Origin of the sequence: Mycolicibacterium pulveris (genome assembly GCF_010725725.1) — a bacterium.
Taxonomy (GTDB): domain Bacteria; phylum Actinomycetota; class Actinomycetes; order Mycobacteriales; family Mycobacteriaceae; genus Mycobacterium; species Mycobacterium pulveris.
Genome location: NZ_AP022599.1, coordinates 3,460,054 through 3,516,643 on the forward strand (window position 1 = coordinate 3,460,054; position 56,590 = coordinate 3,516,643).

Sequence of the window (56,590 nt, forward strand, 5' to 3'; positions counted from 1 at the left end):
AAAGACTGAGTTGCCCGCCGACCCGAACGCGCTGGTGTTTCCCAGTCGGAAGGGCGGGTTCCTACCACTCGGTGAGTACCGCTGGGCATTCGACAACGCGTGCGAAGACGTCGGTATCGACGGGCTGGTACCCCACGGCCTGAGGCACACCACGGCGTCGCTGGCGATCAGCGCAGGCGCTAACGTCAAGGTCGTGCAGAGACTCCTGGGGCACGCAACCGCCGCGATGACGCTCGACCGTTACGGCCACCTGCTCAACGACGATTTGAGCGGTGTGGCAGATGCGCTGGGCAAGGCCATCGATAGCACTGCGGTATCACTGCGGTATTCAGGACGTCAGAATGAGGCTGAAACGGCCTGAACTATGTTCTGAACTGCGACGCCCCCATAGCCCAATTGGCAGAGGCAGCGGACTTAAAATCCGTCCAGTGTGGGTTCGAGTCCCACTGGGGGCACCGGTATTAGTGCTGGTAGATGGCGTTTTGGGGCCCGCTGACAGGGTGTGCACCCGAGGCGCTCCAGGTTCCAAGTCGGATGCTGTGCAATTCCGGCCCATGCTTGAGTCGGTTCCGGTAGGAGGTTCCGGTAGGAGGTTCCGGTTTCCCGGGACGCGGTTCCAAGTAGGCCCGTGAGGCTTGTTGCGGGTATCCGGGCAGACCCGCATGTCAACGAGTTCGGGCGTGAAGGTGGGCCAGTGCCGGGGAGGGCGCTGGAGTGTCTGTCGGGCGTTACTGCACAACGGACGCATCGATCCGGCGAGGTGCCGTCGGCGGCGGCGGACGACAAGCACGGGGAGCGGGTGGCCGGTGGACGAAGGACGTCGCCCGACACGGGCCTGCGAGGTGCACCACCGCGTGACGCGTCAGTGAGTTGCCACTCTATCTCGGCGCGAGCTCACGCAGCGCAGCGAACAGTGCGATCAATTGATCTGTGTTGGAAGCGATTTCGTCGATACCACCCACTATTCCCGTCACGCTGGCCACGATCGTGTGTTCAAGTCCGTTGGCGGCGTAGCCGCTAACCCGCTCGGCGATCTCGGTCGCATTGCCGACGAACATCAACTCCTCGACGAGCTCGATCGGGATCCTGGGCGCCAGTTCGCGAAGTTCGTCCGGGTCGAGATCGTGGAACACCAGATCGACCAGGCCGCGGCACTCCGGCCCGGAAGGATGCCGAAGGCCGTACTTGGCCCAGATTTCCGCCGAACACATGAGTGCGGCCAGCTTGCCGAGCGGATCACGTTCCATGAGTTCCGAAACATGATCCCGGTTCTCGCCGACGATGACGTTCACCTGTAACGCGCACTCGGGCATCGGCCGTCCGGACCGAGCCGCATGTCCGGCGATCGTGTCACGGCGTTCGCCATAGGTCGACGGGCTCATCGGCCACGCCGGAATCCAGCCGTCGCCGTACTCACCCGTCAGGCGCAACATCCGCGGGCCGTGCGCCCCGATCCAAAGCTTCGGTGCCCCGATGTCGTCGCGTCGCAGCGGCAGTCCGACCCGCCCTGCGCCTCCCGTACACGTGGTGCCGAAATCCAGCAGTGCCCGCAGCTCCGGCAGCATTGCTTCCAGATGCTTTACCGGAGTGGAGAAGTCGTAGCCGAACGGGATCAGGTTCTCGGCCTCGCCGGCACCAATCCCGAGATGAAATCCGCCGCGGCACAGGTGATGCAACGTCAGTGTGCTCCGGACGGTGTCGGGTGCCTGCCTGCGGATCGCATCGGTGACGCACACGCCCATCGGAATGTCCGACAGCTGGCCGAGCACCGCAAGGCACGCGAACGGGTCATACCAAGCGTCGGCATCCGGCGACACCGGGGCCATCGCCATCTCGGGCCACAGCGCCGGGTGCGCGCATCCGAGCAGATGGTCGGGCAGCCACACCGAATCGGCCTTGGCCTCCTCGGCGACCGCCAGCATCGCCTGGATCGACACCATCGGGTGCATCGGCGTCACAAGCAAGCTAACCTTCATGACTTCAGGATTTCGTGCTTTGGCTGTTCGTAAAGCCGAATCGTGCCGATCGCCCTACCGTGGATACGCGGCCACAGTACCCTCGGGCACCTGATGACAGGAAAGTTGATCGTGCTCAACGGTGGTTCCAGCGCGGGAAAGTCGTCCATCGCGATGGCATTCCAGGAATTGGTTTCCGACTGCTGGATGCACCTCGGCGTCGATATGTTCTGGTACGCGATACCGCAAAGCCAGATCGACCTCGACCAGGTGCGCCCGGAGTACTACACGTGGGACGTCACCGTCGACGCCGACGGTCTCGAATGGTTGAGCGTCACACCGGGTCCACTGCTGGAAAAGGCAATGCACGCGCGGTACCTGGCGATCAAGGCCTTCCTCGACGAGGGATTGAACGTTATCTCCGATGACCTCATCTGGACGCGCGACTGGCTCGTCGACCTGCTGAGAACCTTTGCTGGCTACCAGGTCTGGCTGGTCGGCGTGCACGTGTCCGACGACGAAGGCTCTCGTCGGGAGAGCGGACGTGACCACCGCATCGCCGGCGCCAGTCGCGGTAGTGCCCGGGCCGCCCACGCCGACCTTGAGTACGACTTCGAGCTCGACACCACGGACACGCCCGTCCTAGAACTCGCGCGAGTGCTCGTCGAGAAGTACCAAGCATGCCGGCGCCCGGAGGCTTTCGGCCGGCTCCGACAGCGGATTCCGTTCCCGGCGGAAACCTGATCTGCGAAAACGAACCCGCTCGGTTTCAGCGGGGCGTACATTCCCCAATCTATGATGCTGAGCAAAATCCTGGCCTGTGCCGCCGCGGCCGCCGTCGGCCTGTCTGTGTCGATGGTCGGGACCCCAACGGCCCACGCCCAGCGTACGATCACCCTCACCCTGGTCCGCAGTGCGGAGTCGGCGTCGAACGCCGCCAACGTCGTCGACACCTCCGTCCCCGGGCCTCCCCTGAGCCCCGTCGGTTACGAACACGCTGCGGCTGCCGCAAGCCAGTTGAGCGCCAACGGCTATGACGGCATCTACTCCGCCAACATGACACGCAGCCTGCTGACTGCGGCACCGCTCGCGCAGTTGACGGGCGAGCCGATTCACGTACTGCCCGGCCTGCGACAGATCGAGGCGGGAATCTATGAGGGCCACCCCGAACCCGAGTCGCACGAGAAAGACCACACCAACGCGTGGCTGGCCGGTGATCTCGACGACCGCATCCCCGGGTCGATCAGCGGCGCCGAATTCGATGCCCGCTTCGACGAAGCCGTCCAGGCCATCTACGACAGCGGCGACGTGAATCCGATCGCGTTCACCGGCTCGACCGCGGCGATGATGTGGGTGCTGATGAACGTCTCCAACCCGAACGACTCACTGCTGGTGACCGATCCGCTGCCGAATCTGGGCCGGATCGTGGTCGTCGGTAGCCCGGGGTCGGGCTGGAAGCTGACCAACTGGGACGGCATCCCGATCGCCTGAGCACCACGGGCCACTCCGCACGGGACGCACAATCGGGTTGCCGCCATTTGGGCGAAGAAAGTGCCGTCGGCGATCGCATCGCGTCAGGATGTAGGGTGTTGTGCTGCCGCCGTGCCGGGGTCGAGGTCGGATCGTTTGAGCGGGTGCAGTGGCGGGTCGGGCAAGATCATGCGACGAGTGATCTTCAGGTCGGCGCCCACGTGGACCAGCTCGCCGGGATTCAATAGTTGCCAGGCTCCGTTGTCCATCGGCTCACTGGCGAAGACAACAGACGGCGCGTCGTGCAGGTGTGAACTGCCTGCCTTGATTCGTGCACTGTGCATGGCGAATTCGCCGTGACCGTCGGCGGTGCGGTCGAGCAGGTAGAGCTCGTGCGTGCGGGATACCGCAACGCCCACAGGTCCGTCGCGGTGGCCAGCAGCACGTTGACCGCGTAGATGGGAACGTTCTCGCGCAGCCAGTGCAGCGCCTCCACCAACCCCATGCCCACGTCCTCGCCGTGGCTTCTGATGGATGCCGTGATCAACGCGAAGACCCGCTCGGAATCGGTGTCGCCGCGTACCAATTCCGCGGCACCGAGTCCGGCGAGCCGGGCATCGAGGACCTCCAGCCCCTCGACGACCCCGTTGTGCGCGAAGATCCTCCCGTTCTGAAGAAACGGATGGGTGTTCGTCTCCTCGGCGGGACCTGTCGTGGCGTAGCGGACGTGAGCGATGAATGTCGTGCCCGACATCTCACGGGCTTCGGTCGCGAAGGCGAGGTCGCGCCATGCGGCGATCGGCTGCTTGCGTATCACCGGGTCGCCGTCGGTACCGAACACGCCCAGGCCTGTGCCGTCAGGATTCCGCCTGCTCTGTGCGGTGAGGCTGTCCGGCGCATCGAGTAGCCAGAAGGTGGCGGTGACGGGATGGCCGGCGTGCAGAGCGAACAGACGGCACATCGGATCAAAGCCTGAGCCGTCGGTGCGCACCGCCGTGCGGGTCAGTCACACGGTCTGTCTTACTCCGATAACAGGCCGCACGGAAACAGTTCAGCCTGCAAAGGCGCGAACTTTCTGCCCTGCGAAGCACTCAGTAGCTGAGCTCTCGAACGTGCCGAGGAGAATGTTTGGTTGCTGAGCTCCCCGCACTGACATAGAAAAAGCGCTGCAACACTTCGATGTTGAAGCTCAGCAGCGCTTTTCCAGTTCTAGACAGGGCAGAACCCACCGGACCCTTTGTGTTGTGCCCGGTGTGGGTTCACGCAACCCCGACGGGTTGCCGGCGAAAGTTACGGGACATCGTCGTCATCGTCGGGCAGCAGATACCTCTCGGGAAAGTGGTAATTGTTGACTCGCGTTTGTCCGGTGTCGAGGTCTGGTGGTGGGATCCACTCCGTGCGGCCGTCCGCCCGCTGACGCGTGGTCCATCCGCTCTTCTCGATCAGCCGATTGTCGGGACCGCAAGCGAGGGTGAGCTTATCGATGTCCGTGGGCCCGCCTTCCGCTGCCCAGCCGTCGACATGGTGAACCTCACACCAATCTGCGGGTACCGTGCAGCCCGGTCGCGTACACCCACGGTACTTGGCGTGCAACACAATCCGCTGTCCCCGCGACGCGAGGCGTTTGGTGCGGCCCAGATAGAGCGCCTCTTCGGTGTGCTTGTCGAACACCGCGAGATAGTGGTACGCGTGGCTGGCCAGCCGGATCACATCGCTCATCGGCAACCACGATCCGCTCCCGGTGACGGCGCGGCCGGCGCCGGATTGCAGATCTTGCAACGTGGTGGACACGATGATGGTCGCGGGTAAACCGTTGTGCTGCCCCAGCGCGCCCGAGGCCAACAACGCCCGACCCATCGCTTTGAGCGCATCGTGTCTGCGTTGACCGGCCGAGCGTGAATCGGCCACCTTCGCGCTCGAATCCGGCTCACCGTCAACGCACGGTGTCTCGTCGTCCGGGTTGCACATACCGGGAGCGGCATACTTGGCCAGGAGAGCGTTGAGAGTCGCGGTCGTTTCGGGATCAAAATAGCCGGTGACCTTGCTCATCCCGTCCGCGTCTTGGGGATGGATCTTGAAGTCGCGCTTGCGGGCTCGCTCTTCGTCCGTGGGTGGCGGACCGTCCTGATCGGCCAGGTAGGCCAACTTCTCGGCCGACTTCCGTAGTTCCGTGGGACCGAGCCCGCTGGCCAGGTCGGCGAGATGGGCCTCCAACGCGTCGCACAGGTCGACGGGGATGTACCACGGCAACTTGTCGAAGAATTTGTTGATGACTCGCAGATGCTCGACGCCCACGTCGCCGCGTTGCTGAGCCGCCGCGACGTGTCGGCGCCTTGGCTCCAGCGGCTCTCCGGTCAGTGTCTGCCGCGGACCAAGCTGATCGGCATCCTTGATGAGCTGCCTCGCGGCCTCCTTCGAGATGCGGAGCGCGGTGGTGAGCACATCCGTCAACGACGTACCACCCAACGCGCAGGGATCGGCTTCGGCCGCCAGCGCGCCGACCAATCGGTGCTCGACGACCGGTGCACGACGTATGTTGCGCTCCAACCGCACGCACAACTCAACTTTTTCGGCGTCCGTCATCACATCGAACTGCAGCCCGAGCATCGTGTCGAAGGCGGAGTCGAGCGCATCGAACGCCGCCGCGACGGCCTCGCGATTCGATCCAGGACTCCCATTCATGATTAGAACACTAGTTCGAGACACCGACAGAAGGCCGCCGTCTGAGACTGGAGAAAGCAATGTGACACAAGTGGTTTCCGGCCGAAAGGCCTAATCGCTACCTGACCTGTGCATTTCATCGCCTACGATGGATTTCCGAAACGCCGCCGCCCATTGTTGGCTTGTCGTCCCATGCTGGCTCGACGGGGCGCCCGGCGGCCCTGTCGGCATAGGCGGCGCGGACACCAACAAGCGGGGCGCCAACGGCTCCAACGGCAACGCCGGCTAGGCCGGGCACTGCGCAGCAGCGTGGTGCAGCTTTAGTTCAGAGTGATCACCGAGACGGTGTTGGCGTTGAAGTTGGTGACGTAAACCGTGGTGCCGTCGGGGCTGACGGCGAGCTCGGCGGGGCTGGTGCCCACGCCGATCGTGGTGACCACCGTGTTGGTGGCGGTGTCGATCACCGACACCGTGTTGTCGGTGAAGTTGGCGACGTAGACGCGGGTGCCGTCCGGGCTGATCGCCACCCCCTCGGGCCCCTGGCCGACGTCGATGCTGGTGACCACCGTGTTGGTGGTCGTGTCGATCACCGACACCGTGTTGTCCTCAGCGGTCGCGGCATTGGTGACGTAGACGTGGCTGCCGTCCGGGCTGACCGCGACGCCGTTCGCCAAGACGCCGACGGGAATCTCGGTGACGACTTCGTTTGTGGCGATGTCGATTACATACACCGCACCGGAATTGCCGACGAAGCCCGCAACGTAGACGCGGCTGCCGTCGGGGCTGACCGCCACGGCTTGCAGGCCGTTGGGTATATGGATGGAGGCGGTGACTTCGTTGCTGTTGCCGTCGATCACCGTCAGCGTTTCGGCGACGCTGGCGACATAGACCCGGGTGCCGTCCGGGCTGACGGCAAGGGCTTGCGGCACGGGCGGAACGTCGATGGTGGTGATGAGATCGTTTGCGTCGTCGAAGACATCGATCACCGACACGGTGTCACCGGTACAGTCGCTGCAACCGGTCTGGCTGCCCACGTAGGCGATGTCGCCGCCCAGGCCGAGCGCGACGCCGATCGGGCCGTCGGCCACCTGGATGGTGCCGATCACGGCGTTGGTGGTGGTGTCGATCACCGACACCGTGTCGGTGCCGTTGTTGGCCACATAGACGCGGGGGGCTCTGGGGGCGACCGCGATTCCGGCGGGTTTGTCGCCGACCTGGATGGTTTCGACCTGCGCGACGGTCAGTTCCACGCGGGTCGAACCGCTATGGAAGCTCGGAATGATCAGGCGCAGCAGTCGATGCACAAGGGATCCGGTGTGGTCGGTCGCGCGCACGGTGAAGGTGTCCGGGCCGGCGTAGCCGGCGGCGGGAACGTAAGTGAAAGTGCCATCCGGCGCCACGGTGACGGTTCCGTGCTTGGGTTTTCGGGTGACCGCCAGTTTGACGCGGTCGCCGTCCGGATCGCTGACGTCGAGGGCGCCGGTGATGGCTCCGTCGAGAACCTGCACGGTGTGCGCCGAGTCGTATGAGACGGTCGGCGACTCGTTGAACAACGTTTCGTGAACCTGGCGCCGCACCCAACCCCACAACGCCACCAGCACCGGTGGATGCGCGAGCGCAGGCGGGTGGGCGGGTGTGACTTCGGCCAGCGGAGTCGACACCGTCGCGGCGCGTTGTGGTGTCGGCACGGATTCCGTCGAGGTACGCACGGAAAGCCTTGGTGCGGCCGTGCTTTGGCTGTCTTCTTCGGTGGGGGGTGCGCGATCGTGGCCACGGGTCGACGACGTGATGCTCAACGCCGAGAGACGGGTCCGGGGTGCCGAGACATCGCGGGACAGCGGCGAAGAGCGTCGCTGTGTCGTCGCGGTCTCCGAATCGGAAGGATCGGTCGCTGACGTCTCATCGACGCTCTCGCTGAGGTCCGGCGTAGGCGTGCCACCCGAACTGCGCACGCTCGTCTCGGGCTTGGAACTGACCGCGGACGCATCCGAATCGTCCGAGTGTGACGCGGACTCTGAGGAGGAGACCGCAGAGCCGGAATCCGACGAATCCGCCGGCTCGGCATGCGCCGCAGCCGCAGCGGCGAGGGCCAGCCCGGCCGCGATGGCGAGCGCCCCAAGCCATTCGATGCTGTGGACTACGGCGCTTCGCTCAGTTGAATGTTCGGCCGCCGTGGATGCTGGGTTCACCCGTCGGCGCCGTTGCTTCCGGTGCTGCCGTTGTTGGTGCTGCCGGTGCCGCCTGGACCTCCGGGTCCTCCGGTACCGCCGGGTCCGGCGTTGCCACCGTCGCCACCATCGCCGCCGTTGCCGATGCCGCCCGCCGTCGCGTCGCCGCCGGCACCGCCGGCCCCGCCGTTCGCCGTAGCGCCAACCCCGACACCGCTGTTGCCGCCGTCACCGCCGTCGCCGCCCGTCGCGTCGCCGTTGTCGGAGACGGCTTCGCCGCCGCTGCCGCCGGTGCCGCCGGTGCCGAAGGATCCGGAGTCGCCCGCGGCACCGCCGTCGCCGCCGGTGGCGGTTCCGTCGCTGTCGTTGACCGTCGCGACGCCGCCGTGGCCGCCGTCGCCGCCGTTTCCGCTGAGTGCCCCGCCGTCGCCGCCCACGCCACCGGCGCCGCCCTCGGCGATGACGCCGTCGGCGTCCGTGGTGCGCGCGGCACCGCCGTCACCGCCCGTACCGCCGGAGCCGAGGAGACCGGTGTCACCGCCATTGCCGCCGTCGCCGCCGGTGGCATTGCAGGAGCAGATGCCGCCTTCGCCGCCGTCGCCCCCGTTGCCACCGTTGCCGGAGATCATGCCGCCGGTGCCGCCGTCACCACCGCGACCGCCGACGTGCGGGCTAGGTGCGTTGCCGGAGGGGCTGTCATCGCCCGCTCCGCCGTCGCCGCCGTTGCCAAACCATCCCGCGTCGCCGCCGTCGCCGCCACGCCCGCCGCTGGACCCTTCGGACCCGATGCCGCCGTCGGCGTCCCCGCCGTCCCCGCCGTCACCGACAATTCCGGCGTTGCCGCCGGTTCCGCCGGTTCCTCCGAGGGCGAAGCCGTTCTCGGCCTGAGCAACCCCGCTGCGACCGCCCTGCCCGCCGCTGCCAATTAGCGTTCCGCCGTGCCCGCCGTCGCCGCCGCGGCCGCCCACCACGATGCCCTGCGGCCCCACCGCGACGTTGGTCCCACGGCCGCCGATGCCACCCCAGCCACCGTCACCGATCCACCCGCCGTTGCCGCCGTTGCCGCCCCGGCCGCCGGTGACGAATCCGGTGGCCGTGCTGTCGCCGCCGTCGCCGCCGGGACCTCCGGCGGCGATCCCGAAGGCGGGAAACAGTCCGCCGTCGCCGCCGTTGCCGCCGTTACCGCCGACGCCCCCGTCACCGCCGGCGCCGCCCGCGCCACCCGTGCCGAAGAGCAGCGCACCCGGTCCGCCGTCACCGCCGTGTCCGGCTTGACCACCCAGTCCGTTGCCGCCCCTACCGCCAGGACCGCCATAGCCCCACAACAAACCGCCCGCGCCGCCGCGGCCACCGTCGGCGCCCGGTCCGCCGTTACCGCCCATGCCGCCATACCCGATCAGCAGCCCGCCGGGACCCCCTGCCCCGCCGGGTTGGCCCAAGGCCGTCCCAGCGCCGCCGGCCCCGCCGATCCCGATGAGCCAGCCCCCGCCTTGACCGGGCTGGCCCGGACCGCCGTCGGCGCCGTTGCAGATCAGGCCGCACCGGTCGGCCAGCAGCAGACCCAACACATCCGCGGGGGTGATTGCCGCCGCGGTCGGAGAGGCAAGCGCTGCGTCTGCGCCATCGTCAAGGACCAGGGCCGCTGGCTGTGCAAACACGGTGGGCGCGAAGAAGTTTGGGCCCCGCAATGACTCGATGAGGCCGGCGCTGGTGAGAGGCTCGATCGCGGTGACCGGCTTGATCGTGTCGATGGCGCCAACGGCGTCGCGTGGCGCGGCCCCGCTGCTCGCCGAATTCGGCGTGATCGAAACCGTCATGGCGGCGAGTGCCGGCGTGGCCGATTCGGTGCGCTGCGGTGGGGACGCGGGCGGCGGCGAGGAGGCCGCGCCCGACTGGGTCGCTGCAGGCGGGACCGCACCGGCCGCGGCCAGAATGCCCACGGCGAGCGTCGCTGTGAATTTCGATTTATTGTGGGCAAGCTCCACCGCCGCCCCCTAGTTTTTCCGGAGACGATCCCCAACCCGGTCATCGTGGCCGCGACCGCGTCTGGGCAAAAGAGTACTCGCAATGGCGGGTAAAGGGAATCCTCTGCCGACCTTCGTCTCCAGCAGGGGTTGAAGCGTTTATGTTCTCCGGCAACGCTTCTGCATTCGTCGGTGATGTGGTGGGGATCACCGCATTTCCGGCTCTGTTCGGCCGAGTTCACAGCCGATCTTCAGGCAGATCCCAGACTTCGGTCCTTCCATCGGAGACAGCGACGTTGGATCGCCGAGCGGATCTCGGCGGGACAGGGGAGTCAGCGCCGTAACCCGCGCCTGGAGGCAAGGTTGTGACGAGCGCACCAAGAACTGAACGTCCCACTTCGGCAACGCCGTTGCGTGCCCTGTTGGATCACGATGACCCCAAAGGGGTTTTCCAACAGCGCGTCGACGTTAACGAGTTCGCCGGCGGCATCCCTCAAGTGCCCGCACAAGTGCCGTCGGTGCGCATCGGCAACAGGTGGGTCAGCATCTTGTGGCTCGTCGCACTGGCGCTCCTCGGACTCGTCATCGTCATCGTGATCGCCCAGGAACTGCGAACATTCGGGTGGGTGCAGAACTTCATCGAGCGTTATCCGGGCACGACGGCCACCTACGCCGCGCCGGTGGAAACCGGCTTTCCGGCCTGGCTGCGTTGGCAGCACTTCTTCAACATCGTGTTCATGATGTTCATCATCCGATCGGGACAGCAGATTCTGGCCGATCATCCACGGCTCTACCTCAACTCGGGTTGCCGCCCGGGTTCGGAGTGGTTCCGCATGAGCCATCCGGTACCCGCCGACCGCACCGACAAGAACGACCCGCCCAGCCTGTGGACCTCCAAGGACGACGCCGTTTCCCTGCCAAAGCAACTGGGAATACCGGGGCTTCGCCACTCGATCGGCTTGGCCCGATGGTGGCACTTCAGCTTCGACCTGCTGTGGCTGGTCAACGGAGCCGTTTTCTACGTGCTGCTCTTCAGCACCGACCAATGGCACCGGCTCGTGCCCCAGTCGTGGACCGTGTTTCCCAACGCCCTATCGACAGTCGTTCAGTATGCGTCGCTGAACTTTCCGGCCAACGAAGGCTTCGCCGAATACAACGGCCTGCAGATACTGGCCTACTTCATCACGGTGTTCATCGCCGCGCCGCTGGCCTTCGCGACCGGCTTGCTGCAGGCTCCCGCCGTCGCCGCCCGGTTCGGGACGGGACGCGGTCCGCTGAACCGGCAGGTCGCGCGGACCGTCCACTTCATCGTGCTGATCTGGATGCTGGTTTTCATCGCCGCCCACGTCGCGATGGTGTTTCTCACCGGTGCCGTCGGCAACCTCAACCACATGACGTTGGGGACCGATACCCAGTCGCCGTGGGCCCTCGTCATATTCGGGGCGGCTGCCCTCTTCCTGACCGTGCTCTGGCTGATCGCCACTCCGGTGACGCTTCGCTACCCGAGAGCCGTTCAGCACACCGGGCGATTCATCGTCGGATGGGCCAAGGCAGGGCTGGAACGCGTACACCCCAAGGCTTCATATCGCGCAAAGGACATCACGCCCTACCACTGGGCCAACGGCCGGATACCCGACACCGAGCACTGGCGCCGGCTGCGGGCCACCGGGTGGGCCGACTACTCGCTGCGCATCGCAGGCCTGGTCGAAAACTCGGTGGACCTGTCCTACAGCCAGATCTTGGCACTGCCCAAGCACGAACAGATCACCCAGCATTACTGCATTCAGGGCTGGTCGGGCGTGGCCGAATGGGCAGGTGTGCGCATGCGCGACATCATCGACATCGTGCGGCCCCTGCCGACCGCTCGGTGGGTGGTGTTCTACTCCTTCGGCAACGGGCCCGAACCCGACACCGGACGGTATTACGACTGCCACCGCATCGAGCACATGCGCGAGCCCATGGCGCTGCTCGCCTACGAGATGAACGGCGACCCGCTGCCGGATGCGCACGGCGCGCCGCTGCGCCTGCGCAACGAACTCGAGCTCGGCTTCAAACAGGTCAAGTGGATCGAAGCCATCGAGTTCGTGGCGAGCTTCAAAGACGTCGGCTGGGGCCATGGTGGTTACAACGAAGACCACGAGTACTTCGGCTACCGAATGCCGATCTAGCTGTGCCGCATCGCCACAGCTTCAGTTCAGGAGGTTAGAAATGAAACTCCGACCGATCGCGGGCATGGTTGTCGCCGCCGGCGCTGTCGCCATCGCGTTGGCGCCCGTCGCTCAAGCCGACACGGCAGTGCAACCCGTTGCCCAACAACAGATCCAGCCCGCACCGATGACGTGCAATTGGACCAGGGCCGGCAGCGTGTGCACGTCGCCGGGCAACGCCGAGATCAACGACGCACCGCCGTTCGTCAACAACTATCCGATGTACGGATTCTTCCCCTGGATCTTGTGAGGTCGCGATGCGATGATCACGACTGTTGAACGTTCTCAGGCGCATCCCCTGGCGCATCGAAGCCCTGTCCGGCCCCGACGCGGCCGCGATCGTCGAGCCGCTGTTCCGCGAGTATCTCGACTGGATACTCGTGCGGTTCACCGTCGACCTCGGCGCGGAGTCGATCGATCCTGACGGCTCAGCCGAGCGCGCCTACTTCGCGGAGACCCAACGGTTCCTCGGTCCGCGGGCCAGACTGCTGGTTGCCCGGTTCGACGACGAGCTCGTCGGCGTCGGCGCCTTCAAACCCACCGACGATGAGCGAACCGCCGAGATCAAGCGGATGTTCGTGCGGCCTTCTGCACGCGGCAGCGGCATCGCGCGAGCCTTGCTCAACCGACTGCTCAGCGACGCGCGGTCCGAGGGCTACACCAGGGTGCGCCTGGAGACCATGAGCTTCATGACCGAAGCACATTCGCTGTACCGGTCGGTCGGTGCCCGAGAAATCGATCCGTTCGAGGGGTCCGAAGCCGGCAACGTCGGACTGGCCGCAGCCACGACGTACCTGGAGCTGCCCCTCTAACCACATACGATCGGGTACCAGTGGGTATGCCTTCTGTCGGACCGCGGTTCTACGCTCGAAAGTCACTGCACCCGAAAGGATCCTGCGTGCCCCGAACAACACCCTGGGCAGGGGACCCGGTCTGGCTGGCCGACGTCCTGCGTGCTGAAGGTATCGAACTGGTCGAGTTTCCCGGATGGCAGAACCGCGGGCACGGCGACTTCAAGGACATCCGCGGCGTCATGGTGCACCACACCGGATCGGACAACGCCACCGCCGCATCGATCGCCTACGGCCGTCCCGACCTTCGCGGCCCGTTGTCACAACTGCACATCGCGCGCGACGGCACAGTCACCGTCGTGGCGGTGGGCGTCGCGTGGCATGCGGGCCGCGGCATGTACCCGTGGATTCCGACCAACATGGGCAACTGGCACCTGATCGGTATCGAATGCGCCAACAGCGGAACCAGCCCGACCGCCCCGCATCGCCACAACTGGCCTGATGCACAGTATTTCGCGCTGGTGAAGTGCTGTGCGGCGATCAACCGCAGGCTGTCGCAGACCGCTGCACGCACGATCGGGCACAAGGAGTACGCGGGCCGTGCCCAAGGCAAGTGGGATCCCGGCGCGATCGACATGGACCTCCTGCGCCGCGATATCCAGGCCCAGATCGGCGACATCTCGCGCTCGGCGCCGACGCCGCGCCCACCCGTGCCCGTCGGCGAGTACGCCGACGTGCTGCTGTTCCGCGGCACCGAGGGACCGCTGGTCGCCGAACTGCAGCGCCTGCTCAGGTCTGCACATCCCGAGTTCGCCGGCCACCTTGCGGTCGACGGTGACTTCGGCCCCGAAACCGAAGCCGCTGTCAGGGTATTTCAGCGCCGCACCCCGGGATTGAAGGTGGACGGCATCGTCGGGCCGGCCACCGCCGCCGCGCTGCGGTTGAACCCGGCGCCCGCGACGGCCGTCACCGCGTAGCTTCGCCTCCTCCGGTCCAGCAACACCCGCCGCCCGCCGCAGAGCGGCACTACCGCCCGCATGGCCGGTCCAGGTCACGGCGAGCGAAGCGCCCGCCGGTTGCCTCCCCGAGGACGACGCGAAAGCCTGGCCGCCTGAACATGATTCGCGCGTAGAATGCTCAAATGGCAGTGCTGCTGCGTCCTGGTGACAGCAATGATCTCGTCCGGCTGCTGCAAGCCCGGCTGAATCGCGACTATCCGCTGTATTCCAATCTGGTCGTCGACGGCGTCTACGGTCCCGCCACAACCGGCGTGGTCCGGGAGTTCCAGCGCCGTTCCGGTCTCGACGTCGACGGCATCGCCGGCCCGCAGACGCTCGGGCGCCTCGGACTCAACTTCGACCAACCACCTCCGCTGCCGACGTCGCTGCCGTTCTTCTACTGTGCTTCTGGCACATGGCAGACGCCGTTCACGGGACCCCAATTCGACGTCGGGTGGCAGCTCGAGCAGAGGGGTATAGTCCGCAACCAACCGGTCGGCTATCCCGCCGCCGGCTTCCTGTACCCCAATCCGTTCTTGAGCTACAACGAGTCCGTCGCGCTCGGTGTCGCCGAACTCGTGCGGCTCATCCTGATGAACGCCGGGCGGTTCTATCTGTGCGGCTACAGCCAGGGCGCCGAAGTGGTGGTGCGAACCCTCGGGTTCATGCTGCCGGGGCAGCCACTGGCGCATCGCGCCGACGACCTCATCGCGGTCATCCAGTTCGGCAGCCCCTGCCGGCCCCCTGGTTCCACGTTGTTGGGCGACAACCCGCCGGGGGCCGGTATCGCCGGTTTCTATACTCCGGACCAATTCCGTTCGCGTACATACGATTTCGTACTGACCGGTGACATGTACGCCACGACCACCGATGACACCTTGCTGCACCTCGGCTACGAGGCGCTCACCCCGTTGGAGTTGGAGCTGCCTTTCGCACTCGAGATCCTCTCGTTGATTCAGAGCAACGAGTTCCTGGCTTTATTGAACCTGGCCAACACGCCGGAGACCTTCGTCAAGGTCATCCAAACGGCGGTGGTGGTCGGCGACTTCTTGATCCGCAATCCGCACGTTCATTATCACGACTGGGTGGGATTCGGCGGGCAGACCGGGGTGCAGCGGGCGGTGCAGATCGTCGCGACCGCACCGGCCAACCTGTGACGGTCGAGCGTAATCGCATAAAGCGGCCTGCAGAACAACTATTGCGCTTCAACAAATATTATCTATCCATTGAGCGAACAGAGCGATGTTTGGCCTAATACGCGAATTGAATTTGCAGACGCAATAATTGTGGCACATCGTAGGTGCCGAAATTCCGTAAGAGTCATTTTGTACATGGTGCATGTCCAGTAGAAAAGCCAAAAGATTTTCGCGAAAATAGTCCGCGGACTGGCGCCGCCGTGTAACGATTCCAGGCTCATCCGTGCATGAAAGAAAGATACCGAAATGAATGTAAGAATTGCCGGGTTGGCGCTCGGTGGAATGGCGGCGTGTGCGCTGTTGTGCGCTCCGGTAGCCGGCGCGAGTCCCGAGGACGCCTTCCTCGACGTCCTCGGCGACGCCGGTGTCACCTGGCCGGGAGCCACTCCCGAGAACATGGTCGAAGCGGGTCACGGGGTATGTCAGGACTGGGCCAACGGTGCCACCCTTGAGGGTGAGATCGCCGGTCTCGCCGAGTATCTCGACCCGCACGACGCGGGCGTGCTCGTCGGCGCGGCCACGGCTGCGTTCTGCCCGGAGTACGAATCTATAGTCAACGAAGGCTGATTCCTCTTCGAACGGGTCAGCGCCGTTCCGTCGGGCACGGTGGGGGCTGCGCCCGCACCGCGCCCGGGCAGACGGATCAGACGAAGGGTGGGGTATGCGGTTTCGGATTGCGGTTGTGCTGGCGTGTGCGTTGATAGCCGTCGGATGCGGTGATGCTTCGGAACCCGAGAGCACCGGCACCGCGCAGCCCCCGACATCGTCGCCGGAATCCGGGCATGACGACGACGTCGCCGCAGACGGCAAGATGGTCGTCTTCTACGACGCCGCCCAAAGCCCCGAGGCGATCAACGGGCGCGCGATCATGCAGGACAACGATCTGCTCGAAGACCTCGCCGACGACATCAACCAGACGCTCAAGCTGCCCCACGACATTTCGCTGCGCGGCTCGCAATGCGATGAACCCAACGCGTTCTGGGACGCGAGCGCCAACACCATCACGCTGTGCTACGAGGACGCCGACTCGGCCCAGCAGATCTTCACCGAAGCCGGCGACCCCGACCCCACCGCGTCGGCGCTCAACTCCGAGTACGCGACGTTCTATCACGAGGTCGGCCACATGGTGATCACCATCTATGACCTCCCGGTCACCGGGCGCGAGGAGGACGTGGCCGACCAGCTTGCCGCCTACGTGCTCCTGACCCCCGCCGAAGACGGCAAGACGGATCCGGAGTCGGTACAGGCGGTCAAGGATTTTGCGTTCGCGTTCGGGGCGTCCGGCGCTGAGGCGATCGAGTTGGACGCCGAGGATTTCGCCGACGTGCACTCCTTGGACGAGACCCGCATGTACAACCTCGAGTGCTGGATCTACGGTTCGGATCCGGAAGCGAACGCCGACATGGTTTCTGCCGATCAGCTGCCTGAAGACCGCGCGTCGGGGTGCGAGGAGGAGTGGACGCAGCTTGAGAAGGCGTGGTCCACGTTGCTCGATCCCTACCTCAAGTAGTCAGCCGTTCGCGCCGTTGCTGCCACCCGGAAAACCTCCGCTGCCGCCGGCCCCACCGGGCGACCCGCCATCGCCGCCGTCACCGCCTCCGCCGACGCCGCCGTTTCCACCGTCACCGCCGTCGCCGCCGACGCGGTCTGATGCGGTACCGAGCGCTGAGCCGCCCTTGCCGCCGGTACCCCCGGCCGACAAGACGCCACCATTGCCGCCGTTCCCGCCGTCGCCCCCGTCGGCGCTGCTGAGGGCGCCGTTGGCGGTCGCGGTGCCGCCGGTTCCGCCAGATCCGCCGTCTCCGTTGACAACCCCGCCATGGCCGCCGTCGCCACCGTCCCCGCCGACGGTGTCGAGGAATCCCGTGGCCGCCCCGCCTGTGCCGCCGGCACCGCCCGCGCCGCTGACCCCTGTGCTGCCGCCCGCGCCGCCGTCGCCGCCCTGGGTGCTGCTGCTGTGCAGGTCCAACGCCGTCGCGTCGCCGCCGCCACCCCCGGCGCCGGAATCGCCGACACCGACGACACTTCCGCCGTTTCCGCCGGTTCCACCGACCACGTCGCCGTTGTCGCCGGTGCTCTGAGCCGTGCCGCCCGCGCCGCCGTCGCCCGCGTTGCCGTTGAGGCCGGTGCTGCCTCCGTTGCCGCCGGCACCGCCCACGACATCCTCGAACCCTTGCGCGCCGCCACCGTCGCCGCCGACGGCGCCGCCACCGATCAGCAGCCCGCCGTTGCCGCCGTTCCCGCCGGATCCACCGGACGCGTCGCTGCCGTTCTGTCCCAGCGCGGTACCGCCGTCGCCGCCTGCGCCGCCACTTCCGATGAGCTTGGCGCTGCCGCCGTCGCCGCCGTCACCCGCGGTGCCTTCGTCGGTGAACATCGAATTCGCGTCGCCACCAACGCCTCCCGCGCCGGCGTCGCCCACGAGTCCGGCTTGGCCACCGCCACCGCCGTCCCCACCGGTGGCGGCACCGCGGCCGCTCGACGCATCACCGCCGGCCCCGCCGTGACCGCCGGTTCCCATCAACACGCCGCCGTTGCCGCCGCTGCCACCGGTACCGGCGACGGTGTCCGCGAACCCGTTGGCGGTTCCGCCCGCGCCGCCGTTGCCCCCGGGACCGATGAGCCCGACAAAGCCGCCGTCGCCGCCGACGCCGGCGATGGTGCCGACCGAATGCAGGTCGAGGGAGTCCGCGGTGCCGCCGGCGCCCCCGTTGCCCGCAGTGCCGATACCCAACACGATTCCGCCGCTGCCGCCCGCCCCGCCGAGCGCGACACCGCTGTCGTCGTTCGTTTTCGCCGTTCCTCCGGCGCCGCCGTCCCCGGCACGGCCGAACAGTCCGGTGAGTCCTCCGGCGCCGCCGGCTCCTCCGGTGGCGTTCTGCCCGCCTTCGGCGTTACCCCCTCGGCCGCCGGAGCCGCCGTTGCCGAACAGGATGCCGCCACGGCCGCCATCGCCAGCCACACCACCAATCACGTTGCCGGTCAACTGAATAACGTCGATCCCATCGCCGCCTTTGCCGCCGTTGCCGATGAGACCGGCGTCCCCGCCCCGGCCACCGGGGCCCCCGTCGCCACCGTTGCCGAACAGCAGGCCACCCCGCCCGCCGGCTTGGCCGGGTGCGACACCGTCGGCGCCGTTGCCGATGAGCAGTCCCGCGTTCTGCCCGGGTTGGCTGCCGTCGCCGATGAAGAAGGCGATGAAGTCGGTCACGATGTCGGCGGGCGATGCCAGGGCCAGCGCGGCGGGTGCCCCGTCCGACGCCGAAGGTGCACCGCCGGTTCCGATCAGCGCGGCCGGTCGACGAGCCTGAAGCAGCGCCGTGTCGGGGCGGTCCGGTCCGGCCGAGGTGGAGGCGTCGTGGAGATCGGCGGGCGGTTGAATCGCCGCGGGAAAGCCCAACGGCGCCAACGTATCCGCGACTTCGGTGACACGCGCCGCTCTGCTCCCCGGCACGCCGACGATGGCGTTGGGAGTCATCGGCGCGACGACGGCCGCCGAGGGTAGGGCAGTCGCCGCTCCGAGCGACTTCACCGGAGACGCCGACGGGGGAGGGCTACCGGAGCCGGTGCTGGGCACAGCGAGAATCCCGGCTGCCATCACGACAGTCGCCATGGATCTGTGCGGCGAAAAGGCCATCGCCGACCTCCCAGCGCCAGCCCGAACTCGGCTGACCGGGAAAGTGTCCCACCGTGGCATCAGCGCCGGGCGAGACTTGCAAAAGTCGCGCTCGAAACGTCGTTCCGAAGCGCGCCGGCGTCAGTAGCCGGGCGTTACGACTTCGGCGAGTTGCTGCTCGGGTTCCTGCGGTGGAACCGGTGCGGGCATGTTCGGCTGCGGGGAGCTCGCCTGGCCGCCCGTCGGGCCGCCGCACTCGCTGCCGCTGACTCCAGGAGGACACAAGCTCGGGCTTTCGCCTGTGGTCTGGGAATCCGCGGGCGCCGACGTATGCGCGGAGTCGGACGCCGAAGTGGGCGTCGCCGCCGACCCCGGCGAGTTCGGCACCATATAAGGAACGCAGTGGCCGCTGTAAAGGTCCTGTTCCTCGCCGTTCGGGCAGTTGGCGAGATGCGCGGGCGGGACGGCGGGGGCGGCCAGCGACACTCCGACAATCGGTGCCGCCGCCGCGAGCGCGAACCCGCCGACGAAGATCACTCGCCGCGCCAACAAAGAGATGGAACCCATTGATCACCCTTCATATCGGGGGTTGAGGTATGTCGACCATTATCGCGTGGGTTGCTCGAAAATTCGCTTTAACTCGACGACAACCCCGAGGACCTGCCGATATACCGAACATGGTGGGCCCCGAGAACGGCCTCGCGGTGCCGTCGATGCAGCGGGTTGACGAAGTCGATACTCTAGCGGCGGGGTTCAGACTGCAGCCTTGAGACGTTGACCGAGGCTGCTTTGTGGGCGCCGCGAAGCAAGAGGTGAGGCTTGGACGGACAGCTTTGTACCGAGAATTGGGTCGGACGCGTGGCGGTGGTCGCCGCGTCCGGTGACCTCGACATGCTCACGGCCCCGCAATTGAAGGACGCGGTTGACGCCGCTCTGGGCAAGGACCCTGCCGGTTTGATCGTCGACCTGACGCAGGTGGACTTTCTCGGTTCGGCGGGGATGCAGGTGTTGATGGAGGCCCACAACCACGTCGACGGCACCGAGACACGGTTCGCTGTCGTTGCCGAAGGCCCCGCGACCAGCCGACCGCTCAAGATCACCGGGATCGCGAACCTGATCGACATGTACTCCTCGGTCGAGGTCGCCCTCGAGAACTTTGCCGCATGACTTCCGGCGCCGCTGGGTAATCAGTTGGCACGATGACCGAGTCGAATCGCTACGCGGACGCGATGGACGCGAGCCTCCTCCGGAACGACACTGCCGACGCACGTAACGTCGCGCAGTTTCGATCTGAGCTGTCCGGTTGGCTACGCAGCCATTTCGTGCTCGATGCCACCAGGCTCAACGACGTGATCCTGGCGGTCAACGAGGCGCTGACCAACGCGGCGGAGTTCGCTTACGCCGGGCGCAACGGCACGATGACGATGCACGCCCGCCACCACGCCGCCGACCGGCAGCTCGAGGTGGTGGTGTCCGATCGCGGCAGGTGGCGCCACGTCGACCCCAGGTCGCGCCCCAACACCCGAGGCCGCGGCATCCCGTTGATGCAGGCGCTGGCCGACCGCACGACCATCTCCAAAGCGGAGACCGGCACCCAGGTGCGCTTGCAGTTCGACGACTGCGCCGCGGTCGAGAGTGCCTGCACCTCGCCAGCCTGACCCGTTCGGGTGACGCCCATCACTTTTAAGCGGCTTGATTACGCTTGCGCGCGAACGCATCCCAGCATGTCGGCTGTGATTTGGCGCTCACTTTTCGGCCCTCAACCTGAGAGCGCGTCACCTCGCCGAATCCCGATTCGCACACGAACCGTTTACGGCGGCGGCAAAAGCGCACGTTAAGCAGACGTTACTGAACGACCCTGAAGGGTAACGAATCGGTAACGAAGAAATTCCTAAGCGGTGTCTGAGAGTTATCGGCGATCGCGACCGGTCGCCGTCCGCGGCGAGGAAAAACTGTCGGTGACCATCGCTAGACTCGGATGAAAATCACGCCCAAAGGCGTAGTAACACTTGGAATCTAGGGCCGGTGAACGCCAAGACCGGCGGAGGTACCGATTACGAAATGGCTAACGTTATGACGCCGGTGATGCAGGCGAAGACTACTGGTTCGAAAGTGACTGAAGGTGTTCACGGCGGCCCGGATGTGAGCTTGGTGGGATCCGCGCCGGTGCGTCGTGGTCCGATCGGCGATATCGCCGCGGCCGACGGTGTGATCGTGGTCGCCAACTACGGCGACGACAGCATCGCGGTGCTCAACGCGGCCACGCTGGCCGTGGAGAGCATCATCGCGGTGCCAGGCGAACCCGTCGCGGTGGCCGTCGCCGACGACCGGGCCTACGTCAGCACCTCGTCGTGGACACACGACGAGATCGCGGTCGTCGACCTCACCGCCAAGAGCGTGATCGCGACATACGACCTCGCCTTCAACGTCACGGCACTGACCGTCAGCCCCGACGGCAAGCGGGTGTTTGCCGGGCGGACCGGTGACGGCTACGCCGACGTGGCCGTCATCGACGTGCCCGCGGAGCGCATGGGCACCATCGACATCGCCACCGGTGCGGGTATCGGCATCGACGCCGTGGAACGCGACGCCACCGGCAAGCGCCTGTACGTGGGCACCACCGACGCCCGCGGCGGCGCGCTCGTCGTCGTCAACGTGGAGACCGCGCGCGTCGAGCGCACCGTGCAGCTCGGCGCGCCGATCCGGGACGTCGCCGTCGCCGACGGCACCGTCTACGTGCTGACGTCGGACCGCGCCCGCGGCGGCGTCGTGCACGTGGTCGCCCGGGCCACCGGCCGGATCACCGGAACCATCCAACTCGGGGGCGCGCCCACCCAGCTGACCATGGGTGCGAACGACACCCACGCATACGTCGTCGACTACGACAGGGTCGCGGTGCTGTGCACGCTCACCCACAAGGTCATCGACACGCTCATGGTGGGCGCTCGGCCGTCGAGCGTCGCGGTGGGCGCCGGCGGTACTCGCCTGAATGTCGCGGACTACACCGGCGTCGTCAGCGCATACCACGTCGAGACGGCCACACCGCTGATGTACTCGGATTTCGTGGCCACCGACCCCATCGTGATGCCCGAGGTCGCCGACCTAGAGCCGGCCACCGCCTAACGCCGGCCGCGCCGGCGGGGAAATTTTTCGCAGAGCCGTTGAACCTCTGTTGCGGTTGCCCCGTTGAACCGCTGTGAAGGCCACCGGGGCCTTCACAGAGGGAAAGGGGCGCGGCCATGCGCGCGACGCTGTTGATACTGGCCGGGATCGCCGCGGCGGCCTGCGGGGCGATTGCCGTGCCCGTCGCGTCGGCGGCCGAATCGGCGGAGCTGACGATCGCCACCCTGGAGGCGCAGGGGTTCGACGTGAAGGTCAACAAGATCGGCAGCGCATCGCTGGACGAATGCGTGATCACCGATATCCGGAAGCCAAGGGAGCGAACGGAATTGGTGCGCCGCGGGGACGACCTGGTCCAGGTGGTCACCCAGCGGTCGATCACCGTCACGGCCGACTGTTCGCGGCGCTGACTCAGCGATTTGGGCGTAGTTGGTCACGCTCACCGTGACCAACTACGCCCAAATCACCAGCTAGTGGCGGCGACAGTCCAGCGAGACCGAGATCGGTTGGCTGATGGTCACCGGAAACAGCACGCCGTCGTTTCGACCGCCCAGCAGCGGCATCAACTGGGTGAACTCCTGCGGATTGCGGACGCTGGTGACCACGCACTCCGACATCGGGGCGGTGCCGATCTTGTCGATCGTGACGTTGTAGCCCCTGTCCTGCAGCCTGTTGATCACTTCCTGGGCTGAATCGCCGTCATCGGCGGCCGCGACGCCGGCAGGTGCGGCGATCGCCGCGTATGCGACGGCCGCAGCCCCGGCGAGGATCCATGTGGTCCGCATGAGCTCAATGATCCCTCATCAGCGCTCGGCGCGCTGATAAGCGGTCACGACCGCGGCACCGCCGAGCCCGATGTTGTGCTGCAGCGCGGCGTTGACGCCGTCGACCTGACGCTTGTCGGCGGTGCCGCGCAGCTGCCACGTCAACTCGGCACATTGGGCCAACCCCGTCGCTCCCAGCGGATGGCCCTTGGAGATCAGCCCGCCCGACGGGTTGACGACCCAGCGCCCGCCGTAGGTGGTGTCATTGTTGTCGATCAGCTTCGGCGCTTCGCCCTCGGCGCACAGTCCCAGCGCCTCGTAGAGCAGCAACTCGTTGGCCGAGAAGCAGTCGTGCAATTCGATCACCTGGAAGTCGGCCGGTCCAAGCCCGGACTGCTCGTAAACCTGGTGTGCGGCTTGCACGTTCATGTCGTAGCCGATGAGGTTCTTGGCCGAGCCGTCGAAGCTCGACTGGAAGTCGGTGGTCATCGCCTGCCCGACGATCTCCACGGCCTGGCCGGCCAGGTTGTGCTTGTCGACGAACGCCTCGCTGGCCACGATCGCCGCGCCCGAACCGTCGGAGGTCGGTGAGCACTGCAGCTTGGTCAGCGGATCGGAGATCATCTTCGCCGCCAGGATGTCCTCGAGGGTGTACTCCTCCTGGAACTGCGCGTACGGGTTGTTCACCGAGTGCTTGTGGTTCTTCAGCCCGATCTTCGCGAAATGCTCAGCGGTGCTGCCGTGTTGGCGCATGTGTTCGCGACCGGCCGCACCGAACATCCACGGCGCCACCGGAAAAGCGAACTCGTCGATCTCGGCCATCGCCTTGACGTGCTTGCCCATCGGGGACTCACGGTCCTCGTAGCCGCCCTGCAGCGAGCCGGGCTGCATCTTCTCGAAGCCGAGTGCGATCACGCAGTCGGCGAGCCCGCCGCGGATTGTCTGCGCGGCAAGGAACAGCGCCGTGGAACCCGTCGAGCAGTTGTTGTTGACGTTGGCGATCGGGATACCGGTCATGCCGAGCTCGTAGAGCGCCCGGTTGCCCGAGGTGGAATCACCCGCCACGTAGCCGACGAAGCCCTGCTGGACTTCCGAATAGTCGATGCCCGCGTCCTCGAGTGCCTTGGTGCCGGACTCCTTGGCCATCTGCGGGTAGTCCCAGCCCTCGCGACGGCCCGGCTTCTCGAACTTCGTCATCCCGACGCCGACGACATAAACCCGGTTTGGCATCTCTAGTTCCTTTCGCTGCGCTCTGCACACCCTAATCGCACGAGAAGACGCGTAGTCGACCAATTGCGGCACCAAAACCGCGACTTTGCGTCTGCTCGGCGGCAAGGAGGGGTACAACAGGTAGAACGTGTTCTAGTTTTGTCAGGAGGCGCTATGGGGTTGCGGGTCGTGCAGTGGGCCACCGGAGGGGTCGGCATCGCGGCCATCAAGGGTGTGCTCGAGCACCCCGACCTTGAACTCGCGGGCTGCTGGGTGCACTCCGCGGAGAAGGCAGGCAAGGACGTCGGCGAGATCATCGACGGCCCCGGCGCCGAACCGCTGGGTGTCACGGCCACCAACAGCATCGACGACATCCTGGCGCTGGACGCCGACGCGGTCGTCTACGCCCCGCTGCTGCCCAACCCCGACGAGGTGGCCGCGCTGTTGCGCTCGGGCAAGAACGTGGTGACACCCGTCGGCTGGATCTATCCGAGCGAACGGCAGGCCGCGCCGCTGAAGGCCGCCGCGCTGGAGGGCAACGCGACGCTGCATGGCACCGGGATCGCGCCCGGCGGCATCAGCGAAAAGTTCCCGTTGATGTTTTCGGTCATGTCGACGGGGGTGACATTTGTTCGCGCGGAGGAGTTTTCGGATCTTCGCACCTACGAGGCGCCCGACGTGGTGCGCCATGTGATGGGCTTCGGCGAGGTACCCGACAAGGCGCTGAGCGGGCCGATGCAGAAGCTGCTCGACGGCGGCTTCATCCAGGCGGTTCAGATGTGCGTCGACAAGATCGGGTTTCGTGCCGAGCCGAAAATCCGTTCGTCACAAGAGATCGCCGTGGCCACGGCGCCGATCCCGTCGCCGATCGGCGAGATCGAGCCCGGGCAGGTCGCGGGCCGCAAGTTCCACTGGGAGGCGTTGGTCGACAACGAGCCCGTCGTGCGGATCACGGTGAACTGGCTGATGGGAGAGGACAACCTCGACCCGGCGTGGACGTTCGGCCCCGAAGGGCAGCGCTATGAGATCGAGGTGCGGGGCAACCCCGACATCTCGGTGTGCATCAAGGGTTTTCAGTCGGAGGTCGGCGGCCAGGGCCCGGAATACGGCGTCGTCGGGACCGCCGCGCACTGCGTGAACTCCATCCCCGCGGTGTGCGCGGCCGCTCCCGGCATCGCGACGTACCTGGATCTGCCGTTGATCAGCGGCAAGGCCGCCCCGCAATTGGGCTGACGAACCGGGCTTAGGCCCGCGTCGGCGCGCGCAGCGCCGCGGGAAACGCCACCAGGTTCAACAGCAGCACGATCACGACCGGCCAGATCGCGGATGAGCCCTGGGCGATACCGCCCAGGACGGCGCCGAACGCCGCGGTGGCGACGGCGACGAACACCGCGGAGAACCCCATCAGGGTCGCGCGCTGGTGTTCGGCGGCGAAGATGTTGATCCACGTGGTTGCGGCGGTGAGGATCGCCTGGTTGGCCACCGTCGCCAGCAGGATCACGATGCCGTGCATCCACGGTTCGGACCAGGCGTCGATTGCCTCACCCACGATGCAGAGCACCGCAGCGCACGAACTGACCCCTGCGCTGGCGACCAGCATGCCGCGCGCCGCGAACCTGGTGCGGTGCACGAAGCCCCACAGCGGCGCTCCGACGATCAGACCTGCGCTGGTGGCGATTACCAGGATATGCAGGGTTCCGGCCTCGTCGGCGTGATCCTCCGCCGTATGCAGGCTGTAGAACGTCGAGCCAAGGGCGATCGGAACGAACAGCAATTGGACGACCACGTAGCGGCGAAACCAGTCGTGACTGCGTGCGATGGCGAGACCGTCCCGATAAATTTCGCGTAATTGCCGCACCGCCCGCGCCGAATGCGAATGGATCGGTCCGATGAAAATTCCGACGACCCCGGCGGCCACCAATCCCGCCGTGCCCAGCCATAACAAGTCGACGTGGCTGGTAAGTGGGTCTCTGCTTTCCAGAACCGGCAGCACCATGACGGCGGTCAGAATGGCGACGACCGCTCCGGCGGCGCTTTGATTCAGTATCAGATCGCCGCGACGAATTTCGTCCAATTTGCTGGATAGCACGTCAGAAAAGGCAATTCGCGATACCCCACTGGCGACGCCGAGCGCCACCGATGTGGTCAGAAAAATCGGCGCAATTCCGGTCCCCGCCACGGCGGCCATCCCGTTGACCACCAACATTGCCGCCATGACCAACGACGTTGCCACCAGGACCAGATGTCGCTGGTGCCGCGAGCGTTCCAGCACAAACGGCGACATCGAGTTCCCGAGGATCGCGCCGATGCTGTACGCAGGGAACACCAAGGCCGCGGCCCACAAGCTTCCGTGTTGCGCACAGATAAACGGCAGTACGACCGCGATATTCGCGAGTTGCATGCCGGTCGTGTAGAAAGTTCCCTGCGTCAGCAGAACCCCGTAGCGGTCGGCACGCGCATTTACGTAACCATCAGCAGACATACGGAATCTGCGCAAGAGCCTACTAGCGTCTGACTATCCGTAATGCGAAATAGAGAACTTTGCTGACGTGCACTCTCTGATTTTCTGTGATTTTTTGCGCCTGGGCAAAAGTCGCATTGTTAGCTTCGTCGGTAGAAAATCTGGCACACTCGCCGTCTGTGATGAAACGCGCGCTGGTGCTCGCCGGCGGTGGGCTGGCCGGAATCGCCTGGGAAACCGGAATTCTGACGGGGATCGCCGACGAGTCGCCGCAGACGGCGAAGGCTTTGGTGGAGTCGGAGGTGCTGGTCGGCACCTCGGCGGGCTCGGCGGTCGCGGCGCAGTTGTCCAGCGGCCTGAGCTTGGCCGCCCTCTACCAGCGGCAGACCGCCCCGATGTCGGCCGAGCTCAGCCCGGGCGCGGGCGTCGACGACATCACCGAGCTGTTTCTCACCGCGATCACCCAGCCGGGCACCAAGGCCGAACAGCTGCAGAGGATCGGCGCCGTCGCGGCCTCGACCCCGACCGTGCCCGAACCCGTGCGCCGCGAGGTGATCGCCCACCGGCTGCCCAGCCACCGCTGGCCGGACCGACACCTTCGCATCAGCGCGATCGACATCGCCACAGGCGAACTCGTCGCATTCGACCGGACATCCGGTGTCGAGTTGGTCGACGCGGTCGCCGCGAGTTGCGCCGTGCCTGGCGTGTGGCCGCCGGTCACCATCGGCGACCGTCGCTACATGGACGGCGGTGTCGGCAGCTCGGTGAACATGGTCCTGGCCGCGGATTGCGACGTCGCGGTGGTGTTGGTTCCGCAGGGCGAATCGACGCCTGCGCCGTTCGGCGTCAGCACCTCCGAGGAGATCGGCGCGTTCGACGGGGCGGCGTTCGCGGTGTTCGCCGACGGCGCGTCGCTGCGGGCCTTCGGCAAGGATCCGCTCGATCCGCGCTGCCGCATACCGTCGGCCTCGGCGGGCCGGCGCCAGGGCAGGCGAGTAGCGAGCGAGATCGCTGACTTTCTCGCGCGCTGAATCAGTCGTCCGGCGTGGATGTTTCGGGATTTTCGCCGTTGTCGAGTGCCTCGGCGGCCAACGTACGACCAACCTCGATCACCTCTGCGGCGCGGTGGAAATCCAGGCTGCGGCATGCGCTGCGCGGCACCTCGATCAACAGGTCGGGCGGATAGTTGGCCAGCTGATGGCGCGCCAGCGCCGCCTGGGCGATGTCGATGCTGCGGTTCATCACCTCGAAGCTGCCCAGCTTGGGCACCGTCGCTTCCTTGGTGGCATCGACCAGTTCCGCTTCGCTGTCGGTGGCAGCGGATTCCGAACCTGTTCGCACCGCGCTCGACTCGAACAGCGACGTGGTGCTGCGCCACACTCTGGTCAGCCACTCGGTGGTCCTCGGGCCGGCATCGTCGACGTCGTCGGTACCGCCGGATTCGCTGCCCGCCAACGAAACCGCGATCGTGAGGTCGGCGTTGACGGCCGCGATCGGCGCCATCGGCAGCGGATCGAGGATTCCCCCGTCGGCGAGCAGCCGGCCGTCGAGCACATGCGGGGCGATCACCCCGGGAATGGCGATCGACGCGCGGATCGCCGCGTCGACCGGGCCGCGCTGAAGCCACACCGACTTGCCCGCGATCAGATCCGTGGTCACCGCGGTGTAGGGGATCGGAAGCTCTTCGATGCGAACGGCACCGAGGATGTCGCGCACGGCGTCCAGGATCTTGGTCGCGCGTAGCACACCCGAAGCGGTGATCGAGGGATCCAACAGCCGCAAAACCGCACGCTGGGTCAACGCTTTCGCCCAGTCGGCGAACTGATCGAGTTTGTGTGCCGCGCGCAGGCCACCGACCAGCGCGCCCATCGACGAACCGGCGATCCCAACGATCTCGTAGCCGCGGTCCTCCAGTTCGTTGATGACGCCGATATGGGCGTATCCCCGTGCGCCCCCGCTGCCAAGTGCCAGCGCGACACGCTTGTCAGCCATGTCGCCATTGTCCCTGTTGCGCGGTGATCAGCCGCAGAGCGCGTCGGCGGCGGCACGGACCGCCACGATGACGGCTGCCTGGCGCGGTGCAGACAACTGCGACCACGGGGTGCCGTAGGTGGCGGGGCCCGCCGAATCCGACGATTGCAGCATGCCCAGAAACGGCTCGATCTGATCGTGCGGGTCGCCGCCCTGCTGCGCCATCCATTCCCGCGCGGCGGTGCAGGCTTTGTAGTACTCGTCTTCTGTCGAGTCGGCAGGTGCGCCGACGGCCGTCGTCACGCCGCCGGGGGAGACCGCGACGGAGCCGGGTGCGGCCGTCGGTGTCTCGGATCGTTCGGAGGTGGTCGACGTCGGCGACGACGTCGGCTCGGTGCCGGGATCCGACGAACATGCCGTGACGACGCCGAGGCCGGCGATCACCGAGGTCGCCGCGAAGGCATACCGAAAGCGCGAGCGCATGCCCGCCAATCTATGCAATCGCTAGCCGTTGGCCCCATCGGAGCCGTTGTTGCTGCCGTCGGAACCGGAGCCGGTGCCGCCCGAGCCGCCGGGCCCGTCGGCGGCGCCGAGACCGTCCCGACCGCCGTTGCCGCCGTTGCCGCCGTTGCCGACCCCGTTCGTTGCGGTGCCGTCGCCGCCGTCGCCGCCGCGCCCGCCCTGATATCCGTTGGCCCAGCTGGTCGCTCCGCCGGTTCCGCCGTCGCCGCCGGTGGCGGTACCGGTTTCCGCGGTCGCGTCGCCGCCGTCGCCGCCGTCGCCGCCGTCCTGCATCAGGCCGCTGCTGCCACCGCTGCCGCCGTTGCCGCCGTAGGCGTCGCCTTCGTCGACTTCCGCGTCGCCGCCGTCACCGCCGTCACCGCCCTGACCGTCGATCCCGCCGCTGCCCGCGTTGCCGCCGTCACCACCGGTGGCGGTGCCGGTTTGCGCGGTCGCGTCGCCGCCGTCGCCGCCGTTACCCGCGGTGCCGTTGAAGAACGACCCGCCGCCGTCGCCGCCGTCGCCTCCGGTGGCGGTGCCCTCGTTGGTCTGCGCCTCGCCGCCGGTGCCGCCGTCTCCGCCGTCACCCTCGATGCCGATGTTGCCGCCGTTGCCGCCGTCGCCCCCGGTGGCGGTGTTGGTATCGCTGGTGGCCGCCCCGCCCGCGCCGCCGGCGCCCGCCCAGCCGAACAGCCATCCCGCGTTGCCGCCGTCGCCGCCCGCCCCGCCGGTGGCGGTGCCGGTCTCGCTGGTGGCGCTGCCGCCCGCACCGCCCGCCCCCGCACTGCCCAGCCACGTGTTGCTACCGCCGTGACCGCCCTGGCCGCCCTGTGCGTCACCGGACACGCTGGTAGCGTTTCCGCCCTCACCGCCTGCGCCGGCGTTGCCTATGAACATTCCGGCGTTACCGCCGTTGCCGCCGTCTCCGGCGACGACGTCGCCGTTCTCGTCGGTGCTGCTGGCTCCCGCGCCGCCCGCGCCGCCGTTGCCCCACAGGCCGGCGCTGCCGCCGTCGCCGCCCTTGCCGTTGTTGACACCGGCGACGCCCGGGCCGCCCTTGCCGCCATTACCGAAGAGCAAGCCGCCGCGGCCTCCGTTTTGGCCCGGCCCGCCGTCGGCGCCGTTTCCGATCAGCAGGCCGCCGTTCTCGCCGGGCTCGGTGGCGTTGTGAAACAGCGTCTTGAAGCCGTTTTGGAAAGCCGAGTTCATCGTGAGCGCGGCGTTTTGGAAAGCATCGACCCCGGTGAGGCGGCCCGGGTCCACCGATGTCGGTGTGCTCGGGCCGCCGTCGCCGATCGGTGAGTCGTCGTCGACAGTGCCGGGGACAGCCGCGATCCAGCCGAACAGCGGGTCGCCCGACGGGGGCTTCGGGATCACCGCCGTCCAGTCGAACAGGGGAGTGTTCGCGTTGCCCGACGGTGCGACGGGTGACGGCGGTAGATAGTTGGTCCAGCCGAACATCACCTTGCTGTTGGGGTTCTCGTACAGCGCAGGCGAATACGGCGTGCCGCCCTGCGGTGTCAGCCCGAGGATCGACGGCACGAACGCGCCGAAGCCGAACAGTGAGTCGCTGATGGCCTGCGTCGACGATGACGGCGAGCTCTCCGCGACCGCAGGCGGTGTGCCGGCGATCGCGCCCCCACCGGCGGCGGCCAGCACTCCGCTGGTCAAGGCGGCGGCTCTGACCAGCGACTTCTTTTTCGTGACGGGCTGTGAGCGCTTGTGCGTGGCCATCGGCAGTGTCGACCCCTTCGCCTTGTGAGGAAACCCTCGAATGTCATGGCTAATCCACTGCAAACAGTGAGCAACATACAATTAGCACAATTACTGTCGGTTTTCATAGGTTCTCGGCGGGGTTCGGAGAAATCGTTGGATGCCTCGATCGCGGGCGTCGGCCGCCGATGGCGTGTTCCCAGGTCAGCAAATCACATCGCAAGATCTTGATGGTGGTGCCTCGGGATATTTGAGAAATGCGCAAATCCGGACGCCATCTCCTACGCCGCGCTGGATGCGGGCTGGGGCGGCTCCGGCAAGATCTCGGCCGGGGGCGCCACCCGGCGCTTATATTGACGCATGAGGAAAATATTTGGCGCGCTTTAGCAACATTGACTGATCTCATGCGCAAACCATGCTGAGGCGACTGCGGGCTCCCGCTGAGTTTTGCTCACCGTGAGTTTTGCTCGACCCACCCCGATCGGGCGTCTGGAGCAGGTCTTTCGGGTCCGGTTCGTGCAGACCTCGGCGCCGGGGCGTCGCGGTGCGCCCCGGTCGCTGTCACACTGGCGGACATGACGACCGGATCGCAGTGGTGTTGCGCGGACTGAACGCCGCCACCCCCGTCCGCTCGTCGTCTCTGGAGTTTTCATGCCTACCTCCGCAGCGCTGCTGTCGACAGCGCCCGCCGTCTCCGCACCCACCCGGCTGCGGCTACCCGATCTGTTGGAGGCCACCGACCGCGTGGCAGACCAGGTGCTCAGCGGTGGCCACGACCGGCTGCTTCGCGCGAGCGGCCCACCACGAGACGAGCGGTGGTTCGCGCGACTGCACAGCGATGACGAACTCGACATCTGGTTGATCAGCTGGGTGCCGGATCGGTCCACCGAATTGCACGACCACGGCGGGTCGCTGGGTGCACTGACCGTGGTCTCGGGCGCGCTGCGCGAAACCCGTTGGGACGGCTCGGTATTACGACACCGCCGACTTTCCGCCGGCGATCAGGCGGCTTTTCCCCTCGGCTGGGTGCACGACGTGGTGTGGGCGCCCGACCGCAACGACTCGGCGCCCACGTTGAGTGTGCATGCCTATTCGCCGCCTCTTACCGCGATGTCGTATTACGAGGTGACACATCGGAACACGCTGCGTCGCAGGCGCACCCAGCTCACCGACGGTCCGGAGGGATGACGTTGCCCGCGAGCCGTATCGACCGGATGCTGGCCGACGCCCGTGCTCGGCTGCGTCGGCTGCCCGCGCGGGACGTGCCTGCCGCGCTGACCCGGGGCGCGGTGCTGGTGGACATCCGTCCGCAGGCCCAACGCCACCGGGAGGGCGACGTCCCCGCCGCGCTGGTGATCGAACGCAATGTGTTGGAGTGGCGTTGCGACCCGACCAGCGACGCGCGGCTGCCCCAGGCCGTCGGCGACGACGTGGAGTGGGTGGTGCTGTGCTCGGAGGGGTACACCTCGAGCCTGGCCGCCGCGGCGTTGCAGGACCTCGGCTTGCACCGCGCCACCGACGTCATCGGCGGATACCACGCGTTGAAGGCCGAAAAGGTTCTGGTTTAGGCGCTTTCGTTGCTACGCAACATCGGACGCAGCTTTTCGGTCTTCTCCGCGGTCCAGCCCGGCGGCTGCAGGATCGCGGCCCAGGCATCGGCGACGTCCCTGACGTAGACGTGGCCGTGCCCGTCGGGCACGTCGACGGCGACCGCCATATCGGCCGACACCTGAAGGAACGTCACGATCGGGATCCACTGCATGCGGCCCGACACATCGTAACCTTTGGGCTCACGCAGCCAGTCCGGTTCGGCGAACAGCAGATCCGGGTTCCACCACGCGATCGGGTCGGAGGCGTGCTGAAGGTATACGACTCGCGGTGTGCCCCACGGGGCGTCGGGCCTGCCGAGGTTCTCCGCCTCGGCGACGAACCGGACGTTCTCCCCGTCGTCGTAGATCGGCAGCCACATCGGTGAACCCGCATCACGCTCGCGGGTGAGCTGGGTCCAGATGGTGTTGTTGAACGTCGGTCCGCTGAACAGCGCACCGTCGGTGCGGGCGATGAGGTTGTTGAGTGCCAAAAACGGCGCCTCGCCGCCGAACGAGCCGAGGCTCTCACCGAACACCACCAGCTGCGGGCGCTCCGCCTCGGGCATCTCGCGGATCATCTCGTCGACGGCCTCGAACAGTGCCTGCCCGGCCTGGCGCGCGTTCTCCTTGTCCACCAGGAACGACAGCCAACTCGGCAGGAACGAGTACTGCATGGACACGATCGCGGTGTCGCCGTTGTACATGTACTCCAGCGCGGTGGCTTCCGCACCGTTGATCCAGCCGGTGCCGGTGGTGGTGGCGACGGCGACCACCGCACGGTCCAGTCCGCCTGCGCGCCTTAACTCTTGGGCCGCCAATTCGGCGGTGGCTTTGATGCCGTCCGCGGAGTGCAGCCCGGCATAGGCCCGGATCGGTTCGACCGCCGGTGCACCGTTGAACTCGGTGAGCTGGTCGACCGTCGGGCCCGACGAGACGAATATCCGGCCCTGATGTCCCAACGACTCCCAGCTGACCAGCGACTGAGGTCCGCCGGAGCGCAACGGCGACGTCGGCGCGGCGAAGTCCGGGTCGGTTTCGTCGTTGACCGCCGAGAACGTCTTGTTGATGGTGCTCATCGCGAAGCGGACCACCACGCCGTTGAGCAGCGCGATGCTCAATGCCAGCAGCAGAATCACCACCACGACGGCCGAAACGCGTGGCGGCGCGAAGCGATTGAGTTGTCGGACCAGGAATCGCACCAGCCTGCCGACCAGCTGGCCGATTTCGACGAGCACGAACAGCACGATGATCGACAGCACCGCGGTCCAGGGGTAGTCCCAGAACTCGAGGCGTGACACCCCGACAAGGTCGCGAACTTCGTCCTGCCACCGATGGAAGTAGACGATCATCAAAATCTGGCCGACGATTCCGATGACCACCAACGCGATCCATGCCAGCCGCGGCGCCTGCGGGCTGCTGTCCTTCGAGCGCATGTAGCGCACCAGCCAGACCGTGAACACGCCGAGTCCGTATCCGGCGGCTCCGGCCGCTCCGCTGACAAGACCCTGAAACAGTGGGCCGCGCGGCAACAGTGACGGCGTCAGCGAGAACCAGATGAACACCAGGCCGACCGCGGTTCCGGTGAACGTGTAGTGGCGTACCCACCACCGCGTCCTGACCGGCTCTTTCGGGGGAGCCTGCTCCTGGTCCGCGGCCGCTGCGTCGTCGCGGGTATCTGTCACCAAGGCAGATTAGCGGTGGGTGAAGTTCGGGGGGCGCTTCTCGGTGAAGGCGTTCATGCCCTCGGTCTGGTCGTCGGTGGCGAACGCCGAGTGGAACAGCCTGCGTTCGTAGAGGAGTCCCTCGGCGAGCGTGGTTTCGAACGCGCGGTCGACGGCCTCCTTGGCCATCCGTGAAGCCGACAGCGACATTCCCGCGATGGTCTTGGCGACCGCGTTCGCCTCCTCGAGCAGTTTGTCGGCCGGTACGACGCGCGACACCAGCCCCGCGCGTTCGGCCTCCTCGGCATCCATGTTGCGCCCGGTGAGGATCAGATCCATCGCCTTGGCCTTGCCGATGGCGCGGGTGAGCCGCTGCGAGCCGCCCATGCCCGGCAACACGCCGAGTTTGATCTCGGGCTGACCGAACTTCGCGGAGTCCGCGGCGATCAGCACGTCGCACATCATCGCCAGCTCGCACCCGCCGCCCAGCGCGTACCCGGCGACCGCGGCGATCGTGGGGGTACGCGTCGCGGCGAATTTGCCCCAGGCGGCGAAGAAGTCGCTGGCGAACACGTCGGCGAATGTCAGGCTGGCCATCTCCTTGATGTCGGCGCCCGCCGCGAACGCCTTCTCGTTGCCGGTGACGATGATCGCGCCGATTCCGGGATCGCTGTCGAATTCCGCTGCGGCAGCGGTGACTTCGTTCATCACCTGGCTGTTGAGCGCGTTGAGCGCTTTGGGACGGTTCAGCGTGATGGTGCCGACACGGTCCTCGCGGGTGACCAGAATGGTCTCGTAGCTCATCAAAACTCCAGTTCGCGGTCGGCCGGCGCGAAGTAGGCCTCCACGTCGGCGGGGATGACGGCCGCCAGCGATGCCGGTGACCATTTCGGGTTGCGGTCCTTGTCGATGACCTGGGCGCGGATGCCCTCGACGAGATCGTGGCTGCGCAGCGACGCGCACGAGGTCCGGTACTCCTGACGCAGCACGTCTTCCAGTGTGTCCAGTTTGGCGGCCCGGCGGACCGCTTCCAGCGCCACCGACACCGAGATGGGTGAGCGGCTGGCGATCAGGTCGGCGGCCTCGTTGGCCGCGGGTGCGTCGTGGTCACGCAGCGCGGCGACGATGTCGACTGCGGTTTCGGCGGCGTAGCATTCGTCGACCCAGTCGCGCTGTGCGGCAAGCTGACTCGCGGGCGGCTCGGATGCGTGGGCGGCGAGCGCGGCATCGATACCGTCGCTCAGCAGCGCGTTCTTGAACGACTGCAGCTTGTCGTGGGCGACGTAGTGGTCGGCGAAGCCCATTGCGATCGCGTCGGCGCCGTTGAACGTCACACCGGTCAGCGCGGCGTGCAGGCCGAGCAGGCCGGGCGCTCGCGACAGGATCCAGGTGCCGCCGACGTCGGGGATGAAGCCGATCCCGACCTCGGGCATCGCCATCTTGGTGGTGTCGGTGGCGACCCGCACGCTGCCGTGGGCGCTGATCCCGACGCCGCCGCCCATCACGATGCCGTCCATGAGCGCGACGTACGGCTTGGCGAAGCGGCCGATGTGGGCGTTGAGCAGGTACTCGTCGTACCAGAACTGACGCGCCTCGGAGCCGTCGGCGCGGGCGCTGTGGTAGATCGCCACGATGTCGCCGCCCGCGCACAGGCCGCGCTCCCCGGCGCCGTCGACCACGACGGCGCGGACGTCGTCGTCGCGTTCCCACTCGGTCAGCACCCGTGACATCACCGCGACCATGGCGTGGTTCAGCGAGTTGATGGCCTTTGGCCGGTTGAGCGTGATCAGCCCGACCCCACGGTCGACAGTTACTAGGACATCCTCGTTTTCTGCCACAGATAGCAATCTAGATCTTCACCCCGGGCCGAGGCAGCCCCGGGTAAGGTTTTTTCGTGATGGCCGGGTCGTTCGGGAACTGACGTCTGGCCGCGATCGTTGTTTGTGTGTTCGCCAACTCTGTCGAACCACTTCACAGGAGAGGAACCGACGGTGCGGGAAACCAGCAACCCGGTATTTCGTTCGCTGCCCAGGACACAGGGCGGATACGCGCAGTTCGGTACCGGAGCCGCCGGCTACGGTGCGCAGGCGGTACAAGCGGACCCCTACACAACCCAGTACCCCCAACCGCAGCAGGCGGGTGTCTCCCGGCCGCTGACCATCGATGACGTCGTCACCCGGACCGGCATCACGCTGGCCCTGCTGACCGCGGTCGGTGTCGTCTCGTACTTCCTGGTGTCCCAGAACTTGGGCTTGGCCATGCCGTTCGCCCTGGTGGGCGGCCTCGGTGGGTTGGCCCTGGTGCTCGTTGCGACCTTTGGCCGCAAGCAGGACAACCCGGCGATCGTGCTGAGCTACGCCGCGCTGGAGGGCCTGTTCCTCGGCGCGATCTCGTTCATCATCGCCAACGTCGTCTCGGTCGGTGGCGTGGGAATGATCTCGCAGGCCATCGTGGGCACCATCGGGGTGTTCTTCGGCATGCTGGTCGTCTACAAGACCGGCGCCATCCGCGTGACGCCGAAGTTCACCCGCATGATCGTCGCCGGCCTCTTCGGGGTGCTGGCGCTGATGCTGCTCAACCTCGTGCTCGCGATGTTCGGTGTGGGCGGCGGTGCCGGTCTGGGCCTGCGCGACGGCGGCATGCTCGCCATCGGCTTCTCGCTGCTGTGCATCGGCCTGGCGGCGTTCTCGTTCCTGATCGACTTCGACGCCGCGGACCAGATGGTGCGCGCGGGCGCGCCGGAGAAGGCCGCGTGGGGCATCGCGCTGGGCCTGACCGTCACGTTGGTCTGGCTGTACATCGAGATTCTGCGTCTGCTCAGCTACTTCAACAGCGAGTAGTCGCCCGACGAGAAAGCCCGGCACCACGCATGGTGCCGGGCTTTTTCTGTGCGCCGAAACTGTACACAGATCGCGATTGATCCCCAGATCACGATCTGTGCGCAGTCTCGCAGTCCGCCGAGCGGCGATTCTCAGAGCCATGACCACGCACAGCTGGCCGTTCATCGGTAGTGACGCCATTGCCAACGGCCGACTGAGAAAGCACGAACTGCGAGCGAAGTATCGCCCGCTCTTTCCCGACATCTACGTGCCGAACGACGCGGCGCCGACGTTGCGCCAACGCGCGGTCGCAGGATGGCTGTGGTCGCACCGTGAAGGGGTGATCGCGGGTCTTACCGCATCGGCGTTACACGGCGCGAAATGGGTCGACGATTCGAGTCCTGTCGAGCTGGTCTGGTCGAATGCCCGTCCCCCCGCCGGGTTACGGACGTTCGATATGCGGCTTCGCGCAGAGGAGTTCGAGTGTAAACACGGGCTCCGGCTGACGACGCGTGAGCGCACGGCCTTTGACATCGGTCGCCGCGGAACGTTGGACCAGGCGGTTGCCCGGCTCGACGCGCTGGGCAATGCCACCGGCCTGACAATCGACGATGTGCTCGCCGTGGCGGCGGCGCACCGAGGAGCCCGCGGCCTGCGCCGGCTCGAAAAGGCTTTGCAGCTATACGATCCCGGCGCCGCATCACCGAAGGAGACGTGGCTACGCCTCTTGGCCATCCGTGCCGGCTACCCGCGCCCCAGGACGCAGATACCGCTGCTGAGCCCCGATGGCCGTCGGCGCTACTACCTCGACATGGGGTGGGAAAACCTCATGCTCGCCTTGGAATACGACGGCGAGCAGCACCGCAAGGATCCGGTCCAGTACGCCTACGACATTGCGCGTTCGGAGGACATCGCCGAACTCGGCTGGTCGCGGGTCAGAGTCGTCAAGGCGAACAGCAGCGCCGATATCTTGCGTCGGCTGGAACGGGCGTGGCGATCGAGACTGTGCACAGATCGCAAAATTGGGTGAATTCGCGATCTGTGTGCAGTCTCGGCGAATTCAGGGTCAGGACAGCCGCTCGATCACCATCGCCATGCCCTGGCCGCCGCCGACGCACATCGTCTCCAGGCCGAACGTCTTGTCGTAGGTGGTCAGGTTGTTCAACAGCGTGGCGGTGATCCGGGCGCCCGTCATGCCGAACGGATGCCCCAGCGCGATCGCGCCGCCGGAGACGTTGAGCTTGTCCTCGTCCATTCCGAGTTCACGCGCCGAACCCAACACCTGCACGGCGAACGCCTCGTTGATCTCGTAGAGGTCGATGTCCTTGATCGACATGCCCGCGTTGGCGAGGGCCTTCTTCGAAGCTTCGATCGGGCCGAGGCCCATGATCTCCGGCGACAGGCCGCTGACACCGGTGGACACGATGCGCGCCAGCGGTGTCAGGCCGAGGTCGCGAGCCTTGGTGTCCGACATGATCACCAGCGCGGCGGCGCCGTCGTTCAGCGGGCACGCATTGCCGGCGGTGACGGTGCCGTTCGGCCGGAAGACCGGCTTGAGCTGGCTGATCTTCTCGTAGGTGGTGCCGGGCCGTGGGCCGTCGTCCGTGCTGACCTTGGTGCCGTCGGGCAGTGTGACCGGCACGATCTCGCGTTCGAAGAAGCCGTTGTTGATGGCCTCTTCGGCGCGGTTCTGGCTGCGCACCCCCCAGTGGTCCTGGTCCTCGCGGCTGATGCCGGTGAACAGCGCGACGTTCTCGGCGGTCTGGCCCATCGCGATGTACACATCGGGCAGCAGGCCGTCCTCGCGCGGGTCACGCCATTCGTCGGCGCCCGCGGCCGCCTGCTCGGAGCGGCTCATCGCCTCGGCGAACAGCGGGTTCTTGCTGTCCGGCCAACCGTCGGCCGTGCCCTTCGGGAATCGCGAAACCGTCTCCACCCCAGCGGAAATGAACGCGTGACCCTCGCCGGCCTTGATCGCGTGAAACGCCATCCGGGTGGTCTGCAGCGACGACGAGCAGTACCGGTTGACCGTGGTTCCCGGCAGGAAATCGTAGCCCAGCTGGACGGCGACGGCGCGGCCGATGTTGAACCCGGCCTCACCCGCCGGCTGCCCGCAGCCCATGAGCAGATCGTCGAGGTCGTGCGGATCGAGTGCCGGCACCTTGTCGAGCGCGGCGCGCACCATCTGCGCTGCGAGGTCGTCGGGCCGCATGTCGACCAGCGAGCCCTTGGCGGCACGGCCGATCGGCGACCGTGCGGTCGAGACAATGACGGCTTCAGGCATGGCTACTCCATCTGACGACTGATCCGAACGAACTAAAGAGAACCTAGCCCGCGCTTGCCGCGACGGGCGTGGGGACCCCACCCAGCACAGGCGCGGGCACACCGGTCGAACGCCGCCACAGCCTGCTCAAGTTGCCCACCCGTGCGACGAGCGTCGAATTGTCCACGGTGCGTGATTGCCACGGCAACTCGGGCACGGCGTCACCGAGCCACTCGCTCAACGCATTACACAACGCCGGGAACAACTGCTTGGCAGCAAGGGCATAGCCGGCCGCCGACGGGTGAAACATGTCGGACGAGAACAGCAATTCGGGCATCTTGCGGAAATCCGGTGCCAACAGATCGGCCAACGGCACCGGCACGCCACCCGCGGAACGCACCGCGGCGGTCTGCGCCCGCGCCAGGCGCAGGCCGCAGCTGCGTACCACCATGCGCAGCGGTTGCGGGATCGCGGTGATCACACCGAAATCCGGGCAGGTACCCACGACGACGACGGCCCCGCTGTCCCGTAGCCGTTTCACCGCTCGCGCCAGCCGCCGGGCCGACGGGCCGATTCCGTTCAGCGCGGTGACGTCGTTGGCGCCGATCATGATCACCGCGGCGTCCGGCGGGGGACCAGCCACGAACATGGCGTCGATCTGGCCCGCCAAGCCTTTCGAGGTTGCACCGACGATCGCCTTGGTGCTCAACCGAATTCGTTTACCGGATACCCCGGCGAGTTCGCGGGCGAGCAGCACGCCGGGAACCTGATCGGCGTCGGTGCAGCCGTATCCGGTCGCCGTGGAGTCACCGAAGACCATCAGGTGCAGGTCAAACGGCACGCCGCGGCGCCAACGTTCGACCGGACCGCCGCCGGGGTCGTACACGCCGTCGGCGCGCGGAGGGATGTCCCACGCTTTGGGAATGACCTCGCGGGTCTGCGCGGCCTGTTCGCTGAGCAGGTTGCGGGCGCCCAGGTAGACCGAACCCGTCGAGGCCAGCGCCGCCGCGGCCGCCAGGGCGACGGTTTTCATCCGGTGGGGCGCGTGATTACCCACACATTGAGTTTAGGCAAGATTTTCTGGGTTATCCGCGTGGCGGCAGGCGATCTCGTGTCACATTGCGGTATCAACTCCGGTATCGAATATGCCTCGTTGATTGTTGAACGGCTTATAGACTGTCAAGCTAAGGTACGGGCCACGCTCAGGAAAGAGGCGGCACCCGGAACTACATTGACGTAGGGAAGTGGTGGCGATGACGGCACCCAGTAAGGTAGCCAGCGCGCATCGTGCTGGCATAACGCCTGCTAAGGGGCGAAAACCTCGGAAATTTCCGGTCAGCGACTGGGCGCCTGTCGAGGTCGTCGAGGACGGGCCGAGCCTGGCGGGTCGCGTCACCGCGCTGGCGGCTCTGCTAACTATTCGCCCGACTCTAGCTATCGGAAGTTACGCCCCGCGGCTGCCCTGGCCCTGGGGACTGGTGGACTTTGTCTCGCGGGTGATGCGGCCCCCGCCCGGCACGATCCGGGCCACGATTTCTTTGCCGAACTGCACCGCGCAACTGGTGCGCGCGAAGGGCGTGCTGCCCGCCGACGGTAAGCGCGCGGTCATTCTCTACATGCACGGCGGGGCGTTCCTCACCTGCGGCGCCAACTCGCACGGCCGCCTGGTCAGCGGGCTGTCGGCGTTTGCTGACTGTCCGGTGCTCGTCGTCAACTACCGGATGATTCCCCGGCACTCGGTGGGCATGGCGGTCGACGACTGCTACGACGCCTACAAGTGGCTGCGCGAAAAGGGTTACGAACCCGACCAGATCGTGCTGGCCGGTGATTCCGCGGGTGGATACCTGGCGCTGACGCTGGCCGAACGGCTGCAGGAGGAGGGTCCGCGGGGCGAGGTGCCCGCGGCGATGGTGACGATGTCACCGCTGTTCGAGATCGACAACGAAACCCGCGCCTACCATCCCAACATCCGCAGCGATGTGATGTTTCCGCCGCGGGCGTTCTACGCACTGGTCGACCTTGTCGAGGAGGCGGCGCGGCGCAACGGCAAGGACGGTACGCGCGAAGCGGTCTACGAGCCGCTGGACCACATCGAGCCGGGCCTGCCGCGCACGCTGATCCACGTGTCGGGCTCCGAGGTGTTGGTCAGCGACGCCCGTAAGGCCGCGCGCCGGCTCGCGGCCGCCGGTGTGCCGGTGGAGATCCGCATCTGGCCTGGTCAGATGCATGTTTTCCAGCTTGCCTCGCCGATGGTCTCCGAGGCGAAGAGGTCATTGCGGCAGATCGGCGACTACATTCGCGAGGCCACCTGGTAAGGCTGCACGCCGCCTGACACGATGGACTCATGCGCATCGCCAGGCACATCAGTGAGCTCATCGGCAATACCCCTCTGGTACAGCTGAACTCCGTGGTGCCGCCGGGTGCGGGCCTGGTCGCCGCCAAGGTCGAGTACCTCAACCCCGGCGGCAGCTCCAAGGACCGCATCGCGATCAAGATGATCGACGCCGCCGAGGCCAGCGGAGAGCTCAAGCCCGGGGGCACCATCGTCGAGCCCACGTCGGGCAACACCGGGGTCGGGCTGGCCCTTGTGGCCCAGCAGCGCGGCTACAAGTGCATCTTCGTATGCCCCGACAAGGTCAGCGAGGACAAGCAGGACGTACTGCGCGCGTATGGCGCCGACGTGGTGGTGTGCCCGACCGCCGTGCCGCCGGATCATCCCGACAGCTACTACAGCGTCTCCAACCGGCTCGTCGAGGAGATCGACGGTGCGTGGAAGCCCGACCAGTACTCCAACCCGATGGGCCCGGCCAGCCACTACGAAACCACCGGGCCCGAAATTTGGGCCGACACCGACGGCAAGGTGACCCATTTCGTCGCGGGCGTCGGCACCGGCGGCACCATCACCGGGGCGGGGCGCTATCTCAAGGAGGTGTCCGGCGGAAAGGTCCGCGTCGTCGGCGTCGACCCCGAAGGCTCGGTCTATTCGGGCGGCACCGGCAGGCCGTATCTGGTCGAGGGGGTCGGCGAGGACTTCTGGCCCAAGGCCTACGACCCCGCCGTGCCCGACGAGATCATCGCGGTCTCCGACGCCGACTCGTTCGAGATGACCCGGCGCCTGGCACGCGAGGAGGCGCTGCTGGTCGGCGGATCGTGCGGGATGGCCGTGGTGGCCGCGATCAAGGTGGCCGAGGAAGCCGGGCCGGACTCGCTGGTCGTCGTCCTGCTGCCCGACGGCGGAAGAGGTTATCTCTCAAAGATTTTCAACGATGAGTGGATGTCGTCCTACGGCTTCCTGCGCAGCCGGCTGGACGGGTCGGTCGAGGAATCGACGGTCGGCGACGTGTTGCGGGGCAAGTCGGGTGCGCTGCCGGACCTGGTGCACACGCATCCCTCCGAGACGGTGCGCGACGCGATCAACATCCTGCGCGAGTACGGGGTGTCGCAGATGCCGGTCGTTGGCGCAGAACCGCCGGTCATGGCCGGTGAGGTGGCCGGCAGCGTCTCGGAACGCGAACTCCTCTCGGCGGTGTTCGAGGGCCGCGCCAAGCTGGCCGACGCCGTCGCCGAGCACATGAGCCCGCCGCTGCCGCTGGTCGGCTCCGGCGAACTGGTCACCACCGCGGCCAAGACGCTGCGCGAATGCGATGCGCTCATGGTGGTCGAGGAGGGCAAACCGGTCGGGGTGGTGACCCGACACGACCTCCTCGGATTCCTGTCCGACGCCGACGCCCCGCGTTGACCGCTGGTGACACGGCTACCAGGCGAGCAAACTTTCGGATCGGCGGCCGCTCAACTTCCCGTCGGAAATCGCTGCCATCGGCACCTTCTCAGGTAATGTAAGCACGCTTGTTGCCACCTCGAGCAGCCCCTGGGGAGGTCTTCCGTGACCGATCAACCGCCGCCGCCCGGGGGCTATCCACCACCGCCTCACGCCGGGGGTTATCCGCAGGCACAGCCGATGCCGCCGATGTTGCCGAAAGAGGCCTACACCCCATGGTTTACCCGGGTGCTGGCGTGGATCATCGACTACATCCCGTTCACGATCATCCTGGGAATCGGGTTCGCGATGTTGGCGGGTACCCGCGAGACCGCCTGCATCACCGACGTTTCGGAGTACGAGCTCGGTGAGTTCTGCGCCACCGGCGCATCCACGCTCGGGCAGGCGTCGGTGGTGGTCGCCGCGCTGGCCGCGTTGGCCTACCTGGTCTGGAATCTCGGCTACCGCCAGGGCCGTACCGGCTCGAGCATCGGCAAGTCCATTCTGAAATTCAAGGTGGTTTCCGAAAAGACCGGGCAGCCAATGGGTTTCGGGTTGTCGGTCCTACGCGAGTTCATCTATCTGATCGCGTATTTCGCATGTGGCCTGCTCTGGATCATCGCAGTCCTGTTCCCCCTATGGGACTCGAAGAGACAGACGTTGGTCGACAAGATAGTCAGTACCATCTGTTTACCGCTGTAACCGTCGACGAACACACTGGAAGGCAGCAATGAGCGACCAACCGCCACCTCCACCCCCGGGCAACTACCCGCCCCCGCCGCCACCGGGCGGAGGCGGTTACCCACCGCCACCCCCCGGCGGGGGCGGTTATCCACCGCCACCCCCGGGCGGGGGCGGCTACCCACCGCCGCCACCACCCGGTGGATATCCACCGCCACCGCCTCCCGGCGGTTATCCGCCGCCGCCACCGCCCGGTGGAGCGCCCGGCTATCCGCCTCCACCGCAGGCCGGCTACCCGCCACCAGGCGGCGGTTATCCGCCTCCCGGTGCGCCGGGTTTCGGTGGTGCGCAGCGCTATAGCGTCGGCGAGGCGTTCTCGTGGGCGTGGAACAAATTCACCAACAACGCCGTTCCGTTCCTCGTCGCGACGCTGGTGTGGGGCCTGGTCGTCGTTGTGCTGCAGGTGATCTTCAACCTGCTCGGCGCGGCGCTCAACGACGGCGACACCGCCAGCTATATGGCGGACGAGGGCAGCTTCGCGTTCTCCTACAGCCTGGACAGTCCCGGCGCCGTCATCGTGTCGATCATCGGCTGGGTCGTGATGCTTATCGTCGGCGCGGCGATCCAATCCGCCTATATCAGCGGCGTGCTCGACATCGCCAACGGGCGACAGGTCTCGATCGGGTCGTTCTTCACACCGCGAAATGTCGGCAATGTCGTCATCGCGGGTCTGATCGTCGGGATCCTGACCTCGATCGGATTGTTCCTGTGCGTGATCCCAGGTCTGATCGTGGCCATCTTCACGATGTTCACGATCGTGGCACTGCTGGATCGCAACCTCGCGCCGGTCGATGCGATCAAGACCAGCTTCAACGTCGTCAAGGACAACTTCGGTCAGGCGTTGCTGACCTGGCTGGTGATGCTGGTGATCGTGGCCGTCGGCGCGCTGCTGTGCGGCGTCGGGCTTCTCGTCGCGATCCCGCTGATGATCCTCATCGAGGTCTACGCGTTCCGCAAGCTCAGCGGCGGTCAGGTCGCCGAGCTCAACCCGCAGCCGCTGCCGCCGGGCCCGGCTCAGTAACGGTGTACGTCGGAGGGCGCTGACACCGGTCGGCGCCCTCCGACGACCGTTCATGGCTGCACCGCAGCGCCCTGGCTAGGGTGGGCGGTGATGACCAAGCAGCACATTTTCCAGGGACTGGCCACCAAAGCCATTCACACGGGCTTTCGGCCCGACCCGGCGACCGGGGCCGTCAACGCCCCGATCTACGCCAGCTCGACGTTCGCCCAGGACGGGGTCGGCGGGCTGCGCGGCGGCTTCGAGTACGCGCGGACCGGCAACCCGACACGCTCAGCGCTGGAGGCGTCGCTGGCGGCCGTCGAGGAGGCCGCCTACGGCCGCGCGTTCAGCTCCGGGATGGCCGCCACCGACTGCGCGCTGCGGGCGGTGCTGCGACCGGGCGATCACGTCGTCATCCCCGATGACGCCTACGGCGGCACCTTTCGGCTGATCGACAAGGTCTTCACGCACTGGGGCATCGGCTACACCGCCGTCTCGTTGGCCGAACTGGACGCGGTGAAGGCGGCGATCACCGACAAGACCCGGATGATCCTGGTCGAGACGCCCACCAACCCGTTGCTGTCCATCGCCGACATCGCCGGCATCGCGCAACTGGCGGCCACCTCCAATGTCAAAGTGCTGGTGGACAACACGTTCGCCTCACCGGCGCTGCAGCAGCCGTTGCCGCTGGGCGCCGACATCGTGCTGCATTCGACCACCAAGTACATCGGCGGGCACTCCGATGTCGTGGGTGGTGCGCTGCTGACCAACGACGAGGAACTCGACACGGCGTTCGGTTTCCTGCAGAACGGCGCGGGCGCGGTGCCGGGGCCGTTCGACGCCTATCTCACGCTGCGCGGGCTCAAGACCCTCGTCGTGCGTATGCAGCGGCACTGCGAGAATGCCGCCGTCATCGCCGAGTTCCTCGACGGTCATCCGGCCGTCGACACCGTGCTCTACCCGGGTCTGCCGACCCACCCAGGCCACGACATCGCCGCCAAGCAGATGAGCGGGTTCGGCGGGATGATCTCGATACGGCTGCGGGGCGGGGTTGAGGCCGCCCGCGACTTATGCTCGCGCACAGAGGTTTTCATTCTCGCTGAGTCGCTGGGCGGTGTCGAGTCGTTGATCGAGCACCCCGGCGCGATGACGCACGCCTCCACCGCGGGCTCACAGCTTGAGGTGCCCGACGATCTGGTGCGGCTGTCGGTCGGCATCGAGGACGTCGCCGACCTGCTCGCCGACCTGGAGCAGGCGCTCAGTTAGTCCCGCGAGCAGACGTGTACACCCCCGAACGCGGGGGAATTTGGGGGTATTGACGTCTGCTCGCCGAAAAGAACTAGCCCAGCGCTTGGCGCACCGCCGATGTCGTGACGGCCAGGTTCACCTCCGGCAGCGCCGTCGGATACTCGTCGACCCAACTGCCGCTGGCGATTTCACCGGCCCGGGCATGCACCCAACGCCAGCCGCGGTCGTTGAGGCTCAGCAGCGCGCCAAGGCCGTCGACGGCGTGCAACAGCGAAACGATCGCCGCGGTCGCTGGTGTCGGTGGCCTGCGGTCGAACAACGCCGCCAGCAGTGCCGACCGGGCGTGACCCACCCGCTCCCGGTTCGTCAACGGCCAGGCGAACTGCCTGTGCCCCAACTGGACTCGCCGGATCTGGCCGGTCTGCTCCAGATGTCCGCTGATGCCGTCCTCGACGTGCCTGGACAGGCGCTTCACCGCCGTCGTGGGCCGAAGCGGCCGTCGTCGCAGCAGCTCGAACGCCGGGTCGGCAACCGGATCCGGCACCACCGGCGTCGCCGCCAATGCGATCAGGCGACCGGCCTCGACCGGTTCCCCTGCCACCGCCGGGCGGATCCGGCACCCGTAGGCCAGATCCAGCAGCACCGCCGCCGCGAGCACCCGTTCGCGGCGTGGCCGGTCGAGGTTGGGTTGGGCGGAGGCGTTGTCGAGCAGCAGCAGAAACAGGTCCTCGGCGATCTGCGCCATGTGCGGACTCTAACCGCGGCGCAGGCGCGCGTCAGGACTGGTACGGCTCGGCGCTGACCAGGGTGACCTTGACGGTGTTTCCATTCGGCACCGTGTAGGTGCGGCTCTCGCCGACCTTCGCGTCGATGAGCGCCTCACCCAGCGGCGACTTCGGCGAATACACCTCGAGCTCGCCCGCGCTGATGCCCTCCTGGCGGGTGGCGATCAAAAACGTCTCGGTGTCGTTCTTGTCGTCGTCGTAGTAGACCTTGACCACCGAGCCGGGCAGGGCGACACCGGACTGGGTGGGTACCTCGCCGACCTTGGCGTTGTTCAGCAGCTCCTGCAGCTGGCGGATACGGGCCTCCTGCTGGCCCTGCTCCTCGCGGGCGGCGTGGTAGCCGCCGTTCTCGCGGAGGTCGCCTTCTTCTCGGCGATCGTTGATTTCGGCGGCGATGACGGGCCGATTGGCGATCAGTTGATCCAGTTCATCCTTCAACCGGTCGTATGCCTCTTGGGTCAGCCAGGTGACCTGGGTGTCGGTCATGTCCTCGCGCTCCTGTCGTAGTTGCTCTCGCGCTTGTTTCGTCGTATTGGTTCGTGTCACGGCGCCGGGAGTGGTCGCTTATGTATTGCCGCAGTCGCCGTCGTTGATGCGCGCGCTAAAAGCAGCAATACACGGTCCCAGCTGGAACCGTGTATCCGACCATGATAGCACCGCGAACACACCCGGTTTTCATGCTTTGGTCGTTCGCTGTTCGGCGCGCGGACCCCTGCTCGGGCTAGGAACCCACCAGGTACGAGGGCACCTCGGTGCCGCAGCCGTAGACGTCGCCGACGACGGGTGGCTGGCTGGCTTTGACGACGGTGGTCACCTGCACGGCGGGGTGCTGCGATGGCGCTACCAGCACCTCGCGGCGGCCGGTCTCGCTGCCGTCGATCGAGCGGGCCCGCACGATGCACACCACGGGTCGCGACGGGTCCTTGCGGGTGACGTTGATCGTGACCGCGACGCTCGAGTCGTCGAGCAGTTCGAAGCTGCCCATCTCGCCCTTGACGTCTTCACCGGCGAACCGTTGAAAAGCGATCACCGCGAGCACAACCCCGGCCGCCACCGTCGCCAGGGTCAGCGCCGCGGCGATCCACCGACGTTGGCGCGGGGACAGCCGCTGGTGCCCGTAGCGGGCGGCGGGACGTTCGATCATCGGTTTGCACGCCCGTCGGTCGGATGGATCTGTCGAACTGGAACTATAGGGCGTGTCGGATGGTTGATATGTCTCGACAGGGGCCGACGCGGGTCGGCCATACAAACGTGAGGTAGAAGGCAGATCAGGTTGAGCGAACTGCGGTTGATGGCCGTGCACGCCCACCCGGACGACGAGTCCAGCAAGGGCGCGGCGACGATGGCCCGCTACGCCGATGAGGGTGTTCGGGTGCTCGTCGTCACCCTCACCGGCGGCGAGCGCGGCGACATCCTCAACCCGGCCATGGACCTACCCGAGGTACACGGCCGGATGGCCGAGATCCGCCGCGACGAGATGGCCAAGGCGGCGGAGATTTTGGGCGTCGAGCATCACTGGCTCGGTTTCGTCGACTCCGGGTTGCCGGAGGGCGATCCGCCGCCACCGCTGCCCGACGGCTGTTTCGGCGTGGTGCCGCTGGAGCAGCCGACCGAGGCGTTGGTGCGCGTCGTGCGTGAATTCCGTCCGCACGTGATGACCACCTACGACGAGAACGGCGGCTACCCGCATCCCGACCACGTCCGCTGCCACCAGGTGTCGGTGGCCGCGTACGAGGCCGCCGCCGATCACCGGCTCTACCCCGACGCCGGTGACCCGTGGGAGGTGAAGAAGCTCTACTACACCCACGGCTTCCTGCGTCAACGCATGCAGTTGCTGCAGGACGAGTTCGCCAAGCACGGGCAGGAAGGCCCGTTCGCGAAGTGGCTCAAGCACTGGGATCCCGACCACGACGTCTTCGCCAAGCGGGTGACCACCCGGGTGGAGTGCGCCAAGTACTTCGCCCAGCGGGACGACGCGCTGCGCGCGCACGCCACGCAGATCGACCCCAACGGCGACTTCTTCCGCGCGCCGATCGAATGGCAGCAACGGCTCTGGCCGACAGAGGAGTACGAACTGGCGCGCTCGCGGGTACCGGTCTTGCTGCCCGAGACCGACCTGTTCGCCGGAATCGAGGATCGATGAACGACGTCGTCGCGCTCGGCACGGACCTGATGGTCGCCGTCCTGGCGCAGCAGCAGCCCAATCCCGGGCCGGAGTTCGGCAAGGCCAGCCCGTTCGGGCTGCTGGTCATCGTGCTGCTGCTGATCGGGACGTTCCTGCTGGTCTGGTCGATGAACCGGCATCTGCGCAAGGTGCCCAAGACATTCGAGACCGAGGACACCGAGCCGCAGCAGGACAGCGACGCCGACGACGACCGCGGGCCTGCGGGCACCGACCCGGACCCACCTGCGGGGGCACGGTGAGCACGGTGGATTCGTCCCGTCTTCGGAGCGCACACTCAGGCGCCGAGTAAAGCGAGTGGCACGACGGCAACGCCATCCCGACGTCGGTATGCATGTGTGCCTGTGGTGATTACGAGCAGGTCGACGGTGTCGTGTGGGAGTTGAGCGCGGAGCCATTGAAGGTGTCGGACATCGGCGTCTGTAACGCTGGCCGCGAGTTTGACTTCAATTCCGAGGACTCGGCCGTCGGGGCCTTCGACGATGAGATCAACGTCGTGATCGCCGTTGCGGGTGCGTAGGTGTCCGACGCGACTTTCGGCTGGCTGAGAGGCGACGCGGACCGTTATCGTCGCGAGTGACTTGAACAGCGGGCCAGCCATGTGACCGCCAGAAGGTGTTGCGAGCGTGCGCGCGGACAGATTGAGGATCCGCGCGGCCAGACCAGGGTCCGCCAGTTGATGTTTCGGTGCTTGCTGCAGCCGACTCAAGGGATTTCGGGTGGGGCTCCATCCGGGCATCGGGTCGAGTAGCAACAGTCGCGAAAGATGGTCGCGGTACGCGATGGTTGTTGTCTTGGCGGGTTGCGAACCGTCACCCGCGGTCGTCGCATCAAGAATTCGCGAGTACGACGTGGTGGTCGACGATGCTGCGGCATAGGCTGCCAGCCATCGGCGAAAAGTCTCCGGGCGACGGATCGAGAAACCTTGGTCGGGCAGGTCTCGTTCGATCACTCGCTGTAGGTAGGCGTCGAGCAGTCCCCGGCGCAGCCGTGGGGGTTGCCGAAAAATTCCTGGGAGACCGCTGGACTCGATCGCTTCGAAGTAATCGGCCGAGGTGACATTGGTTGCGCCAGTTACGCGATGGTCGTCCCCGGCGATCAGCGCGCCCAGGCTGACTGTGGGTTGCTCGATGCCGCGCTCGTAAAGCGTCATGGGACGCATCCGCAGTGACAGAATCCGCCCCGCGCCGCTGTGGGTGTCGACGTCCGCGACGGGCGTCGCACTCCCGGTGAGCAGGAACCGACCCGGTGGCGCGCCACGGTCGACCGAACGTCGAACGGTGTCCCAGACTTCTGGGAGGCGCTGCCACTCGTCGATGAGGAGGGTGCCGGGAGGGGCGGTGGCGAACGTCGGGTCGGCCTCGAGCAGTGCCCGCTGAGTGGGGTCGTCCACCAGCCAGGTTGCCGGGGCACGGCGCTGCGCGGTGGCGGTCTTGCCGACCCCCTTGGGCCCATCGATAGCGATGGCCGGTGCGAGTGGCAGCAATTCATCAAGTTCGTTGTCAACCGCTTCGGACTACGGTCGAGAGGGTGACGAACCATCTCGCTGCGGCCACCAGCCCCTACCTGCGCCAGCACGCCGACAACCCGGTGCACTGGCGGCAGTGGACGCCCGAGGCCCTGGCCGAGGCCGCCGCGCGGGATGTGCCGATCCTGCTGTCGATCGGCTATGCCGCCTGCCACTGGTGTCACGTGATGGCGCACGAGTCGTTCGAGGACGAGCAGGTCGCGGCCGTGATGAACGACGGCTTCGTGTGCATCAAGGTCGACCGTGAGGAGCGGCCCGACCTGGACGCCGTCTACATGAACGCCACCGTCGCGCTGACCGGGCAGGGCGGCTGGCCGATGACCTGCTTCCTCACCCCCGACGGCAGGCCGTTCTTCTGCGGCACCTACTACCCCAAACCGAGTTTCCTGCAGCTGCTGCGCGCGGTTTCGGACACCTGGCGTACCCGGCGCGGTGAGGTCGAGCAGGCCTCGGACCGCATCACCGACGAGCTGCGGTCGATGACCGCGGGACTGCCCGGGGACGGACCGCCGGTGCAACCCGCGTTGTGCGATCACGCTGTCGCGACCGCGCTGCGCGACGAGGACGTCGAACGCGGCGGGTTCGTCTCCAATCAGGCGGCGGCGCCGAAGTTTCCGCCGTCGGCGCTGCTGGAGGCGTTGCTGCGCAACCACGAACGCACCGGTGACATCCTGCCGATGGAGGCGGTCGAGCGCACCTGCACGGCGATGGCCCGCGGCGGTATCTACGACCAGCTGGCCGGCGGGTTCGCCCGCTACAGCGTGGACGCGTCCTGGGTGGTGCCGCACTTCGAGAAGATGCTCTACGACAACGCCCAGCTGCTGCGGGTATACGCGCACTGGGTGCGGCGCACGTCGAACCCGTTGGCGCGCAAGGTCGCCCACGAGACCGCGCGGTTCATCATCGACGAGTTGGGCGCCGACGAGATGTTTGTCTCGTCGCTGGATGCCGACGCCGACGGCGTGGAGGGCCTGACGTACGTGTGGACGCCCGCGCAGCTGCGCGAGGTGCTCGATGCCGACGACGCCCGTTGGGCGGCAGAGACTTTCGAGATCACCCAACAGGGAACCTTCGAAGCGGGCAGCTCGGTGCTGCAGTTGCCGCGCGACCCCGACGACGTCGACCGCTTCACCCGGGTGCGCACCGTGCTGCTGGCCGCCCGGGGCACCCGGCCGCAGCCCGCCCGCGACGACAAGGTCGTCACGGCCTGGAATGGGCTGGCGATCACGGCGCTGGCCGAAGCCGGAGTCGCACTCGAACAGCCCGAGTTGGTTGACGCCGCAACACAATGCGCCCGCGCCGTCGTCGACCTGCATCTGGTGGGCGGCCGGCTGCGCAGGGCCAGCCTCGGCGGGCGCGTCGGCGAGCCCATGGCCGTGCTCGAGGACCACGCCGCGCTGGCCACCGGGCTGCTGACGCTTCACCAGGTGACCGGCGAGGCGTCCTGGCTGGACACCGCGACGACGCTGATCGACCTCGCGCTCGAGCACTTCGCGGACCCCGACCGCGCGGGCCGATGGTTCGACACCGCCGACGACGCCGAGGCGCTGATGGTGCGGCCGTCCGATCCGCTGGACGGCGCGACCCCGTCGGGGGCCTCGCTGATCGCCGAAGCTCTGCTGCTGGCAACACATCTCGTCGACGCGGCCCGGACCGACGCCTACGCGGCGGCGGCGGATGCGACGCTCGCGTCGTGCACACCGATCCTGGCGCGCGTACCCCGCTCGGGCGGGCACTGGCTGGCGGTCGCGGAAGCCGCCGTGCGCGGACCCCTGCAGATCGCGGTGGCCTGCGAGCCCGAACGCTCCGAGCTGCTCGCGGCGGCGCGCAGGTTGGCGCCGGGCGGAGCGGTCGTGGTGGGCGGCGCCGTGGACTCGTCGGTGCTGCTGGCCGGCCGGGACCGCGTGGACGGCGCCGACGCCGCCTACATCTGCCGCGGTCGGGTCTGCGACCTTCCGGTCACCACCGCACGGGAACTCGCTGTCGCGTTGAACGCCGCCGTGTAGCGTTTCGGCCCATGGCCACCCCGGAAGACAACGCGAAGACCGTTCACCGCTATCTGGAGCTGGTTGCCCAGGGCAAGCCCGACGACATCGCCGAGTTGTATGCCGAGGACGCGACCGTCGAGGATCCGGTGGGCGGTGAGGTGCACATCGGCCGCACGGCCATCCGCGGCTTTTACGACGCGGTCGCCAACATGAACGCCGAATGCGACGTCGTCACGCTGCGCACCCTCGGCAGCGAGGCGGCGTTCTTCTGGTCGATGACCATCGATCTCGGCGAGAGCCGGATGCGCATCGAGATCATCAGCGTCATGACGTTCAACGAGGAGGGCAAGATCGCCTCGATGAAGGCCTACTGGACCCCCGAGAACGTCACCCAGCTCTAGCCTCCAGCGATTTGGGTGCGTTTCGTCACGCTCAGCGTGACGAACTACGCCGAAATCGCTCAGAAGACGGCGAACCACATCGCGACGTAGTGGCAGATCGCGGCCACCGCCGTGCAGGCGTGGAAGAACTCGTGGTGGCCGAACGTCGTGGGCCACGGGTTCGGCCGCTTCATCGCGTAGAGCACGCCGCCGACGCTGTACAGCGCGCCGCCGACGATCAGCAGCACCAGCGCGGCGACACCCGCGCCGTGGGTGATCGGGCCGACGAACCACGCCGCCACCCAGCCCAGCAGCAGATACAGCGGCACCCCGACCCAGCGCGGCGCCGACGGCCAGAACATCTTGAGCAGCACCCCGGCGATCGCGCCGCCCCACACGATCCAGAACAGCACCATGCCGTCGGTCGACGGCAGCGCCAGCAGCGCGAACGGCGTGTAACTGCCCGCGATGAAGACGAAGATCATCGAGTGATCGAGGCGCTTCATCCATTTCCGCGCGGTCTGCGACTTCCAGGTCACTCGGTGGTAGGCGCCGCTGACCGCGAACATCGCCACGATCGTCAGCGTGTAGATCAGCGTCGCCACCCCGGCCCTGGTGGACTGCACCGACCACGACACCGACACCAGCGTCGCGCCGCAGATGGCGGCCACCACGGCCGCATAGACATGGATCCAGCCCCGCGCCCGCGGCTTGCCGATGAAAGTGGCGACGCCCTCGACGACCGCCTCGGGAAGGTCTTCCGGCGGCCCTTGCGGGTCGCGCAGCACGTCGTCGGAGCGATGCAGGGGGGCCGTCATACGTCACCTCCGCTATCGGCGCGGGCGTTTCCGAGCATCACAGTAGTCTGGATCTATCCCGTAGCTCGCGCTGTGCACCACCTGCGAACTAAACGCTCAGGTCAGAGCGTTGTAGGCCCGAATATCCTTGACTTGGCTACTCGCTGTAGCGCTGGCCGTGCGCCGCTCAGACGACCACCTCGACCCACCGAATCAACGTAGCGCAGCGCTGGCGACCGTGCTCTTGTGGTTGGTTGTGATACCCGTCTGAACCGACCACCGTCCATGACGCGCCTCGACACGCGGCCCAACATGATTGACCACCCCTTCCGACATTGAAAAAGGCGTTCAAGAATTGACTATCAGTGTCAAGAATTGATGGCAAAGAATTGCGAAGTTGGCATTCCTCGACGCTTTACGTTGCGGTAAATTACTCGCGGCATCACCGAAAGTAAGGCCCCCGCACCTGCGGCAACAGGCCGGGGGTTTGGCCGAACTGAATGGGGGTTCGACATGGATAGCCTACGTCATCAGCCGCTGGCCACGTGGCATTGTCTTGCGGGCCAACTTACGCCGGAACAAATCGCGTTTTTGTGGAAATGCGACCGCAATCCCGATCATCCCGCCGGCCCCGACGCGCATCGGCGGGGGTTGGTCAGGCAGGCGTTGATGTACTCCGAACTCGGGCCGGGGAGCCTCAACTAGGGCCTGTTTTCAAGCTCGGTGTGTGACGGCTGTTAAACCTGTGACAAACATCGCCGAGTAGCAACACACCGATGATTTTTGGATCCGCGGGAGCGATGTTATATGGCCGTAGGATAGAAAAGCGCAAGGCCGCCGCGTTGCAGCGCGACGGCCTTGCCAAAGCCACCTAGGGACCAAGAAAGGTGGTGCTGCCTATGAGATGAGGCGGTGGTGGGCCGTTCCGTAAGGGTCGGCCCACTTTCCTATTTCAAAGGCTTTTCTTTTCAAGATGCAGGTTTGAGACTCCGGTTAGACCCTCTCCCCAGCCGCGGGATCCCTCCCGGCCGGCGAACTTGACTGTACGCAATTTTGGAAAACATGTCACGCATAGACGCAAGGTGTTGCGCTACTGAAGCGCTGTTGTCTGCGGCCTGCTTGGTAGACGCACTGTTGCCCCTATGCGGAAGAAATTTGCCACCAACGATTACAACCTGCCCAAGAATGGAATGTTCAGTCGGTAGACGGTCCCCATCAAAATTCGCGGCGCCTGGCGCCCACGCCGTTGCATCTATGCAAGCAGTGTTTCCCAACGTGCGAACCGCAGCAAACTTCCCTTCGAGTGCGTTTCGCTGCGTAGTGGGTGCTGCAATCGGACTAGCCGTGACACCGATCAGCGCGCGAACGGGAACGCGACGTACGCCCCCGCCATCAGGTGGCACGTTGTCCTCTTTCAGCTCCCGATCAGGCCTAACACGCCAGCAGCGAGCGCAAGAACGGCACCAAGGCAAGCGAAGACTATCGCGACACACCCAGGGCGCTGGTTGGCGGCCATTTCTCGCATGATTACCTCCAAATGCTGTGGGGTTTCGCGGTTCTCTCCAGAGACTGTGCCGCCGTCGATGATCAGGCGATCTCCGAGGCGCTGCTCCAGGCGGCCACCGGTGATTTGCTGCTGGATCATCGCAAGGACTGCAACCAGACCGCATGCGGCGCTGCCGAAACCTAGATATGCCGTCATGCTCCCGGCTTCTGCGTTCCATGCTTGGTGCAGTAGTACGAGACGCGGTCAGGTCTACTGATCGTCCGACCGGACCAGGTCCGTTTGGCCAGGCCCGGCTCGACGTCTCTGACCAGTTCGAGATTGCAGCCCTCGACAGGGCACGTGTACGACTCAGCCATGGGATAACGATCTCATTGAGGCCCGCTTTTCGCGGCGAAGTGCGCACGACATTCGCGCGGGCAGTGTTCTGGGCGAGTTAGGACAGAGATTGCGGCAAGCGGGTCATCCACCCGCCAACGGGAACACCACGTAACGCCGGACTTGCTCCTGAGAATTCGAACAAATCTTCGGAGGATTGTGAGAATCAGTTCATCGCAGGGCGAGGTGCCGAACTTTGTCGGCGAATTGTGGAAGGCTTCCTGATGATCGACGAAGACAGTTGGTCCGGGAACGCGAAAGCCCTGACCGGAACGACCGTCCGTCAGGGCTTTGCGTGTATCTGGACAATACCTTTGCGAGCCTAAACGTCGCCAACCGTGCCCGCAGGGCTTCGGCCAAGATCGGCGTCGGATCGACGGATAGTCACCCGGTCGTGAACTGCGCGTTTCCGCCGTTCACGATTCGAAGGGTGTGGTTGATGCCACAGTTCGTCAGGCTTCTCGATCTAGCCAGGGAGTACGACCTCGCAACCTATGAGGTCCAAGATTGCGCGCGCAGATTAGGCCTGCCGCACAAGAAGGCCATAACGATGCTCAACGAGAATCAGGCGGAGACGCTCCGTCCTGAACTTGAGGCGGCGCAAAACTTGAAACGATGGCAGAGGAGTCGGGGGACGTCGGATGTCCCACAACACGGCGACGTCGTGCATGTTGAGTGCGCATGCTGCCAACTGACGCTCGACTGTCGCGCAGACTTGGGTGAGGCGTACTGCGATGCGTGCCGAGGGCATTTCTCCATGCCGGGCGAGGATGTCAACCGCAAGATCGAGCGGTTGGCAGACCATGACGAGCGCATGAGACGTGGCTACGTCCGTGCGCGCGAAGCGTTCTACGGCTGCAACCGTCGGCTTGCACACGCACTGGAGGACAGAAGCGGATGGCGTACGGCCGTCACATTGCTTGTGCACGATCACATCGCAGGTCCGCGCGGCCACTGCGACAAGTGCAAGCAGCCCTACCCGTGCGAGACGGTACGAATTCTCCGCAGTGTCAACTACGGGTACTACAAGTACACAGAGAGATTCGCGGGGTTCTCCGACGAAGAAGTCTGGTACCACACCAATCCACAAAGGACTGCAGAACGGGATCATTGGCCGGACCACGAGGATGAGACCAGCTCCTGACACACGGCCTTCGACAACAGGCCAGCAAGGGATTGAGACGACCCCCGCCATCATCAGCGGA

54 protein-coding genes, 1 tRNA gene and 1 pseudogene (1 of these 56 cut by a window edge) are annotated in these 56,590 nt (G+C 66.5%); 32 read left to right on the top strand and 24 right to left on the bottom strand.

Going from position 1 to position 56,590, the window contains the following annotated elements:
* Positions 1–361 carry the 3' portion of a tyrosine-type recombinase/integrase gene (locus G6N28_RS16755; RefSeq protein WP_163902136.1) on the top strand. The gene continues 851 nt to the left of window position 1, outside the view, so only the last 361 of its 1,212 coding nucleotides appear in the window; its start codon lies off the left edge, out of view; the stop codon is at positions 359–361.
* A 20-nt stretch (positions 362–381) separates the two neighbouring features.
* Positions 382–455: transfer RNA gene (locus tag G6N28_RS16760), tRNA-Leu, on the top strand.
* A 423-nt stretch (positions 456–878) separates the two neighbouring features.
* Here G6N28_RS16760 and G6N28_RS16765 read toward each other — a convergent pair.
* A complete protein-coding gene (locus G6N28_RS16765; RefSeq protein WP_163902138.1) occupies positions 879–1,976 on the bottom strand; it encodes an LLM class flavin-dependent oxidoreductase in 1,098 nt (365 codons plus the stop codon).
* Positions 1,977–2,069: 93 nt separating this feature from the next.
* Here G6N28_RS16765 and G6N28_RS16770 point away from each other — a divergent pair, with 93 nt between their 5' ends.
* Both G6N28_RS16770 and G6N28_RS16775 read left to right on the top strand, forming a co-directional pair.
* Complete coding sequence (locus G6N28_RS16770; RefSeq protein WP_163902140.1) at positions 2,070–2,699, top strand: phosphotransferase-like protein; 630 nt, start codon at positions 2,070–2,072, stop codon at positions 2,697–2,699.
* A gap of 51 nt (positions 2,700–2,750) precedes the next feature.
* Complete coding sequence (locus G6N28_RS16775) at positions 2,751–3,446, top strand: histidine phosphatase family protein (protein WP_235674602.1); 696 nt, start codon at positions 2,751–2,753, stop codon at positions 3,444–3,446.
* A gap of 83 nt (positions 3,447–3,529) precedes the next feature.
* Here G6N28_RS16775 and G6N28_RS16780 read toward each other — a convergent pair.
* The 4 genes and pseudogenes from G6N28_RS16780 to G6N28_RS27295 form a co-directional block, all read right to left on the bottom strand.
* A pseudogene (locus tag G6N28_RS16780) lies at positions 3,530–4,386 on the bottom strand (class II glutamine amidotransferase).
* 329 nt (positions 4,387–4,715) lie between these two features.
* Complete coding sequence (locus tag G6N28_RS16785; protein ID WP_163902142.1) at positions 4,716–6,107, bottom strand: HNH endonuclease signature motif containing protein; 1,392 nt, start codon at positions 6,105–6,107, stop codon at positions 4,716–4,718.
* Positions 6,108–6,406: 299 nt separating this feature from the next.
* Complete coding sequence (locus tag G6N28_RS16790; protein WP_163902145.1) at positions 6,407–7,795, bottom strand: Ig-like domain-containing protein; 1,389 nt, start codon at positions 7,793–7,795, stop codon at positions 6,407–6,409.
* A gap of 476 nt (positions 7,796–8,271) precedes the next feature.
* Positions 8,272–9,822: a PGRS repeat-containing protein gene (locus G6N28_RS27295; RefSeq protein WP_179962099.1), complete on the bottom strand. Its 1,551-nt coding sequence runs from the start codon at positions 9,820–9,822 to the stop codon at positions 8,272–8,274.
* 160 nt (positions 9,823–9,982) lie between these two features.
* Between G6N28_RS27295 and G6N28_RS16805 the strand changes: the two genes are divergently transcribed.
* From G6N28_RS16805 to G6N28_RS16840, 8 genes are all read left to right on the top strand, one after another.
* The gene (locus G6N28_RS16805; RefSeq protein ID WP_163902147.1) at positions 9,983–10,252 is read left to right on the top strand and encodes a hypothetical protein; all 270 of its coding nucleotides are present in this window, start codon (positions 9,983–9,985) and stop codon (positions 10,250–10,252) included.
* 385 nt (positions 10,253–10,637) lie between these two features.
* A complete protein-coding gene (locus G6N28_RS16810; RefSeq protein WP_407665017.1) occupies positions 10,638–12,386 on the top strand; it encodes a molybdopterin-dependent oxidoreductase in 1,749 nt (582 codons plus the stop codon).
* 40 nt (positions 12,387–12,426) lie between these two features.
* Positions 12,427–12,675 carry a hypothetical protein gene (locus G6N28_RS16815; RefSeq protein ID WP_163902151.1) on the top strand — a complete coding sequence of 83 codons (249 nt, stop codon included), beginning with the start codon at positions 12,427–12,429 and terminating at the stop codon, positions 12,673–12,675.
* A 25-nt stretch (positions 12,676–12,700) separates the two neighbouring features.
* Positions 12,701–13,237 (top strand): GNAT family N-acetyltransferase, encoded by a 537-nt coding sequence (locus tag G6N28_RS16820; protein WP_163902153.1) that lies wholly within the window; start codon positions 12,701–12,703, stop codon positions 13,235–13,237.
* An 86-nt stretch (positions 13,238–13,323) separates the two neighbouring features.
* A complete protein-coding gene (locus G6N28_RS16825; protein WP_163902155.1) occupies positions 13,324–14,193 on the top strand; it encodes a peptidoglycan recognition protein family protein in 870 nt (289 codons plus the stop codon).
* Positions 14,194–14,357: 164 nt separating this feature from the next.
* Complete coding sequence (locus G6N28_RS16830) at positions 14,358–15,371, top strand: peptidoglycan-binding protein (protein WP_163902157.1); 1,014 nt, start codon at positions 14,358–14,360, stop codon at positions 15,369–15,371.
* Between the two features lie 285 nt (positions 15,372–15,656).
* Positions 15,657–15,977 carry a DUF732 domain-containing protein gene (locus tag G6N28_RS16835; protein ID WP_163902160.1) on the top strand — a complete coding sequence of 107 codons (321 nt, stop codon included), beginning with the start codon at positions 15,657–15,659 and terminating at the stop codon, positions 15,975–15,977.
* A 94-nt stretch (positions 15,978–16,071) separates the two neighbouring features.
* A complete protein-coding gene (locus tag G6N28_RS16840) occupies positions 16,072–16,920 on the top strand; it encodes a DUF4344 domain-containing metallopeptidase (protein ID WP_163902162.1) in 849 nt (282 codons plus the stop codon).
* On the opposite strand, the gene G6N28_RS27300 is transcribed toward G6N28_RS16840, so the two are convergent.
* Together G6N28_RS27300 and G6N28_RS16850 are read right to left on the bottom strand one after the other, a co-directional pair.
* Complete coding sequence (locus G6N28_RS27300) at positions 16,921–19,023, bottom strand: PE family protein (protein ID WP_163902164.1); 2,103 nt, start codon at positions 19,021–19,023, stop codon at positions 16,921–16,923.
* 144 nt (positions 19,024–19,167) lie between these two features.
* Complete coding sequence (locus G6N28_RS16850) at positions 19,168–19,593, bottom strand: hypothetical protein (RefSeq protein WP_163902166.1); 426 nt, start codon at positions 19,591–19,593, stop codon at positions 19,168–19,170.
* Between the two features lie 291 nt (positions 19,594–19,884).
* On the opposite strand from G6N28_RS16850, the gene G6N28_RS16855 reads away from it, so the two are divergent.
* The 4 genes from G6N28_RS16855 to G6N28_RS16870 all read left to right on the top strand — a co-directional run bounded on the left by G6N28_RS16855 (position 19,885) and on the right by G6N28_RS16870 (position 22,556).
* The gene (locus G6N28_RS16855) at positions 19,885–20,193 is read left to right on the top strand and encodes an STAS domain-containing protein (RefSeq protein ID WP_235674605.1); all 309 of its coding nucleotides are present in this window, start codon (positions 19,885–19,887) and stop codon (positions 20,191–20,193) included.
* A gap of 32 nt (positions 20,194–20,225) precedes the next feature.
* Positions 20,226–20,684, top strand: coding sequence for an ATP-binding protein (locus G6N28_RS16860; protein ID WP_235674606.1), 459 nt, complete (start codon positions 20,226–20,228; stop codon positions 20,682–20,684).
* A gap of 454 nt (positions 20,685–21,138) precedes the next feature.
* Positions 21,139–22,149, top strand: coding sequence for an MmpL3/TtfA transport complex stabilizer (locus tag G6N28_RS16865; protein WP_235674607.1), 1,011 nt, complete (start codon positions 21,139–21,141; stop codon positions 22,147–22,149).
* 116 nt (positions 22,150–22,265) lie between these two features.
* A complete protein-coding gene (locus G6N28_RS16870) occupies positions 22,266–22,556 on the top strand; it encodes a hypothetical protein (protein ID WP_163902170.1) in 291 nt (96 codons plus the stop codon).
* Between the two features lie 60 nt (positions 22,557–22,616).
* On the opposite strand, the gene G6N28_RS16875 is transcribed toward G6N28_RS16870, so the two are convergent.
* Both G6N28_RS16875 and G6N28_RS16880 read right to left on the bottom strand, forming a co-directional pair.
* Positions 22,617–22,931: a hypothetical protein gene (locus tag G6N28_RS16875; protein WP_163902172.1), complete on the bottom strand. Its 315-nt coding sequence runs from the start codon at positions 22,929–22,931 to the stop codon at positions 22,617–22,619.
* Positions 22,932–22,949: 18 nt separating this feature from the next.
* Positions 22,950–24,170 carry a lipid-transfer protein gene (locus G6N28_RS16880; RefSeq protein WP_235674608.1) on the bottom strand — a complete coding sequence of 407 codons (1,221 nt, stop codon included), beginning with the start codon at positions 24,168–24,170 and terminating at the stop codon, positions 22,950–22,952.
* A gap of 123 nt (positions 24,171–24,293) precedes the next feature.
* Here G6N28_RS16880 and G6N28_RS16885 point away from each other — a divergent pair, with 123 nt between their 5' ends.
* On the top strand, positions 24,294–25,352 hold the full coding sequence (locus G6N28_RS16885; protein ID WP_163902177.1) for an NAD(P)H-dependent amine dehydrogenase family protein: 1,059 nt from the start codon (positions 24,294–24,296) through the stop codon (positions 25,350–25,352).
* A gap of 10 nt (positions 25,353–25,362) precedes the next feature.
* Here G6N28_RS16885 and G6N28_RS16890 read toward each other — a convergent pair whose 3' ends face one another.
* Entirely contained in the window at positions 25,363–26,601 is a 1,239-nt protein-coding gene (locus G6N28_RS16890) for an MFS transporter (RefSeq protein ID WP_163902179.1), read from the bottom strand.
* Positions 26,602–26,762: 161 nt separating this feature from the next.
* Here G6N28_RS16890 and G6N28_RS16895 point away from each other — a divergent pair, with 161 nt between their 5' ends.
* Entirely contained in the window at positions 26,763–27,611 is an 849-nt protein-coding gene (locus G6N28_RS16895) for a patatin-like phospholipase family protein (protein WP_163906339.1), read from the top strand.
* 1 nt (position 27,612) lies between these two features.
* Here the strand turns inward: G6N28_RS16895 and G6N28_RS16900 are convergent, their stop codons facing one another.
* From G6N28_RS16900 to G6N28_RS27305, 3 genes are read right to left on the bottom strand one after another with little or no spacing between them, the layout of a single operon-like run.
* The gene (locus tag G6N28_RS16900; protein WP_163902181.1) at positions 27,613–28,572 is read right to left on the bottom strand and encodes a patatin-like phospholipase family protein; all 960 of its coding nucleotides are present in this window, start codon (positions 28,570–28,572) and stop codon (positions 27,613–27,615) included.
* Positions 28,573–28,599: 27 nt separating this feature from the next.
* A complete protein-coding gene (gene lpqV, locus G6N28_RS16905) occupies positions 28,600–29,034 on the bottom strand; it encodes a lipoprotein LpqV (protein WP_163902183.1) in 435 nt (144 codons plus the stop codon).
* 21 nt (positions 29,035–29,055) lie between these two features.
* The gene (locus G6N28_RS27305) at positions 29,056–30,786 is read right to left on the bottom strand and encodes a hypothetical protein (protein WP_163902185.1); all 1,731 of its coding nucleotides are present in this window, start codon (positions 30,784–30,786) and stop codon (positions 29,056–29,058) included.
* A gap of 630 nt (positions 30,787–31,416) precedes the next feature.
* Between G6N28_RS27305 and G6N28_RS16915 the strand changes: the two genes are divergently transcribed.
* Positions 31,417–31,953 (top strand): cysteine dioxygenase, encoded by a 537-nt coding sequence (locus G6N28_RS16915; protein WP_163902187.1) that lies wholly within the window; start codon positions 31,417–31,419, stop codon positions 31,951–31,953.
* Positions 31,950–32,333, top strand: coding sequence for a rhodanese-like domain-containing protein (locus G6N28_RS16920; protein ID WP_163902189.1), 384 nt, complete (start codon positions 31,950–31,952; stop codon positions 32,331–32,333). The genes G6N28_RS16915 and G6N28_RS16920 overlap by 4 nt, the downstream gene beginning before the upstream one ends.
* Here the strand turns inward: G6N28_RS16920 and G6N28_RS16925 are convergent.
* From G6N28_RS16925 to G6N28_RS16935, 3 genes are read right to left on the bottom strand one after another with little or no spacing between them, the layout of a single operon-like run.
* Complete coding sequence (locus G6N28_RS16925; protein ID WP_235674609.1) at positions 32,330–34,036, bottom strand: alpha/beta hydrolase; 1,707 nt, start codon at positions 34,034–34,036, stop codon at positions 32,330–32,332. The two genes, G6N28_RS16920 and G6N28_RS16925, sit on opposite strands and share 4 nt — an antisense overlap.
* A 9-nt stretch (positions 34,037–34,045) precedes the next feature.
* Entirely contained in the window at positions 34,046–34,819 is a 774-nt protein-coding gene (locus tag G6N28_RS16930) for an enoyl-CoA hydratase (protein ID WP_163902193.1), read from the bottom strand.
* Positions 34,819–35,853, bottom strand: coding sequence for an enoyl-CoA hydratase/isomerase family protein (locus G6N28_RS16935; RefSeq protein ID WP_163902195.1), 1,035 nt, complete (start codon positions 35,851–35,853; stop codon positions 34,819–34,821). The genes G6N28_RS16930 and G6N28_RS16935 overlap by 1 nt, the downstream gene beginning before the upstream one ends.
* Positions 35,854–36,006: 153 nt before the next feature.
* Between G6N28_RS16935 and G6N28_RS16940 the strand changes: the two genes are divergently transcribed.
* Both G6N28_RS16940 and G6N28_RS16945 read left to right on the top strand, forming a co-directional pair.
* The gene (locus G6N28_RS16940) at positions 36,007–36,855 is read left to right on the top strand and encodes a Bax inhibitor-1/YccA family protein (protein ID WP_163902197.1); all 849 of its coding nucleotides are present in this window, start codon (positions 36,007–36,009) and stop codon (positions 36,853–36,855) included.
* Positions 36,856–36,994: 139 nt separating this feature from the next.
* On the top strand, positions 36,995–37,864 hold the full coding sequence (locus tag G6N28_RS16945; RefSeq protein WP_163902199.1) for a hypothetical protein: 870 nt from the start codon (positions 36,995–36,997) through the stop codon (positions 37,862–37,864).
* A gap of 36 nt (positions 37,865–37,900) precedes the next feature.
* On the opposite strand, the gene G6N28_RS16950 is transcribed toward G6N28_RS16945, so the two are convergent.
* Entirely contained in the window at positions 37,901–39,118 is a 1,218-nt protein-coding gene (locus tag G6N28_RS16950) for an acetyl-CoA C-acetyltransferase (protein ID WP_163902202.1), read from the bottom strand.
* 43 nt (positions 39,119–39,161) lie between these two features.
* Entirely contained in the window at positions 39,162–40,154 is a 993-nt protein-coding gene (locus G6N28_RS16955) for an SGNH/GDSL hydrolase family protein (protein ID WP_235674610.1), read from the bottom strand.
* Between the two features lie 196 nt (positions 40,155–40,350).
* Here G6N28_RS16955 and G6N28_RS16960 point away from each other — a divergent pair, with 196 nt between their 5' ends.
* The 5 genes from G6N28_RS16960 to G6N28_RS16980 all read left to right on the top strand — a co-directional run bounded on the left by G6N28_RS16960 (position 40,351) and on the right by G6N28_RS16980 (position 45,861).
* Complete coding sequence (locus G6N28_RS16960; RefSeq protein ID WP_163902204.1) at positions 40,351–41,412, top strand: alpha/beta hydrolase; 1,062 nt, start codon at positions 40,351–40,353, stop codon at positions 41,410–41,412.
* A 29-nt stretch (positions 41,413–41,441) separates the two neighbouring features.
* On the top strand, positions 41,442–42,836 hold the full coding sequence (locus tag G6N28_RS16965; RefSeq protein WP_163902206.1) for a cystathionine beta-synthase: 1,395 nt from the start codon (positions 41,442–41,444) through the stop codon (positions 42,834–42,836).
* Positions 42,837–42,980: 144 nt separating this feature from the next.
* Positions 42,981–43,556: an Rv1078 family RDD domain-containing protein gene (locus G6N28_RS16970; RefSeq protein ID WP_163902209.1), complete on the top strand. Its 576-nt coding sequence runs from the start codon at positions 42,981–42,983 to the stop codon at positions 43,554–43,556.
* A gap of 28 nt (positions 43,557–43,584) precedes the next feature.
* Entirely contained in the window at positions 43,585–44,616 is a 1,032-nt protein-coding gene (locus G6N28_RS16975) for a DUF2189 domain-containing protein (RefSeq protein WP_163902211.1), read from the top strand.
* Between the two features lie 90 nt (positions 44,617–44,706).
* Complete coding sequence (locus tag G6N28_RS16980) at positions 44,707–45,861, top strand: cystathionine gamma-synthase (protein WP_163902213.1); 1,155 nt, start codon at positions 44,707–44,709, stop codon at positions 45,859–45,861.
* A gap of 73 nt (positions 45,862–45,934) precedes the next feature.
* Here G6N28_RS16980 and G6N28_RS16985 read toward each other — a convergent pair whose 3' ends face one another.
* From G6N28_RS16985 to G6N28_RS16995, 3 genes are all read right to left on the bottom strand, one after another.
* A complete protein-coding gene (locus G6N28_RS16985) occupies positions 45,935–46,588 on the bottom strand; it encodes a GOLPH3/VPS74 family protein (protein ID WP_163902215.1) in 654 nt (217 codons plus the stop codon).
* 31 nt (positions 46,589–46,619) lie between these two features.
* A complete protein-coding gene (greA, locus tag G6N28_RS16990; protein WP_163902217.1) occupies positions 46,620–47,114 on the bottom strand; it encodes a transcription elongation factor GreA in 495 nt (164 codons plus the stop codon).
* A gap of 235 nt (positions 47,115–47,349) precedes the next feature.
* Complete coding sequence (locus G6N28_RS16995; protein ID WP_163902219.1) at positions 47,350–47,772, bottom strand: DUF4307 domain-containing protein; 423 nt, start codon at positions 47,770–47,772, stop codon at positions 47,350–47,352.
* A 129-nt stretch (positions 47,773–47,901) separates the two neighbouring features.
* Here G6N28_RS16995 and mca point away from each other — a divergent pair, with 129 nt between their 5' ends.
* Both mca and G6N28_RS17005 read left to right on the top strand, forming a co-directional pair.
* Positions 47,902–48,771 carry a mycothiol conjugate amidase Mca gene (gene mca, locus G6N28_RS17000; protein WP_163902221.1) on the top strand — a complete coding sequence of 290 codons (870 nt, stop codon included), beginning with the start codon at positions 47,902–47,904 and terminating at the stop codon, positions 48,769–48,771.
* Positions 48,768–49,052, top strand: coding sequence for a hypothetical protein (locus G6N28_RS17005; RefSeq protein WP_235674611.1), 285 nt, complete (start codon positions 48,768–48,770; stop codon positions 49,050–49,052). Before mca ends, G6N28_RS17005 begins: the two co-directional genes overlap by 4 nt.
* Before the next feature lie 35 nt (positions 49,053–49,087).
* Here the strand turns inward: G6N28_RS17005 and G6N28_RS17010 are convergent, their stop codons facing one another.
* Positions 49,088–50,296 (bottom strand): ATP-binding protein, encoded by a 1,209-nt coding sequence (locus tag G6N28_RS17010; protein WP_163902223.1) that lies wholly within the window; start codon positions 50,294–50,296, stop codon positions 49,088–49,090.
* Between the two features lie 44 nt (positions 50,297–50,340).
* Between G6N28_RS17010 and G6N28_RS17015 the strand changes: the two genes are divergently transcribed.
* Both G6N28_RS17015 and G6N28_RS17020 read left to right on the top strand, forming a co-directional pair.
* Positions 50,341–52,344, top strand: a complete 2,004-nt coding sequence (locus G6N28_RS17015; RefSeq protein ID WP_163902225.1) for a thioredoxin domain-containing protein — start codon at positions 50,341–50,343, stop codon at positions 52,342–52,344.
* An 11-nt stretch (positions 52,345–52,355) separates the two neighbouring features.
* The gene (locus tag G6N28_RS17020) at positions 52,356–52,727 is read left to right on the top strand and encodes a nuclear transport factor 2 family protein (RefSeq protein WP_163902227.1); all 372 of its coding nucleotides are present in this window, start codon (positions 52,356–52,358) and stop codon (positions 52,725–52,727) included.
* A gap of 59 nt (positions 52,728–52,786) precedes the next feature.
* Here the strand turns inward: G6N28_RS17020 and trhA are convergent, their stop codons facing one another.
* Both trhA and G6N28_RS17030 read right to left on the bottom strand, forming a co-directional pair.
* Positions 52,787–53,524 (bottom strand): PAQR family membrane homeostasis protein TrhA, encoded by a 738-nt coding sequence (trhA, locus tag G6N28_RS17025; RefSeq protein ID WP_163902229.1) that lies wholly within the window; start codon positions 53,522–53,524, stop codon positions 52,787–52,789.
* 1,393 nt (positions 53,525–54,917) lie between these two features.
* Positions 54,918–55,205, bottom strand: a complete 288-nt coding sequence (locus G6N28_RS17030) for a hypothetical protein (protein WP_163902232.1) — start codon at positions 55,203–55,205, stop codon at positions 54,918–54,920.
* Between the two features lie 475 nt (positions 55,206–55,680).
* Between G6N28_RS17030 and G6N28_RS17035 the strand changes: the two genes are divergently transcribed.
* On the top strand, positions 55,681–56,529 hold the full coding sequence (locus tag G6N28_RS17035; RefSeq protein ID WP_163902234.1) for a hypothetical protein: 849 nt from the start codon (positions 55,681–55,683) through the stop codon (positions 56,527–56,529).
* The last annotated feature ends 61 nt before the right edge of the window (positions 56,530–56,590 follow it).

What these genes read in the sequence shown, in the direction of transcription:
- G6N28_RS16765 (WP_163902138.1), bottom strand. Translation starts at nt 1,976, where the DNA reads ATGAAGGTTAGCTTGCTTGTGACGCCGATGCACCCGATGGTGTCGATC.
- G6N28_RS16770 (WP_163902140.1), top strand. Translation starts at nt 2,070, where the DNA reads ATGACAGGAAAGTTGATCGTGCTCAACGGTGGTTCCAGCGCGGGAAAG.
- G6N28_RS16775 (WP_235674602.1), top strand. Translation starts at nt 2,751, where the DNA reads ATGATGCTGAGCAAAATCCTGGCCTGTGCCGCCGCGGCCGCCGTCGGC.
- G6N28_RS16785 (WP_163902142.1), bottom strand. Translation starts at nt 6,107, where the DNA reads ATGAATGGGAGTCCTGGATCGAATCGCGAGGCCGTCGCGGCGGCGTTC.
- G6N28_RS16815 (WP_163902151.1), top strand. Translation starts at nt 12,427, where the DNA reads ATGAAACTCCGACCGATCGCGGGCATGGTTGTCGCCGCCGGCGCTGTC.
- G6N28_RS16830 (WP_163902157.1), top strand. Translation starts at nt 14,358, where the DNA reads ATGGCAGTGCTGCTGCGTCCTGGTGACAGCAATGATCTCGTCCGGCTG.
- G6N28_RS16835 (WP_163902160.1), top strand. Translation starts at nt 15,657, where the DNA reads ATGAATGTAAGAATTGCCGGGTTGGCGCTCGGTGGAATGGCGGCGTGT.
- G6N28_RS16840 (WP_163902162.1), top strand. Translation starts at nt 16,072, where the DNA reads ATGCGGTTTCGGATTGCGGTTGTGCTGGCGTGTGCGTTGATAGCCGTC.
- G6N28_RS27300 (WP_163902164.1), bottom strand. Translation starts at nt 19,023, where the DNA reads ATGGCGACTGTCGTGATGGCAGCCGGGATTCTCGCTGTGCCCAGCACC.
- G6N28_RS16850 (WP_163902166.1), bottom strand. Translation starts at nt 19,593, where the DNA reads ATGGGTTCCATCTCTTTGTTGGCGCGGCGAGTGATCTTCGTCGGCGGG.
- G6N28_RS16860 (WP_235674606.1), top strand. Translation starts at nt 20,226, where the DNA reads ATGACCGAGTCGAATCGCTACGCGGACGCGATGGACGCGAGCCTCCTC.
- G6N28_RS16870 (WP_163902170.1), top strand. Translation starts at nt 22,266, where the DNA reads ATGCGCGCGACGCTGTTGATACTGGCCGGGATCGCCGCGGCGGCCTGC.
- G6N28_RS16875 (WP_163902172.1), bottom strand. Translation starts at nt 22,931, where the DNA reads ATGCGGACCACATGGATCCTCGCCGGGGCTGCGGCCGTCGCATACGCG.
- G6N28_RS16885 (WP_163902177.1), top strand. Translation starts at nt 24,294, where the DNA reads ATGGGGTTGCGGGTCGTGCAGTGGGCCACCGGAGGGGTCGGCATCGCG.
- G6N28_RS16890 (WP_163902179.1), bottom strand. Translation starts at nt 26,601, where the DNA reads ATGTCTGCTGATGGTTACGTAAATGCGCGTGCCGACCGCTACGGGGTT.
- G6N28_RS16895 (WP_163906339.1), top strand. Translation starts at nt 26,763, where the DNA reads ATGAAACGCGCGCTGGTGCTCGCCGGCGGTGGGCTGGCCGGAATCGCC.
- G6N28_RS16900 (WP_163902181.1), bottom strand. Translation starts at nt 28,572, where the DNA reads ATGGCTGACAAGCGTGTCGCGCTGGCACTTGGCAGCGGGGGCGCACGG.
- lpqV (WP_163902183.1), bottom strand. Translation starts at nt 29,034, where the DNA reads ATGCGCTCGCGCTTTCGGTATGCCTTCGCGGCGACCTCGGTGATCGCC.
- G6N28_RS27305 (WP_163902185.1), bottom strand. Translation starts at nt 30,786, where the DNA reads ATGGCCACGCACAAGCGCTCACAGCCCGTCACGAAAAAGAAGTCGCTG.
- G6N28_RS16915 (WP_163902187.1), top strand. Translation starts at nt 31,417, where the DNA reads ATGCCTACCTCCGCAGCGCTGCTGTCGACAGCGCCCGCCGTCTCCGCA.
- G6N28_RS16920 (WP_163902189.1), top strand. Translation starts at nt 31,950, where the DNA reads ATGACGTTGCCCGCGAGCCGTATCGACCGGATGCTGGCCGACGCCCGT.
- G6N28_RS16930 (WP_163902193.1), bottom strand. Translation starts at nt 34,819, where the DNA reads ATGAGCTACGAGACCATTCTGGTCACCCGCGAGGACCGTGTCGGCACC.
- G6N28_RS16945 (WP_163902199.1), top strand. Translation starts at nt 36,995, where the DNA reads ATGACCACGCACAGCTGGCCGTTCATCGGTAGTGACGCCATTGCCAAC.
- G6N28_RS16950 (WP_163902202.1), bottom strand. Translation starts at nt 39,118, where the DNA reads ATGCCTGAAGCCGTCATTGTCTCGACCGCACGGTCGCCGATCGGCCGT.
- G6N28_RS16960 (WP_163902204.1), top strand. Translation starts at nt 40,351, where the DNA reads ATGACGGCACCCAGTAAGGTAGCCAGCGCGCATCGTGCTGGCATAACG.
- G6N28_RS16965 (WP_163902206.1), top strand. Translation starts at nt 41,442, where the DNA reads ATGCGCATCGCCAGGCACATCAGTGAGCTCATCGGCAATACCCCTCTG.
- G6N28_RS16975 (WP_163902211.1), top strand. Translation starts at nt 43,585, where the DNA reads ATGAGCGACCAACCGCCACCTCCACCCCCGGGCAACTACCCGCCCCCG.
- G6N28_RS16980 (WP_163902213.1), top strand. Translation starts at nt 44,707, where the DNA reads ATGACCAAGCAGCACATTTTCCAGGGACTGGCCACCAAAGCCATTCAC.
- G6N28_RS16985 (WP_163902215.1), bottom strand. Translation starts at nt 46,588, where the DNA reads ATGGCGCAGATCGCCGAGGACCTGTTTCTGCTGCTGCTCGACAACGCC.
- greA (WP_163902217.1), bottom strand. Translation starts at nt 47,114, where the DNA reads ATGACCGACACCCAGGTCACCTGGCTGACCCAAGAGGCATACGACCGG.
- G6N28_RS16995 (WP_163902219.1), bottom strand. Translation starts at nt 47,772, where the DNA reads ATGATCGAACGTCCCGCCGCCCGCTACGGGCACCAGCGGCTGTCCCCG.
- G6N28_RS17005 (WP_235674611.1), top strand. Translation starts at nt 48,768, where the DNA reads ATGAACGACGTCGTCGCGCTCGGCACGGACCTGATGGTCGCCGTCCTG.
- G6N28_RS17020 (WP_163902227.1), top strand. Translation starts at nt 52,356, where the DNA reads ATGGCCACCCCGGAAGACAACGCGAAGACCGTTCACCGCTATCTGGAG.
- trhA (WP_163902229.1), bottom strand. Translation starts at nt 53,524, where the DNA reads ATGACGGCCCCCCTGCATCGCTCCGACGACGTGCTGCGCGACCCGCAA.
- G6N28_RS17030 (WP_163902232.1), bottom strand. Translation starts at nt 55,205, where the DNA reads ATGACGGCATATCTAGGTTTCGGCAGCGCCGCATGCGGTCTGGTTGCA.